General features: G+C 71.1%; 52 protein-coding genes, 2 tRNA genes and 1 pseudogene (1 of these 55 cut by a window edge). 18 read left to right on the forward strand and 37 right to left on the reverse strand.

The window, feature by feature from the left end; all coding sequences use genetic code 11:
- Positions 1 to 469: 469 nt before the first annotated feature.
- The 3 genes from QSK21_RS08205 to ggt form a co-directional block, all read right to left on the reverse strand.
- Positions 470 to 1327 (reverse strand): oxygenase MpaB family protein, encoded by an 858-nt coding sequence (locus QSK21_RS08205; RefSeq protein ID WP_285694757.1) that lies wholly within the window; start codon positions 1325 to 1327, stop codon positions 470 to 472.
- 85 nt (positions 1328 to 1412) lie between these two features.
- Positions 1413 to 1754, reverse strand: coding sequence for a divalent-cation tolerance protein CutA (gene cutA, locus QSK21_RS08210; protein ID WP_285694758.1), 342 nt, complete (start codon positions 1752 to 1754; stop codon positions 1413 to 1415).
- Positions 1755 to 1787: 33 nt separating this feature from the next.
- Positions 1788 to 3641 carry a gamma-glutamyltransferase gene (gene ggt / locus QSK21_RS08215; protein ID WP_352231263.1) on the reverse strand — a complete coding sequence of 618 codons (1854 nt, stop codon included), beginning with the start codon at positions 3639 to 3641 and terminating at the stop codon, positions 1788 to 1790.
- Between the two features lie 335 nt (positions 3642 to 3976).
- On the opposite strand from ggt, the gene QSK21_RS08220 reads away from it, so the two are divergent.
- The 5 genes from QSK21_RS08220 to QSK21_RS08240 all read left to right on the forward strand — a co-directional run bounded on the left by QSK21_RS08220 (position 3977) and on the right by QSK21_RS08240 (position 10114).
- The gene (locus QSK21_RS08220; protein WP_285694759.1) at positions 3977 to 5842 is read left to right on the forward strand and encodes an APC family permease; all 1866 of its coding nucleotides are present in this window, start codon (positions 3977 to 3979) and stop codon (positions 5840 to 5842) included.
- Positions 5843 to 5968: 126 nt separating this feature from the next.
- Complete coding sequence (locus tag QSK21_RS08225; protein WP_285695081.1) at positions 5969 to 6808, forward strand: NUDIX hydrolase; 840 nt, start codon at positions 5969 to 5971, stop codon at positions 6806 to 6808.
- Positions 6805 to 7830: a molecular chaperone DnaJ gene (locus tag QSK21_RS08230; RefSeq protein WP_285694760.1), complete on the forward strand. Its 1026-nt coding sequence runs from the start codon at positions 6805 to 6807 to the stop codon at positions 7828 to 7830. The genes QSK21_RS08225 and QSK21_RS08230 overlap by 4 nt, the downstream gene beginning before the upstream one ends.
- A 13-nt stretch (positions 7831 to 7843) precedes the next feature.
- The gene (locus QSK21_RS08235) at positions 7844 to 8821 is read left to right on the forward strand and encodes a hypothetical protein (protein ID WP_285694761.1); all 978 of its coding nucleotides are present in this window, start codon (positions 7844 to 7846) and stop codon (positions 8819 to 8821) included.
- A gap of 18 nt (positions 8822 to 8839) precedes the next feature.
- On the forward strand, positions 8840 to 10114 hold the full coding sequence (locus QSK21_RS08240) for an adenylosuccinate synthetase (RefSeq protein ID WP_285694762.1): 1275 nt from the start codon (positions 8840 to 8842) through the stop codon (positions 10112 to 10114).
- On the opposite strand, the gene QSK21_RS08245 is transcribed toward QSK21_RS08240, so the two are convergent.
- Positions 10020 to 11453 (reverse strand): purine-cytosine permease family protein, encoded by a 1434-nt coding sequence (locus QSK21_RS08245; protein ID WP_285694763.1) that lies wholly within the window; start codon positions 11451 to 11453, stop codon positions 10020 to 10022. The genes QSK21_RS08240 and QSK21_RS08245 overlap by 95 nt on opposite strands.
- Positions 11454 to 11472: 19 nt before the next feature.
- Positions 11473 to 12432: an isopenicillin N synthase family dioxygenase gene (locus tag QSK21_RS08250; protein WP_285694764.1), complete on the reverse strand. Its 960-nt coding sequence runs from the start codon at positions 12430 to 12432 to the stop codon at positions 11473 to 11475.
- A gap of 301 nt (positions 12433 to 12733) precedes the next feature.
- Here QSK21_RS08250 and QSK21_RS08255 point away from each other — a divergent pair, with 301 nt between their 5' ends.
- Positions 12734 to 14734 (forward strand): hypothetical protein, encoded by a 2001-nt coding sequence (locus QSK21_RS08255; RefSeq protein ID WP_285694765.1) that lies wholly within the window; start codon positions 12734 to 12736, stop codon positions 14732 to 14734.
- On the opposite strand, the pseudogene QSK21_RS08260 reads toward QSK21_RS08255, so the two are convergent.
- Positions 14724 to 14945, reverse strand: a pseudogene (locus QSK21_RS08260) (RsbRD N-terminal domain-containing protein); the annotation flags it as partial. The gene QSK21_RS08255 and the pseudogene QSK21_RS08260 sit on opposite strands and share 11 nt — an antisense overlap.
- A 91-nt stretch (positions 14946 to 15036) precedes the next feature.
- Complete coding sequence (locus QSK21_RS08265) at positions 15037 to 16365, reverse strand: HD-GYP domain-containing protein (protein WP_285694767.1); 1329 nt, start codon at positions 16363 to 16365, stop codon at positions 15037 to 15039.
- A 198-nt stretch (positions 16366 to 16563) separates the two neighbouring features.
- Between QSK21_RS08265 and QSK21_RS08270 the strand changes: the two genes are divergently transcribed.
- Positions 16564 to 16947, forward strand: coding sequence for an STAS domain-containing protein (locus QSK21_RS08270; RefSeq protein ID WP_285694769.1), 384 nt, complete (start codon positions 16564 to 16566; stop codon positions 16945 to 16947).
- On the opposite strand, the gene QSK21_RS08275 is transcribed toward QSK21_RS08270, so the two are convergent.
- Genes QSK21_RS08275 through QSK21_RS08285 form a run of 3 tightly spaced genes read right to left on the reverse strand, consistent with a single transcriptional unit; the run spans position 16944 to position 18304 of the window.
- Positions 16944 to 17243, reverse strand: coding sequence for an MTH1187 family thiamine-binding protein (locus tag QSK21_RS08275; protein ID WP_285694771.1), 300 nt, complete (start codon positions 17241 to 17243; stop codon positions 16944 to 16946). The two genes, QSK21_RS08270 and QSK21_RS08275, sit on opposite strands and share 4 nt — an antisense overlap.
- Positions 17244 to 17259: 16 nt before the next feature.
- Entirely contained in the window at positions 17260 to 17646 is a 387-nt protein-coding gene (locus tag QSK21_RS08280; protein WP_285694772.1) for a DUF7715 family protein, read from the reverse strand.
- Between the two features lie 58 nt (positions 17647 to 17704).
- Positions 17705 to 18304, reverse strand: a complete 600-nt coding sequence (locus QSK21_RS08285; RefSeq protein WP_285694774.1) for a TetR/AcrR family transcriptional regulator — start codon at positions 18302 to 18304, stop codon at positions 17705 to 17707.
- A gap of 102 nt (positions 18305 to 18406) precedes the next feature.
- On the opposite strand from QSK21_RS08285, the gene QSK21_RS08290 reads away from it, so the two are divergent.
- Positions 18407 to 19171: an enoyl-CoA hydratase-related protein gene (locus QSK21_RS08290; RefSeq protein WP_285694775.1), complete on the forward strand. Its 765-nt coding sequence runs from the start codon at positions 18407 to 18409 to the stop codon at positions 19169 to 19171.
- Between the two features lie 414 nt (positions 19172 to 19585).
- Positions 19586 to 19659: transfer RNA gene (locus QSK21_RS08295), tRNA-Ile, on the forward strand.
- Here QSK21_RS08295 and QSK21_RS08300 read toward each other — a convergent pair.
- Positions 19657 to 20100: a PaaI family thioesterase gene (locus QSK21_RS08300; protein WP_285694776.1), complete on the reverse strand. Its 444-nt coding sequence runs from the start codon at positions 20098 to 20100 to the stop codon at positions 19657 to 19659. The genes QSK21_RS08295 and QSK21_RS08300 overlap by 3 nt on opposite strands.
- A gap of 142 nt (positions 20101 to 20242) precedes the next feature.
- Here QSK21_RS08300 and QSK21_RS08305 point away from each other — a divergent pair, with 142 nt between their 5' ends.
- The 3 genes from QSK21_RS08305 to QSK21_RS08315 all read left to right on the forward strand — a co-directional run bounded on the left by QSK21_RS08305 (position 20243) and on the right by QSK21_RS08315 (position 23212).
- Positions 20243 to 20896 carry an LppX_LprAFG lipoprotein gene (locus QSK21_RS08305; protein ID WP_285694777.1) on the forward strand — a complete coding sequence of 218 codons (654 nt, stop codon included), beginning with the start codon at positions 20243 to 20245 and terminating at the stop codon, positions 20894 to 20896.
- Entirely contained in the window at positions 20893 to 22422 is a 1530-nt protein-coding gene (locus QSK21_RS08310) for an MFS transporter (protein ID WP_285694779.1), read from the forward strand. Before QSK21_RS08305 ends, QSK21_RS08310 begins: the two co-directional genes overlap by 4 nt.
- Positions 22423 to 22582: 160 nt before the next feature.
- A complete protein-coding gene (locus tag QSK21_RS08315) occupies positions 22583 to 23212 on the forward strand; it encodes an Rv1733c family protein (RefSeq protein WP_285694781.1) in 630 nt (209 codons plus the stop codon).
- A 185-nt stretch (positions 23213 to 23397) separates the two neighbouring features.
- Here the strand turns inward: QSK21_RS08315 and QSK21_RS08320 are convergent, their stop codons facing one another.
- The 9 genes from QSK21_RS08320 to QSK21_RS08360 form a co-directional block, all read right to left on the reverse strand.
- On the reverse strand, positions 23398 to 25008 hold the full coding sequence (locus QSK21_RS08320) for a monocarboxylic acid transporter (RefSeq protein ID WP_285694782.1): 1611 nt from the start codon (positions 25006 to 25008) through the stop codon (positions 23398 to 23400).
- Positions 25005 to 25358, reverse strand: coding sequence for a DUF485 domain-containing protein (locus tag QSK21_RS08325; protein ID WP_285694784.1), 354 nt, complete (start codon positions 25356 to 25358; stop codon positions 25005 to 25007). Before QSK21_RS08325 ends, QSK21_RS08320 begins: the two co-directional genes overlap by 4 nt.
- Before the next feature lie 204 nt (positions 25359 to 25562).
- Positions 25563 to 27296 (reverse strand): sodium/solute symporter, encoded by a 1734-nt coding sequence (locus QSK21_RS08330; RefSeq protein ID WP_285694786.1) that lies wholly within the window; start codon positions 27294 to 27296, stop codon positions 25563 to 25565.
- Positions 27293 to 27736, reverse strand: coding sequence for a hypothetical protein (locus QSK21_RS08335; protein WP_285694787.1), 444 nt, complete (start codon positions 27734 to 27736; stop codon positions 27293 to 27295). The genes QSK21_RS08330 and QSK21_RS08335 overlap by 4 nt, the downstream gene beginning before the upstream one ends.
- On the reverse strand, positions 27733 to 28530 hold the full coding sequence (locus tag QSK21_RS08340; protein WP_285695084.1) for a LytR/AlgR family response regulator transcription factor: 798 nt from the start codon (positions 28528 to 28530) through the stop codon (positions 27733 to 27735). The genes QSK21_RS08335 and QSK21_RS08340 overlap by 4 nt, the downstream gene beginning before the upstream one ends.
- An 83-nt stretch (positions 28531 to 28613) precedes the next feature.
- Positions 28614 to 29858 (reverse strand): sensor histidine kinase, encoded by a 1245-nt coding sequence (locus tag QSK21_RS08345; RefSeq protein WP_285694788.1) that lies wholly within the window; start codon positions 29856 to 29858, stop codon positions 28614 to 28616.
- A gap of 52 nt (positions 29859 to 29910) precedes the next feature.
- Positions 29911 to 30987 carry a 2OG-Fe(II) oxygenase family protein gene (locus QSK21_RS08350; RefSeq protein WP_285694789.1) on the reverse strand — a complete coding sequence of 359 codons (1077 nt, stop codon included), beginning with the start codon at positions 30985 to 30987 and terminating at the stop codon, positions 29911 to 29913.
- A 207-nt stretch (positions 30988 to 31194) separates the two neighbouring features.
- Positions 31195 to 31791, reverse strand: a complete 597-nt coding sequence (locus QSK21_RS08355; RefSeq protein WP_285694791.1) for a hypothetical protein — start codon at positions 31789 to 31791, stop codon at positions 31195 to 31197.
- Positions 31792 to 31800: 9 nt separating this feature from the next.
- Positions 31801 to 34302, reverse strand: a complete 2502-nt coding sequence (locus QSK21_RS08360; RefSeq protein ID WP_285694793.1) for an ATP-dependent Clp protease ATP-binding subunit — start codon at positions 34300 to 34302, stop codon at positions 31801 to 31803.
- A gap of 110 nt (positions 34303 to 34412) precedes the next feature.
- On the opposite strand from QSK21_RS08360, the gene QSK21_RS08365 reads away from it, so the two are divergent.
- Positions 34413 to 35081, forward strand: a complete 669-nt coding sequence (locus tag QSK21_RS08365) for a TetR/AcrR family transcriptional regulator (RefSeq protein WP_285694795.1) — start codon at positions 34413 to 34415, stop codon at positions 35079 to 35081.
- On the opposite strand, the gene QSK21_RS08370 is transcribed toward QSK21_RS08365, so the two are convergent.
- Positions 35029 to 35787, reverse strand: a complete 759-nt coding sequence (locus QSK21_RS08370; protein ID WP_285694796.1) for a DUF72 domain-containing protein — start codon at positions 35785 to 35787, stop codon at positions 35029 to 35031. The genes QSK21_RS08365 and QSK21_RS08370 overlap by 53 nt on opposite strands.
- 41 nt (positions 35788 to 35828) lie before the next feature.
- Entirely contained in the window at positions 35829 to 36467 is a 639-nt protein-coding gene (locus QSK21_RS08375; RefSeq protein ID WP_285694798.1) for a DsbA family oxidoreductase, read from the reverse strand.
- Positions 36468 to 36506: 39 nt separating this feature from the next.
- Between QSK21_RS08375 and QSK21_RS08380 the strand changes: the two genes are divergently transcribed.
- The gene (locus QSK21_RS08380; protein WP_285694800.1) at positions 36507 to 36884 is read left to right on the forward strand and encodes a nuclear transport factor 2 family protein; all 378 of its coding nucleotides are present in this window, start codon (positions 36507 to 36509) and stop codon (positions 36882 to 36884) included.
- Between the two features lie 68 nt (positions 36885 to 36952).
- Positions 36953 to 38104, forward strand: a complete 1152-nt coding sequence (locus QSK21_RS08385) for an endonuclease/exonuclease/phosphatase family protein (RefSeq protein WP_285694801.1) — start codon at positions 36953 to 36955, stop codon at positions 38102 to 38104.
- 651 nt (positions 38105 to 38755) lie between these two features.
- Here the strand turns inward: QSK21_RS08385 and QSK21_RS08390 are convergent.
- Positions 38756 to 38828: transfer RNA gene (locus tag QSK21_RS08390), tRNA-Asn, on the reverse strand.
- 140 nt (positions 38829 to 38968) lie between these two features.
- Here QSK21_RS08390 and QSK21_RS08395 point away from each other — a divergent pair.
- Positions 38969 to 39250 (forward strand): YtxH domain-containing protein, encoded by a 282-nt coding sequence (locus tag QSK21_RS08395; protein ID WP_285694802.1) that lies wholly within the window; start codon positions 38969 to 38971, stop codon positions 39248 to 39250.
- Here the strand turns inward: QSK21_RS08395 and QSK21_RS08400 are convergent.
- The 9 genes from QSK21_RS08400 to QSK21_RS08440 all read right to left on the reverse strand — a co-directional run bounded on the left by QSK21_RS08400 (position 39247) and on the right by QSK21_RS08440 (position 48878).
- Positions 39247 to 39726: a hypothetical protein gene (locus QSK21_RS08400; RefSeq protein WP_285694803.1), complete on the reverse strand. Its 480-nt coding sequence runs from the start codon at positions 39724 to 39726 to the stop codon at positions 39247 to 39249. The two genes, QSK21_RS08395 and QSK21_RS08400, sit on opposite strands and share 4 nt — an antisense overlap.
- 10 nt (positions 39727 to 39736) lie before the next feature.
- Positions 39737 to 41050 (reverse strand): MGH1-like glycoside hydrolase domain-containing protein, encoded by a 1314-nt coding sequence (locus QSK21_RS08405; RefSeq protein WP_285694804.1) that lies wholly within the window; start codon positions 41048 to 41050, stop codon positions 39737 to 39739.
- A gap of 180 nt (positions 41051 to 41230) precedes the next feature.
- Positions 41231 to 42040: an HAD family hydrolase gene (locus tag QSK21_RS08410; protein WP_285694805.1), complete on the reverse strand. Its 810-nt coding sequence runs from the start codon at positions 42038 to 42040 to the stop codon at positions 41231 to 41233.
- A complete protein-coding gene (locus QSK21_RS08415) occupies positions 42037 to 44493 on the reverse strand; it encodes a phosphoribosyltransferase (protein ID WP_285694806.1) in 2457 nt (818 codons plus the stop codon). The genes QSK21_RS08410 and QSK21_RS08415 overlap by 4 nt, the downstream gene beginning before the upstream one ends.
- 83 nt (positions 44494 to 44576) lie before the next feature.
- Positions 44577 to 45755, reverse strand: a complete 1179-nt coding sequence (locus tag QSK21_RS08420) for an HpcH/HpaI aldolase/citrate lyase family protein (protein ID WP_285694807.1) — start codon at positions 45753 to 45755, stop codon at positions 44577 to 44579.
- A 44-nt stretch (positions 45756 to 45799) separates the two neighbouring features.
- Entirely contained in the window at positions 45800 to 46378 is a 579-nt protein-coding gene (locus tag QSK21_RS08425) for a TerD family protein (RefSeq protein ID WP_285694808.1), read from the reverse strand.
- 103 nt (positions 46379 to 46481) lie between these two features.
- Positions 46482 to 47615, reverse strand: coding sequence for a DUF475 domain-containing protein (locus tag QSK21_RS08430; protein ID WP_285694809.1), 1134 nt, complete (start codon positions 47613 to 47615; stop codon positions 46482 to 46484).
- A 33-nt stretch (positions 47616 to 47648) separates the two neighbouring features.
- Positions 47649 to 48227: a TerD family protein gene (locus tag QSK21_RS08435; protein WP_285694810.1), complete on the reverse strand. Its 579-nt coding sequence runs from the start codon at positions 48225 to 48227 to the stop codon at positions 47649 to 47651.
- A gap of 75 nt (positions 48228 to 48302) precedes the next feature.
- Positions 48303 to 48878 (reverse strand): TerD family protein, encoded by a 576-nt coding sequence (locus QSK21_RS08440; protein ID WP_285694811.1) that lies wholly within the window; start codon positions 48876 to 48878, stop codon positions 48303 to 48305.
- Between the two features lie 294 nt (positions 48879 to 49172).
- Here QSK21_RS08440 and QSK21_RS08445 point away from each other — a divergent pair, with 294 nt between their 5' ends.
- Positions 49173 to 50426, forward strand: coding sequence for a molecular chaperone DnaJ (locus QSK21_RS08445; protein WP_285694812.1), 1254 nt, complete (start codon positions 49173 to 49175; stop codon positions 50424 to 50426).
- A gap of 40 nt (positions 50427 to 50466) precedes the next feature.
- On the opposite strand, the gene QSK21_RS08450 is transcribed toward QSK21_RS08445, so the two are convergent.
- The 3 genes from QSK21_RS08450 to dnaG form a co-directional block, all read right to left on the reverse strand.
- Positions 50467 to 50943, reverse strand: coding sequence for a YbjQ family protein (locus QSK21_RS08450; RefSeq protein WP_285694813.1), 477 nt, complete (start codon positions 50941 to 50943; stop codon positions 50467 to 50469).
- A 124-nt stretch (positions 50944 to 51067) separates the two neighbouring features.
- A complete protein-coding gene (rpoD, locus tag QSK21_RS08455) occupies positions 51068 to 52213 on the reverse strand; it encodes an RNA polymerase sigma factor RpoD (protein ID WP_285695085.1) in 1146 nt (381 codons plus the stop codon).
- 71 nt (positions 52214 to 52284) lie between these two features.
- On the reverse strand, positions 52285 to 54198 hold the full coding sequence (gene dnaG, locus QSK21_RS08460; RefSeq protein ID WP_285694814.1) for a DNA primase: 1914 nt from the start codon (positions 54196 to 54198) through the stop codon (positions 52285 to 52287).
- 82 nt (positions 54199 to 54280) lie between these two features.
- Here dnaG and QSK21_RS08465 point away from each other — a divergent pair, with 82 nt between their 5' ends.
- Positions 54281 to 54889, forward strand: a complete 609-nt coding sequence (locus QSK21_RS08465; RefSeq protein WP_285694815.1) for a putative glycolipid-binding domain-containing protein — start codon at positions 54281 to 54283, stop codon at positions 54887 to 54889.
- Between the two features lie 18 nt (positions 54890 to 54907).
- Here the strand turns inward: QSK21_RS08465 and QSK21_RS08470 are convergent, their stop codons facing one another.
- Both QSK21_RS08470 and QSK21_RS08475 read right to left on the reverse strand, forming a co-directional pair.
- A complete protein-coding gene (locus tag QSK21_RS08470; RefSeq protein WP_285694816.1) occupies positions 54908 to 55573 on the reverse strand; it encodes a Rid family hydrolase in 666 nt (221 codons plus the stop codon).
- 3 nt (positions 55574 to 55576) lie between these two features.
- On the reverse strand, positions 55577 to 56191 hold the 3' portion of the coding sequence (locus tag QSK21_RS08475; RefSeq protein WP_285694817.1) for a flavin monoamine oxidase family protein. 918 nt of this gene lie beyond the right edge of the window; 615 of the gene's 1533 nt are visible here — the last part of the coding sequence; its start codon lies beyond the right edge, outside the window; it ends in the stop codon at positions 55577 to 55579.

Consider the following 56191-nt stretch of genomic DNA (forward strand, 5'->3'; position numbering starts at 1 on the left):
ACGTCGCTGGCGCTCCTCGCTTGTCGTGCTTGCGGCGATCGCTGCATCGCTCCGACTCGCCCAGGGGCTCGCTGCGCGATCAGGGTCTCGCTGGCGCTCGCCCCTGCCTCCGGACGCGATCGCAACGCATGGGCGACCGTTCGGGCCTGGGGTGACGGGCTGGGGTGAGTGCGCTGTGTTTATTGGCAAGCACGAGCTGCGCTCGTCGCTGGCGCTCCTCGCTTGTCGTGCTTGCGGCGATCGCTGCATCGCTCCGACTCGCCCAGGGGCTCGCTGCGCGATCAGGGTCTCGCTGGCGCTCGCCCCTGCCTCCGGACGCGATCGCAACGCTTGAGCGACCGTTCGGGGCTGGGGTGACGGGCTGGGGTAATTGACAGGGGTCTTTGTTGCAGCCGTGAGCTGCGATCCTCGCCACCGTTCGGGGCTGGCTGAGGTTGTTGGGCTGTGTTTTGCCTGCGCTTGTGTGGGCTCAGGAGGCGGCGATGTGGAGGGTGCGGGACTCCAGGCTTTTTTCGTATTCGCGGATCAGGCGGCGGGCTCGGAGGGCGTCGGGCTGGTAGCGGTAGCGTTCGGGGACGACCTGGGTGGTGCGGTGCAGGCCCTTCAGGGTGAGCGTCGCGGCCAGGTCGGATGTGGGGAGTCCCGGCAGACCGTACATGCGGCGGGCCCAGCGGGGCAGCGTCGACACCACCAGGACGCCGATGGCGGGCGCCGCCAGCTTGAGGGGGAGCAGTTTGCGCGGCACGTTCGGGTTGAACATGCGCAGCAGGCCCTCGCGCGCCTCCCGGCAGGCCCAGATGCGCTTGCGCATCTCCTGGTAGTACTCCTTCATCTCGGCGACCGAGGCCGGGACGTCCGCCGGGTCGAGGCCCACAACGGCGGCGGCGCGGCGCTGCTCGTCCACGAAGCGGTCGGCGTCGGCGTCGCTGAGGGGTACGCCCGCGCGGCGCGCAACGTCCAGGTAGGAGTCGACCTCGCCCATGTGCACCCAGAGCAGGTTCTCGGGGTCGTCCACCGGGAACGTCTCGCCGGTGCGCAGGTTCAGGCCGGTGAGCATGGAATGCAGCTTGCGAACGCGGCGGCCGACGCGCTCGACCTCCTGCGTGGTGCCGTAGGTGCGGACGCGGACGAAGTCGACCGTGCGCTGCATCCGGGCCCAGGCCGACCTCGGGTCCATCAGCTCGGAGTTCTGCGCCGTGCCCCACATCGTCGGAGGGTGCAGGGCTTGGAGCAGCAGGGCGCGGATGCCACCGATCACCAGTACGGGCTCGCCCATCACCCGCCAGGTCACCGAGCCGGGGCCGAACAGTCCGTGATCCTCGTGCACCGCCGCCTCCTCACCCTCGCGACCGGGGGTCCGGAGCCTAACGTAATCGAGTACTTATTACCCGGGTAGGACCGGGATCACACGCCTAGTCGTCCTCGTCCTCGTCGGTCTCGGTCTGCTCGGCGACCCAGGCGAGGTAGTCCATGCTCCCGGCGACGACCGGGGTGGCGATGATCTCAGGGCTGTCGTAGGAGTGGCCCTCGGTGATCAGGCTGGCCAGCTCGTCGAACCGGGTGCTGGTGGTCTTGAACACCACCATCCATTCCTCGGCCGACTCGATCTCGCCCTCCCACCAGTAGGTGCTGGCGATGGGCCCGACGAGCTGGGCGCACGCGGCCAGCCGCTCGGCGACCGCGGACCTGGCCAGCTCGGCGGCCTCGGGCCGCGAGTCCGTCGTCGTCGTCACCTGTACGTACGCCTGCGCCATGGCGCGTCTCCTTCCCCCAACGGCACCAGGACGCTACCAGCGTGGCCGGACCACCAGGGCGCTGCCGCCCCCACGACGCACCGGCTCGGCGACCGCCTGCACCAGGCCGGGCCGCAGGAACTCCAGCGCGGTGGCGGCGCCGATCACTCCGGTGGGCGGGCCGGGGAACGGCTGGAAGCGGTGCCCCCTGAGCGCGAGCGCCGTCCCGTACCGGTCGATGAACGCCTGCTCGGCGAACACGTCCGGGGTGTTGCGCTGGGTGGCGCGCGGCGCGGCCAGCGCGGTGGGCAGGTCCATGCCGAGGTCGATCCGGTTGAGCAGGATCTGCAGCACGGTCGTGATGATCGTGGAGCCGCCCGGGGTGCCGAGGGCCAGCTTGGGCCTGCCGTCCTCCAGCACGAGCGTCGGCGCCATGGAGCTGCGCGGCCGCTTGCCCGGTCCCGGCAGGTTCGGGTCGGGCGGGGCGCCCGGCGCGGGAGGTTGCAGGGTGAAGTCGGTCAGCTCGTTGTTGAGCAGGAACCCGCGTCCCGGGACGGTGAGGCCGCTGCCGCCGAACTGCTCGATGGTGACGTTGTAGGCGACGACGTTGCCCCACTTGTCGGCGACGACGAGATGGGTGGTCTGCGGCCCCTCGTAGGTGAGCGCGCGGGTCGTGCCCCCGGGCGGGATGCACGGGCGGTAGTCGCCGTCCGGCGAGCCGGGCGCCACCGGGGCCGCCGCGGCCTGGTCGGGCTTGATGAGGCAGGCGCGTTCGCGGGCGAACCCGTCCGACAGCAGCTCCTTGAGCGGCACGTGCACCTTGTCGGGGTCGCCGACGTACCGGCCGCGGTCGGCGTAGGCGAGCTTGGACGCCTCCAGGTAGTAGTGCAGGGCCTTGACGGGGTCGCCGGCCCCCAGCTCGACGTTGTTCAGGATCTTGAGGACCTCGCCGACGGTGGAGCCGCCCGAGGAGGACGGCGGCATGCCGTACACGTCCAGGCCCCGGTAGGACACGCGGGTGGGCTCGGGGGTCCGTGAACGGTACGCGCGCAGGTCGCCGTCCCTCATCAGCCCTGGGCGGACGTTACGAGCGGCGGCCGGGTCCACGGGCGGCGCCTGGACGGTCCTGACGACCTCGCGTCCCAGGCCGCCGCCGTACAGCCAGCCGGGACCGCGCTTGGCGAGCTCACGGTACGTGCGCGCCAGGTCGGGGTTGCGGAACGTGGAGCCGACCTCGGGCAGGCGTCCGCCGGGCAGGAACAGCTTCCGGGTGGGGACGATGTCGCGGAAGCGCGCCTCGTTGGCCGCGGTCTGGTCGCGGAACTCCTGGTCGACGACGAAGCCGCGTTCGGCGATCCGGATCGCGGGGCGCAGCAGGGTGCCGAGGTCGCGGGTGCCGAAGCGGCGCAGCGCCGTGTCCCACTGGGCGAGGGTGCCGGGCACCCCGACGCTCAGCCCGCTGGTCACGGCCTGGTCGAACGGGATGGCCTGGCCGGTGGACGGGTCCACGAAGGAGTTCTCGCGCATGGCGAGCGGAGCGGTCTCGCGCCCGTCGACGGTGTACACCTTGCGTCGCTTGGCGTCGTAGTAGGTCATGTAGCCGCCACCGCCGATGGCGGCAACATACGGCTCGGTCACGCCGAGGGTGGCTCCGGCGGCGACCGCCGCGTCCATGGCGTTGCCGCCGTTCCTGAGGACCTCGATCGCGGTACGGCTGGCGTCCAGGTCGACCGTGGCGACCGCGCCCCCGTACCCGGTGGCGACCGGCCGCTTGCCTGGTGGGGAGGCCGCGGCCGGGACGGGGACGAGCAGGACGGCGGAGACGGTCAGCGCGGCGAGCGGCGCGAGGCGCAGGCGGCCCCGGTGGCGCGGGGCGGCGGGGCGCGCGGGGGGCGGGGTGTAGGGCACGGAACCTCCCGGGAACTCGGCGGCACCACCGTTTCACCGATCTTGGCGGTATGCCAGGGTCCCGGACATCCCTGGCATCGATCCGTGACCATCGGGGGGCCGCCGCGGCACGCACCAGGGTGAACAGGGGTCACCGTGTTTCGCGCGCGTTACGCGCGATGGCCGGAGGTGACGGCGGGCGACCGGATCCGGTCTCGCCCGGCGAAATCCCTGTGACGTGGCGAAACGATCATGCGTGGAGCGTTGCGGTTTTACCGAAATATGGTGAAGTGTTGGGGTCTTAGCCATCTTCGGTCTCGCGAACAGCGGCGCGGGTTCAGGTTTGGAGCTCCTAGATGACCTGGAATAGCCGCACGCCCAACACCATGTTCAGGCGGTTGCCGGTCGAGCAGGCCACCGGCCAGCTCTATGGCGGCCGGCACCGGCTGCGCGTCGTGTACCGCACCCGTGACCTGGTCGTCCTGGGTCTCGGCGTCATGGTCGGGGCGGGCATCTTCAAGATCTCGATGGTGCAGGCCGCCGCCAACGCGGGGCCCGCGGTCATCCTGTCCTTCCTCATCGCCGGCGGGGTGTGCCTGCTGGCCGCGCTCGCCTACGCCGAGCTGTCCTCGATCGTCCCGGTGGCCGGAAGCGCCTACTCCTTCAGCTACGTCGCGTTCGGCGAGGTGTGGGCGTGGGTCGTGGGCTGGTCGCTGATCCTGGAGCTGCTGCTGGCGGCCTCGGTGGTGGCCAGGGCCTGGTCGCTGTACGCGGCGCAGGTGGTGGCCGACTTCGGCGTCCCCGTGCCGGACTGGCTCGGAGAGGTGATCGGGCAGCCCAAGGGCTTCGACGTGTTCGCCCTGGGCATCCTGCTGCTGCTCGTCCTGCTGCTGGCGACCGGCAGCCGGCTGGGCCTGCGCACGCTGTGGCTCATGGTGATGGCCAAGCTGCTGGTGATCGGCCTGGTGATCGGGGTCGGGCTGACCCATTTCGACTCCGGCAACCTCACCCCGTTCGTCCCGCCGGCACGACCCGCCTCGGGCGACGGCGGCCAGAGTGTTCTGGACGCGCTGGTCGGCGCGGTCACCGGAGGCTCCCCGCAGGTGTTCGGGGTGTGGGGCATCCTGGCGGCGGCGCCCGCGATCGCCTTCGCCTACATCGGCTTCGACCTGATCGCCACCGCGTCGGAGGAGACCGATGACGCGCCGCGCAAGGTCCCGCGCGGCATCATCACCAGCCTGGCCGTGGCGGTCGTGCTCTACCTGGGCGTGGCCGTGACCATGGTCGGGATGGTCTCCGCCCAGCGGCTCGACCCGGACAAGGTGGTGCTGACCACGCCGTTCACCATGGTCGGCGCCGACTCCATGGGCAAGATCATCAACATCGGCGCGGTGATCGCGCTGACCACCGTGATCCTGGTGGTGCTGATCAGCCTGACCCGGGTGGTGTTCTCGATGTCCCGGGACGGGCTGCTGCCGCGCGGCCTGGCCTCGATGAGCCGCTTCCGGGTGCCGTCCCGCGCGACCCTGGCCGCCGGCGGCGCCGCGGTGGTGATGTCGCAGACCATCGACGTGCTGACGCTGGAGCAGATGGTCGTGATCGGGACACTGTTCGCCTTCCTGTTCGGCTGCGCCGCCGTGCTGCGGCTCCGCCGCGACCAGCCGGACCTGCACCGCCCGTTCCGGATGCCGGCGGCCCCGCTGACCGCCGTGCTGGGGATCGTGGCGATCATCTGGCTGATGCTCAACCTGAAGGTGGAGACCTGGGCGTACTTCGGCGCCTGGATGCTGGCCGGGCTGCTGCTCTACCTGGCGTACGGGAGGCGCGGCAGCGAGCTGCGCGCCCTGCTCGACCGTCCCGTGCCGCAGCGGCCGGTGGCCGCGGCGCTGGCGGCTCCCCCGCCCGATCTGGCGCGGATGACCGGGCCTCCGCCGGGCTCCCGCCCGATCTCGACCGTCCCGCCCGGGACCCCGGGCGTGCCGCCGTACCAGCCCGAGCGCTTCCCGGCCGGCGGCGGGGCCCGGCCCTGGACGCCGCGCATCCAGCAGCCGCAGTACCCCGACTACCCGCCGGAGCGGCCGACGGGGCCGCAGGCGCATCCGACTCCCCCGGAGGGACTGCCCTACCAACGTCCGCCGCAGCAGCAGTATCCGCCGCAGGACCGCCCGCGTAGGGACCACCCGCCGCAACCCCCGTACCACGGCGGCCGTCACCGCCGCTGACGACCGCGAACGCCGCCTCCCCTGACCGCGCACAGGGGGAGGCGGCGTTCGTCGTTCACAAGGGACTGGACGCCCGCGGATCCATGACGTATGTTCTTCTCATATCGAGATGAACTCACTATGAGAATGACTTCCGGAGGGTCCGACGTGAGCACCGATCCGCGCCGGGACGAGGGCGACTTCCTCGCCGGATACGACCCGCGCGACTACGACCCCGTCTCGGTCACCGTCGACGTGGTCGCCCTGACCATCCGGGACGGCTCGCTGAACGTCCTGCTGGTGCGGCGCGGGCAGGCACCGTTCGCCGGGATGTGGGCCCTGCCCGGCGGGTTCGTCCGCGGCGTCCAGGACGCCGAGGACCTGCCCGACGCCGCCGTGCGTGAACTGTCCGAGGAGACCGGGCTGAGCGCCAAGCGGGGTCCGCTTGAGCGCATCCATCTCGAGCAGCTCGCGACCTACGGGACGCCCGGACGCGACCCGCGCATGCGCGTCATCTCCGTGGCCTACCTCGTCTTCGCCCCCGAACTGCCCGAGCCCGAGGCCGGAGGGGATGCCGCCGACGCCGCCTGGACGCCCGTGGAACGGCTCGGCCTCACCGACGGCGGGGACCAGGCGCCCGGCACCACGCGCAAGCTCGCGTTCGACCACGCGCGCATCCTCACCGACGGCCTGGAGCGCGCCCGTTCCAAGCTTGAGTACACCCCGCTCGCCACGGCGTTCTGCGCGCCCGAGTTCACCATCCCGGAGCTGCGCGCGGTCTACGAGGCGGTGTGGGGCGAGGAACTGCACGCGGGCAACTTCCACCGGAAGGTCCTGTCCGTGCCGGGGTTCGTGGAGAGCACCGGGGCCACATCCGACCGTGGGGGCCGCAAGGGCGGTCCCCGGCCCAAGCTGTACCGCGCGGGCGACGCCCGCCTGCTGCACCCCGCGCTGCTCAGGCCGAGCCGCGAGGAGGAGATCCGATGACGGCCTCCCTCGACGAGGCGCTGGAGCTGCTGCGCCGCGCCCGTACGCCCGCCGACCTGTTCGGCCCGGACCAGGACAGGGCCGCCCGCACGTACCGGAGGCTGGTCCGGCTCCTGCATCCGGACGCCACCGGCGGACGCGGAGGCGAGGAGTTCACCCGGCTCAACGCGCTGTGGCGCGCCTACAACCGGTCCGGCCCGGTCGCCATCACCACGCGCCGGCACGCGTACCGCGTCGGCGCGAAACGGGCCGACGGCGACCTCGCCGCCCTCTACGACGCCACCTACGACGGGACGCGGGGCGTGGTCATCAAGCTTCCCCGCGACCCCGCCGACGGCGACCTCCTGGAACGCGAGGCGGTGGCGTTGCGGCAGCTCCCCAAGGACGGCGACGGGCGCTTCCTGCCGTACGTCCCGCGCCTGGTCGAGTCGTTCCGGCACCGCGACGCCGCCACGGGGCAGGAGCGCCGCGCCAACGCCATCGTGGCCCTGGACGGCTTCTTCTCGCTGGCCGAGGTCCACGCCGCCCACCCGGGCGGGCTCGACCCTCGGGACGCCGCGTGGATGTGGCGGCGCCTGCTGGTCGCGCTCGGCTTCGCGCACCGCGCGGGCGTCCTGCACGGGGCGGTGCTGCCCGAGCACGTGCTCATCCATCCGGAGAAGCACGGCCTGGTGCTCGTCGACTGGTGCTACTCCGTGCCCGGCTGCTACGCGCCGACCGATCCGAGCGGGCGCGTCCCGGCGCTCGTCGGCCGGTACGCGGACTGGTACCCGCCTGAGGTGCGGGGACGGGAGCAGGCGAGCCAAGGCACCGACATCTTCATGGCCACCCACTGCATGACCTACCTGATGGGCGACAAGGCCCCCAAGGCGATGCGGTCGTTCGCGAAGGGCTGTCTCCTGCCCTCGCAACGGCGGCGTCCCAGGGACGCCTGGCGGCTGCTGGAGGAGTGCGACGAACTCCTGGAGCGCCTGTACGGCCCCCGCCGTTTCCGCCCGTTCACCATGCCCACGCCTCACTAGAAGGGGAACGCTCATGGGAAGCGGACACTGGTCCACCAACGTCTACGACGCGGCGCGCTCGTACCGCGCGTCCACCGGCGCCAGCGCCTTCGCCTACAGCGACGGCGGCGCCACCACGACCCACCCCGACCTGGACCCGTACGGCGTCACCGTCCGGGAGAGCCGCGACTCCGACGACCACCCCGAGTCGCTGGCCATCGCGGTGCTGTTCGACGTCACCGGCTCGATGCGCGCCGTTCCGCGCGCCCTTCAGGAGAAGCTGCCCGACCTGCTCGGGCTGCTGCTGCGCAAGGGGTACGTGGAGCACCCGCACATCATGTTCGGCGCCGTGGGCGACGCCACGTGCGACCGGGCGCCGCTACAGGTCGGCCAGTTCGAGGCCGACAACCGCATGGACGACGACCTCGGCAAGATCCTGCTGGAGGGCGGGGGCGGCGGCCAGATGCGCGAGTCCTACGAGCTGGCGATGTACTTCATGGCCCGGCACACCGCGATCGACTGCTACGAGAAGCGCGGCAAGCGCGGCTACCTGTTCATGATCGGGGACGAGCTGGCGTACGAGGCCGTCAAGAGACGCGAGATCTCCAAGGTGATCGGCGGTGAAGCGGGCGAGGACGTGCCGATCGACGAGCTGATGCGCGAGCTGAGGCGCAAGTACGACGTGTACTTCATCATCCCGGAGGGCGCGTACCACGCGCGCAACCGCGAGCTCAAGGAGTTCTGGCAGAGCCTGCTCGGGCAGAACGTGCTCTACCTGGACGACCTGCACGCCGTCTGCGAGACGATCGCGCTGACCATCGGCCTGGCCGAGGACGCCATCGACCTGGACGAGGGCCTGGCGCACCTGGACGAGGTCGGGTCGAACGCCGGGCCCTCGGTGTCGCGTGCGCTGGCCCGCCTGGAGGCGTCCCGGTCCGCGGTCGCGGTGTCGGAGGGGCTGCCGGGTCTCGGCCCCGTCTCGTCCGGCCCCTCGTCCACCGTCCGCCTGTAGGGGACGCGCGGGGACGCCATGAGGCACGTGATCGTCGTCGACCTCGGTTACGGGGACGCCGGCAAGGGCACGGTGGTGGACTGGCTCTGCGCTCGGGGGACTGAGCCGGTCCACACCGTGGTCCGTTTCAACGGGGGCGCGCAGGCCGCGCACAACGTGGTGGCACCGGATGGGCGGCACCACACCTTCGCCCAGTTCGGGTCCGGCACGTTCACGCCGGGCGTGCGCACGCACCTGTCCCGCTTCATGCTGGTCGACCCGCTCGCGCTCGCCGGGGAGGCCGAGCATCTGCGCGCGCTCGGGGTGGGCGATGCGCTCGACCGGTTGACCGTCGACGAGCTCGCGTTGCTCACCACCCCGTATCACCGGGCCGCCAACCGCGAACGGGAGGTGGCCCGGGGTGCGGCCCGGCACGGCTCGTGCGGGATGGGCATCGGTGAGACCGTCGCCTACTCCCTCTCCCACGAGGACGCGCCTCGGGTGGGCGACTGTCTTTCCCCTGCCCGCCTGCGGCACGCCCTGACGGCCCTGCACGACTGGTACCGCGACGAGTTTCCGCAGGGCGCACCCGTCCCTGCCGTAGACGCCTGCGTGGACGCCTTCACGACCTTCGCCGAACGCGTACGCGTCGTAGGGGGCGACCACCTTTCCCGCTTGCTCCGCACCCGTCCTGTGGTGTTCGAGGGCGCGCAGGGAGTGCTTCTGGACGAATGGCACGGCTTCCACCCGTACACGACGTGGTCCACGACCACGTTCGAGAACGCGGAGACCCTTCTGGGTGAGGCCGGGCTCGGGAGGGACGCCGCGTACCGGCTCGGTGTGCTCCGTACGTACGCCACCCGCCACGGACCCGGCCCGTTCGTCACCGAGGACCCCGCATTGACGGCCGATCTGCCGGATCGCCATAACGGGACGGGGCTCTGGCAGGGGACGTTCCGTGTCGGCCACCTCGACGCGGTGGCCCTCCGCTACGCGCTGGAGGTCACCGGGCCGGTCGACGGGCTCGCCCTGACCCACCTGGACGTGGCGCGGGCACGCGATGACCTTCGTTTGTGCGTCGCCTACGAAGACCTGAAACGCATCCCCGCAACGGTGAAGGGGGACCTGGCAGGCCAGGCCGCCCTCACCGAACGGCTTCTGAAGGCCCGTCCCGTCTACACGCGGCTCGGTGACCCGGTGGCCGCGGTAGAGGACGCGCTCAGGACTCCTGTGGTGCTGCGCTCGTACGGCCCGGGAGCCGACGCAAAGCGGCGTACACCAGCGCCGCCAGCACGAATCCCACGGCGAAGGTGATGTCGCCTACCTCCGGGACGTTCTTCGGTACTGGAGCGACGTACAGCTCCTGGTTGCAGAACAGCGCGACCGACACCACGATGCCGACGGCCATCGCGATGGGCCCGGCCAGGTTGCGGTGGGTCGTGTCGTACAGGAGCCCGTCGATGGGCTGTCCGCGGCGCAGCCACATGTCCATGAAGATGACACCGAGCCAGGGACCGATCCAGTACGCGATGATCAGCAGGAACGCCTCGTAGTCGTGTCCCGCGTCGTCCAGCCCGAAGTAGGCGACGACCAAGCCGAGGACGCCGAACACCAGCGCGACCATCGCCCGCTGCAACGCCATCGGCAGCTTCACCCCGATGGTGACGAACGACATCGATCCTGAGTAGACGTTGATGGCGTTGGCGCAGATCGCGCCGAGGGTGACCGCCAGCAGCGTGAGGTCGCCGATCAGCGTGGGCATGTGGCCGGTGAACGTGCCGGTCGGGTCGCCCAGCGCGTCGCCGCCGATGGTCACCGCGGCGGCCCCCACGATCTGCAGGCCGGTGCAGCCGACGAAAATGCCCAGCCCCGCGAACAGCGCGACCGGGAGCCGGGGGGTGTCGGGCGCCAGGTAGCGGGTGAGGTCGGCGGCGTAGGGGTTCCAGCCCGCCGCGTACCCGAACGCGGCGGCCGTGGCGATGAGGAACCCGCCCAGGCCGCCGCCCTCGCCGCTCGCCGGGGCGCCGAAGTCCGCCTTGCTGAGGATGACGATCGAGGCGAGCACGAACACCACGGCGAGCACGGGGAAGGCGTACCGCTCCACGGTGTGCACGAAGTTGTGGCCGAAGAACCCGACGGTGACCTGGATCGCCACCACGACGAACAGGCACAGCGCCTTGGGCAGGCCCGTCAGCGTGGACAGCGCCAGGGCGGCGCTGACGCTGTTGACGGCGAACCAGCCGATGCCGCCGGCGATGGTGTTGAGCCCGGCGGGCAGCGCGTTGCCACGGAATCCGAACGGGACGCGCCCCAGCACCATCTGGCCCACACCATGCCTGGGCGCGCGGGCGGACAGGACGGCATGCGACAGCGCGCCCAACGCGCTGCCCAGGGCGGCCGCGGCGACCGCCTGCCAGAAGTTCAGCCCGAACGCGGCGACGGCGAGCACGCCCAGGAAGATGGTGGCGAACTCCAGGTTGGGCGACGTCCACGTCCAGAAGAGCTTGAGCGGTGTTCCGTGGCGCTGGTCGAGCGGGATGTACTCGGCGCCACCGGGCTCCACCGCCGCGAGCTTGTCGCCGTACTCGGCCTCCCGGACGACCAGTCCTGCCTCGGATACGGCGGAAGCGCCTCCGGCCTTCACGTCGGTCATGGCCTTTCCTCTCGTTCGGTCAGCCGACGGTGATGGCGTCGAGCCGTTCCATCAGGAAGTCGTGGGCGCGCACCGGGTCCAGGGCCGTGCGGCCGATGGGCGGGCGCAGCGGCTCCACCCAGGCGTCGGGGTTGCACTCGTAGAAGAAGATGAGCGACACCAGTTCCTCGTCGGGCGCGCTGGGGTCGGGCGGCAGGACACGGTGCCGGTTGGACTTCCAGCGGTTCCCCGACCAGACGGCCAGCAGGTCGCCGGTGTTGATGGTGAACGAGTCCTCCGTGTAGGGGGCGTCCACCCAGCCCGCCTCCTCCGAGTAGACCTGGAGCCCTCCCACGCCGGGCTGCCGGTCGAGCACGGTGACGGTGCCGAAGTCGGTGTGCGGGCCGATCCGGAACTGCCCCGGCTCGGGCGTGCCGAGTTGCGACAGCGGCGGATAGCGGTTGATGTTGAGCGTGTAGGAGGGATGCTCGGTGTACGGGGCGAAGTAGCCCGCGTCCAAGCCGAGCGCGGTCGCGCACAGCGCGAGCAGCTCGTCGGAGAGGGAGCGCATCCTCGTCATGTACTCGGTGAGGAGCCCCTCCAGTTCGGGGACCTCCGAAGGCCAGACGTTGGGGAGGAACCATTCGGCGTCGTACAGCTCGTGCCCGATGGGCCGGTCGGCGCCCGCGGCGAACGTCTCCTTGAGGTCCGGCGGTGTCTCGGTGCCCTCCGCGTAGGCGTTGGCCTCCACACCGGGCGGCAGCCAGCCCCGCTCCCCCACCGTGGCGGCGTAGGCCCGCTTCACCTCCTCGGGCTGGGCGAAGAACCGCTTGGCCGCCTCCCTGATCCGTTCCCGCAGGTCCGACGGGACGCCATGCCCGGTGACCACCAGGAAGCCGATCTCGGTCAGCGCCGCGTCGACGCGCGCGGCCACCTCTTTACGGTCGTCCGGATCTCCGTGAAACCAGGGGGTGAGATCGAGGGTGGGGACGGTGTCCATGAAGGCCCCTTCTAGCCGCTATGTCCATATCGTCGCTGGCGACGGCCCTAACTATCACCCCGTAACCGCGTCTTGAGAACCCCCGAAACCCATCCACAACGCCGCGCGCCCGAGATTTAACGTGCCCGGAACATCCGGACCCCCGGCGGGTCGTCTGGTGCGATCGCACAACGCCCGCCGCCGTCCGCTGTCGGCAACGGCCGTTGACCGGTTCGTCCCGGATGGGGTCTGATCACTCCGGACGTACACCGGCGTCCCCCACCCCACACGGAGGTCGGCCTTGCGTGCCTTGGTTCCGCGCGTGGCGTTGGCCATCTCGCTCGTCACGGTGCTCGCCGGCGGGGCGGCCCTGCCCGGCGTCGCCTTCCCGCCCCCGGCCGCCGCCGACCCGGCTCCGGCCGCGCCGCCGGGCGCGTCCCCCGCCACGGGCGACGGCTGCGACCCGATCGACCCGGCGGCGTGCCTGCTGCCGTTCCCCAGCGACTGGTACACGGTGCGGGACCGATCCACCCCCACCGGCCGCCGCGTCCACATGACCACCACGCTGCGCAACACGCTCGGCCAGCCGATCCGGCCCGCGGAGTGGAACCGCGCCGACGGGTTCTCGCCCGGCTCGGCGCTGCTCACCCATGTCCCCGGCGTCGACCTGGCGCGCAGCGGCGCCGCGCCGATCACCGACATCGGCGCGTCGCTGCGCCGGGACGCGCCGATCGTCATCGTCGACACCGAGACCGGTGAGCGCTGGCCGTACTGGGCGGAACTGGACGCGAACGCCGACCGTCCCGAGCGGCGGGCGCTGATCGTACGGCCCGCGCGCAACTTCCGCGAGGGGCACCGGTACGTGGTGGCGCTGCGCGACCTGAGGAACGCCGCGGGCGCGCGGATCGCGCCGAACGCGGCGTTCACCAAGATCCTGGGACGTCCGCTGCCGCGCCGCGACCCGCTGCACGAACGGCAGCGGGCCACCCGCGACGTGCTGCGCGACCTCAGGCGCAACGGCGTCCGCCTGGACGGGCTCTACCTCGCCTGGGACTTCACCGTCGCCAGCCGGCACAGCCTGGCCGGGCGGATGCTGCACATCCGTGACGACGCCCTGGACCGGCTCGGCCGCTCCTCGCCCTCCTTCCAGGTCACGCAGGTGACCGACGACGTCGACGCCCGCATTGGGCGCGAGGTCAAGGGCCTCCTGCACGTGCCCAGCTACCTCGACCTTCCCGGCGGGCCGCCCGGATCCACGTTCCATTACGGGCGCGACGGGAAGCCCGCGCGGCTGCCCGGGAACACGCAGACGGTGCCGTTCCAGTGCGAGATCCCGCGCTCGGCGTTCGGTGGCAGGCCCGCACGTCCCGCGCTGTACGGGCACGGACTGCTCGGCAGCGAAGGAGAGGTGGGCGCGGGCAACGTCAAGGACATGGCGTCCGAACACGGCTTCGCGTTCTGCGCCACCAAGTGGATCGGGATGGCGAACGAGGACATACCGAACGTCCTGTCGGCGCTGACCGACCTCACCCGGTTCCAGACCATCGCGGACCGCACCCAGCAGTCGATGCTGGACTTCATCTTCCTCGGACGCGCCATGACGCGCGGCTTCACCGGGCACGAGGCGTTCCAGGACGACGACGGCGAACCCCTCATCGACACCAGGGCGCAACTGACCTTCGACGGCAACAGCCAGGGCGGCATCATGGGCGGCGCGCTCACCGCCGTCTCCCCCGACATCCGGCGTGCCGTCCTGGGCGTCCCGGGGATGAACTACAGCACGCTGCTCAACCGCAGCGCCGACTTCCCGCCGTTCGAGCAGGTCCTGAACGCCGCCTACCCGGACAAGCTCGACCAGCAGATCGCGTTCGGGCTCATCCAGATGCTCTGGGACCGCGGCGAGGCCAACGGCTACGCCCAGCACATGACGGATCGCCCCCTGCCCAGGACGCCGTCGCACAAGGTGCTGATGCACGTCGCCTTCGGAGACCACCAGGTCGCCCCGGTCGCCGCCGAGGTCGAGGCCCGCACCATAGGCGCGCGCATCCACTGGCCCGCCGTCCGGCCCGGCCGCCTCCCCGACAAGGTGCCGTACTGGGGTATCGCGCCGATCCGCTCGTACCCCTACACGGGGTCCGCGCTGGTCATCTGGGACAGCGGCGCGCCCGTGCCGCCCCTGACCAACACCCCGCCGACCGAGGGGACCGACCCGCACTCGCATCCGCGCAGCAACCCCGATGCACGCCGCCAGAAAGCGGTGTTCCTCAGCACGGGACGCGTCATCGACGTGTGCGGCGGCGGCCCCTGCGTCATCACGCCCTGAGCGCCACCTGCCAAAGTTTCTGGTGGGCCAACGCCCACCAGACGGTGGTCGCACAGGTCCGCACCCGCAGCATCGCGGCCTCCGCGTCCGGCTCGACGCCGTTGCGGCGGGCCTCCCCGGTGAGCCGTTCCCAGACCGTGCGGATGCCGATGCGGTAGGCGTGCAGCGGATCCTCCACCGGGATGCCCCGTTCCGCACACCGGCCGCCTCGCGCCGCAGCGCCGCCACGGCCGCCGTGGACATGCCCACCGGAATCCTCCGGAACGCTCCATTCGTGTTCGCGGGGTCAGGCACGCTGCGCGCTACTGCACCTCCAGGGGCGCTGTGAGGTCGTCGTGGTCCTGCTGCGCCACCTCGGCGTCCCCGGGAACGGAGACGGGGCCCGGAAGCTCCCAGCCGAGCCGGTCGAGGGCGCGCACGAACGACTCCACCATCACCGGGTCGAACTGGTCGCCCGCGCAGCGCCGCAGCTCCACGACGGCCTCCTCGACCGTGCAGGCGGCGCGGTAGGACCGGTTGGACGTCATCGCGTCGAACGCGTCCGCCACCGCGATGATCCGGGCGAACTCGGGGATCTCGTCACCGGCCAGCCCCATCGGGTAGCCGCGGCCGTTCATCTTCTCGTGGTGATGCATGATCCCGGCCAGCGCCTCGTCCAGGAAGCCGATGTCCCGCACGATGTCCAGGCCCCGCATCGGGTGCAGCTGGATGGCCGCCAGGTCGTCCTCCGACATGGGACCGGTCTTCTGCAGGACCTTGGTCGGGACGCCGAGCTTGCCCACATCGTGCAGCATCCCCGCGTACCGGATCGCCTCCACCCGGTCCGACCGCATCCCGATCTCCTGCGCGATCATCACCGACCCGCGCGACACCCGCTCCGAATGACCACGCGTGTAGTAGTCCTTGGTCTCCACCGCCTGGCACAACGCCGCCAGCGTCGCCGCGTGCGCCTGCCGCTGCGCCCGCGTCTGCTCGAACGCCCACCGCGCGACGAACAACGGCAGCAACACCAGCACCGCCGCGAGCGGCCCGATCCCCTCGTGCGCCCACAGACCGGCGACCAGGAGCCCCACCATCCCGTACCCGAGGCAGCCGAACACCAGCGGGCCGCTGCCGCTCAGCAGCTCGCGTACCGTGGCCTGCCTGCTCAGCAGCAGGACACCGCCCATCAGCGCCAGGTTCACCAGAACGAAGGCCACGAGAGCGCCCAGGAACGGCCCGATCACCCGCTCCAGCCATCCCGCCTGGCCCAGCCCCGCCCGGTCACCCGCCAGGAGGCAGAACACCATGCCCGCCGCGTACCCGCTGAGGGCGAACTGGGCGCCGTTGAACAGCCGCTTGACGAACGGCACCGAACGCTGGCCGGTGACGACCGCGCAGATCCCCAGCAGCGCCGCGCACGCCGGGCCGAGCAGCACCACCGTGGCCAGGCTGGCGGCGAAGCTCAGCGACACCCGCGCCCTGCGGACGCTGAGCCGGGCCGGCACCGAGTCGCAGACCAGGAACAGCACGGCCGTCACCACCAGCGTCGGCACGTCCAGCCTGTCGTAGGACGCGGTCGCGATGACCGCTGCCGCGAGCGCGACAACGCCGCAAACGTACATCCAGGCGACCAGCGGGAGCACGAGCACCGCGCGTTCCTCCACAATCGGCGTGCCGGGGCGCCCTCCGAACGGCGAACGTCCCTTCCGGCAAACCTTAACGGAAGCGTGTGCGGAATGTGAGGGGTCGATCACATACGGCAGTGGGCGGCGCGCGGCGGTGACTCACGCGGAAACTCCTGCTTCACTTGATGAGCCCGTGTCATCACAAGCCGGAGTGAGGACGCCGTGAAGGACACCGCCGTCGACATGGTCGTCGTGGAAGGCGAGCGCCACACCGGCGTTCTGCTGTCGGGTGAGATGGACCTGGTGTCGGCCCCGCCGATCCGCGGCCACCTGTACGCGCTGGTCTCCGAACGCCCGCTGGTTCTGGACGTCTCCGGCGTCTCGTTCTTCGACGCCGAGGGGCTGCGCATCGTGGCGGCCACCGCCCGGCGGGGCCTTCAGTGCGGGACGGGCGTCGCGCTGGTGGGGATGCGGCCGTTCGCCGCGCAGATGTTCCGGATCCTGCGCATGGACGAGGTGGTCCCCCTGTGCTCGTCCACCCAGGAAGCCCTGTGGTGCCTGCTACCCCCCACCGACGAGGACATCGCCGCCTGGCTCGGCGCCTAGCGGTCGCCCGAAAGGTACCGCTCCACGCTCTCCACCTTGGCGTTGAGCGCGTCCACCGCACCGGGCCGGATGTCGGCCTTCAGGACGAGGCTCACCCGCGGCGCTCTCGCCGACACCGCCTCCGTCGCGGCCTTCACCACGGCCATCACCTCGTCCCATTCCCCCTCGATGGTGGTGAACATGGCGTCCGTGCGGTTGGGCAGTCCGCTGGCACGCACCACGCGGACGGCCTCAGCGACGGCCTCCCCCACCTCCTCCCCCGTGCCGAGCGGGGTCACCGAGAACGCGACGAGCACAGCGGCCTCTCCTTCTTCACGGCTGGACGACCTGCCGTACCACGATCTCATCAAGCCGACGCTCGACGATCGCCCCCACCGGCCAGTCGCGCACCAGGATCCGCAGCAGCGCGGCCTCGTGCTCGGCGAACGAGGCGTCGCAGCCCTGCTGTTCCAGGCTGGAGCGGAGGGCCAGCACATAGTCGTCGTCGGTGAACCCGGGAATCTCCCGCACCATCGCCGTCGTGGTGGCCAGGTACGAGTTGAGCCCCGCGAACGAGCGCCCGCACCCACAGTCGCCGTCCGGATTCTCCTTGTCGCGCGCGCAGACCTCGCCGATGTGCACGAGCTCACCCTCCACACACCCGGCGAAGTCGTTGTCGCGGTACCCCTGGCTGACGTATGTGGCGGTGAGCAGCTTCAAGGCCGTACCCCCTTGGCGCGTCCGTCGACCATGCCTACCGTACGACGCGGCTCCGACATCACGACGGGCGGTCCGGTTCCGGCACCAGCGCCGGGACGAGCGCGGGCAGATCGGCGGCCCGCCCCTCCTCCACACGCGCGTGCACGACCCCGTACAGCCCGTTCACGGTCAGCTCCGGCATACGGTCATCCGGCTCTCCCATCTCCGGTGCCAGCAGCCCGGTGAACGTGCGCAGCACCGCGTCCCTGCGTGCCATGGCGTCCCGGCCCGCGGCCTTCACCTCCACGATGCACATCCGCGCCGCGTGCGGGTCGGCGGCGAGCGCCTCCAGGAAGGCGCGCAGCCCGGCGCCGAACCGCCCGGGACTTCCCTCCACCGACACGTACGCCTCCGTGGTCCGCCGCATCACGCCCTCCATGACATGGTCGTACGCGGCCAGGAACGCCTCCTCCTTGTTCCTGAAATGCTCGTAGAACGTGCGGCGGGACACCTCCGCGCGAGCGATGACGCTCTCCACCGTCATCCGGGCATAGCCGAGCTCCCCCACCGCGTGCACGACCCCGGCCAGGATCCGGCGACGCTGGTTGTCCCGTACCACACCGCGCGGCAGCCCGTGCCGGCCACCACGAAGCTTTCCCTCGGCGATGGACTCCACCACCTGCCGTCACGCGCCTTTCCATCGATTTTCCGCCAAAGGCTTAAGCCTAGGGACAGTAAGGCGTCCGTGCGGGCGAAGCGTGGTTGACGTAGCGTCACTCGTATGAGTGATGTCCTCGTCCAACGCGACGGCGCCTACACCACCATCACGATGGACCGCCCCCGGAGGCGCAACGCTCTCTCCCGGGAATTCCTCCTCGACCTCACCCGCGCTTTCCAGGACGTGGCCGGGACCGACGCGCTCGGCGTCATCCTGGCCGCGAACGGCCCGGTGTTCTCCGCCGGTCACGACTTCGCCGACATGGCCGGGGCGTCCCACGCCGACGTCCGCTCCCTCCTGCAAACCTGCGCCGACCTCATGCGCACGATCCAGTCCGTCCCGCAGGTCGTGGTCGCCCGCGTCCACGCGCTGGCCACCGCCGCCGGCTGCCAGCTCGTCGCCGCCTGCGACCTGGCCGTGGCCGCCGAGAGCGCCGGCTTCGCCGCCCCGGGAGGGAAGGGCGGCTGGTTCTGCCACACCCCGATGGTCCCGATCTCCCGCAACATCGGCCGCAAGCGCACCATGGAGATGGCGCTCACCGGAGACGTCATCGACGCCCGCACCGCCGCCGAATGGGGCCTCATCAACTACGCCGTCCCCGACGACGAGCTGGAAAAGGCCACCCTCACCCTCCTGCAACGCGCCACGAAGGGCAGCCCGCGCAGCAAGGCCCTGGGCAAACAAGCCCTCTACGCACAACTGGACCGCCCCGAGCAGGACGCCTACCTCTACGCCATAGAAGTCATGGCCGCCTCCAGCCAAACCCCCGAAGCCCAGGAAGGCATGACCGCCTTCCTAGAAAAACGCCCCCCAACCTGGCCCGCCTGACCACCCAAGCCCGATCGCAACCAAAGGCAGGGGCAATCAAAGCAAGCCGCACCGAGCCGCCAGAAGCGAAGCAGCGATCACACGACAAGCGACGCCCCCCAGGCGAGAAGCGCAACTCGCCCCTGCACAACCGCTGCGAGGCGTCCCGGGGGCAGACACCCCGCAGCGGCAGTCCAACAACCCACCCCAGCCCGTCACCCCAGCCCCGAACGACGCCCAAACGCTGCGATCGCGTCCGAAGGCAGGGGCGAGCGCCAGCGAGACCCTGATCGCGCAGCGAGCCCCTGGGCGAGTCGAAGCGATGAAGCGATCGCCGCAGGCGCGACAAGCGACGAGCCGCTAGGCGAGGAGCGCAGCTCGCGCCTGCCATAAGAAACAGCGCAGCTCGTGCTTGCCATATAGGATGCCCCTTACGGGGCGGTAGCTCAGCTGGTCAGAGCAGGAGACTCATAATCTCTGGGTCGCGGGTTCGAGTCCCGCCCGCCCTACGAGCGGGGTTCGGGTCGGCGGGTCTGGGGCGGGGGGTCCAGGCGGAGGAGCTGGACTTGGCCCATGGCGACTTTGCGGGCCGTTTCGTCGGTGATGGTGACGTCCCAGAGGTAGCGGCCGTCTTCGTCGTCGGTCAGGGTGGCTCGGATCGTGAGCGTTCCGGTGGAGATGGCCCGTAGGAATTGGGTGCGGTTGCTGATTCCGACGACTTGCCGGTCGAGTCCGGCGCGCAGGGACGCGCCGATGCTGGCGGTGCTTTCAATGACGGAGCAGTACACGCCGCCGTGGACGATGCCGTGGCCTTGCAGCAGTTCGGGGGTGACGGTGAGTTCGGCTTCGACGGTGGAGGTGTCGGCGTGCGTGAGCCGCATGCCGATCAGCCGTTCGAAGGGGCCGGGGGGTTCTCCGAGGAACCGGCTGATGTCAAGGCTGGCTTCCATGGCGCCCCATCGTAGGGGGGCTTTCCTTCGCGGGGTGCGAGGCGGCCCGTGGGAGGCGTCGGCGCCCTAGACTCCACCTATGTCTGGCTTGCGCGGCCGGTTGGCGCCGGCGTTCCTGTTCGTGTGCGCTGTGGTTTGGGGGATGTCCGCCACGGCCTGTTCGGGTGGGGACGAGGGGCGGGCCAAGGCGCCGCCGTTCGATGGGGCGCGGGTGCTGCGGCAGGCGTCGGCGGCGATGGCGAACCTCAAGAGCGTGGGGTTCACGGTGACCACGGAGGACAAGCCGCCGGTGGCGGTGCGCGGCGGTGACATCAAGTTGCTGCGTGCGGGGGACGCGGAGGGGACGCTCACCATCGTGCAGTCCGGCCAGTCGGTCGAGATGAAGATCGTCGCGGTGGGGCAGGACGTCTACATCAAGGGCGTGACGGGTGGGTGGCGGCAGGTGCCCAAGGCCCTGGCGTCGACGCTGTACGACCCGTCGGCGGTGCTGGATCCGAACCGGGGGATCTCCAAGCTGCTGTCCTCGGTGACGGGTGTGAAGGCGGAGGGCAGGGAGAAGGCCGACGGCAAGGACTCCTACCGTGTGGGCGTGACGTTGCCGAAGGCGGCGATCGAAGGGCTCATCCCGGGGATCAGGTCGGACGTGCGCGGGCAGGTGTGGGTGAGTTCCAGCGACCATAAGCTGATCAAGGTCAGGGGTGAGATTCCGCCGCTGGCGGAGGGCGGCGAGAAGGGCTCGGTGATCATTACGTTCACCGAGTTCGACTACCCGTACACGATCAAAGCCCCGGTGTGAGGTCCCGTAGGCGGGTCGCGATCGGTGCGGGCGGCGCGGTGGTGCTGCTGGCCGCGCTGGACGCGTATGTGGTCACCACGATCCTGGTCGCGGTGGTCGAGGATCTGCATATCCCGATCAACCGGCTGGAGCGGGTCACGCCCGTCCTGACGGGGTTCCTGCTGGGGTACGTGGCGGCGATGCCGCTGCTGGGCCAGTTGTCGGACCGGTTCGGGCGGCGTGCGCTGCTTCAGGCGTGCCTGGTGTTCTTCGCGGCGGGTTCGGCGGTGACGGCGCTGGCACATGGGGTGCCGGTCCTGACGGCGGGACGGGTGGTGCAGGGCGTCGCGGGCGGTGCGCTGCTGCCGGTGACGATGGCGCTGGCCGGGGATTTGTGGGACGAGCGGCGCCGTCCGGTCGTGCTGGGCGCGGTGGGCGCGGCGCAGGAGCTGGGCAGTGTGCTGGGTCCGCTGTACGGGGCGTTGATCGTCGCGCGGACGGACGACTGGCGGTGGGTCTTCTGGGTGAACCTGCCGTTGACGGCGCTGGCGATGGTCGCCGTGCATTACTCCGTTCCCGCGGGGCGTCCTCATGACGCCCGCCCCGCTGTGGACGTGGTCGGCGGCCTGCTGCTGGCGGCGGGTCTGGGGCTGCTGGTGGCGGGGCTCTACAACCCGGAACCGGAGGAGTCGGCGCTGCCGCCGTGGGGCCTGCCGGTCGTGGCGGCCGGCTGTGGCGTGCTGGGGTTGTTCGTCCTGTGGGAGGTCAAGGCCCGTACGCGCCTGCTGGACCTGGCGGACGTGCGGCGCGGCCCGCTGCTGGCGACGCTCGGGGTGAGCTTCCTGTCCGGCGCGGCGCTGATGGTGACCTTGGTGGACGTGGTGCTGGTGGCGCGGACGCTGCTCGACAGGTCCACGGTCGAGGGCGCGCTTCTCCTGACGAGGTTCCTGGTGGCGTTGCCGATCGCCGCCGTGCTGGGCGGCGTGCTGGCCCGCCGGGTGGGCGAACGCCTGCCCATGGCCGCCGGAATGGCCGTCTCGGCGGTGGGTTACCTGCTGATCGCCGGCTGGCCGGCGGACCTGGCCGCCGCCTCGTACGGCCCGCTGCCCAGGATGGACACCGATCTGGTCGTGACCGGCCTCGGGCTGGGCCTGGTGATCGCCCCGGTGTCGTCGGCGGTGCTGCGGGCCGTCCCGGACGTCCGGCACGGCGTGGCGTCGGCGGCGGTCGTGGTGGCGCGGATGATGGGCATGCTGCTCGGCGTGTCGGCCCTGTCGGCCTGGGGTTTCCACCGCTTCCACGCGCTGACGGCCGATCTGGAGATGCCTTTGCCGTTCCTGATGTCGGAGCGGGAGTTCCAGCGCCGGCTCGCGGCCTACGAGTCCGCTCTCCAGGACGCTCTGCGCACCGAGTACGGCGAGATCTTCCTGATCACGGCGGTCCTCTGCGCCCTGGCCGCCCTTCTGGCACTGGCCGCTCCCGCACACCGGACCCTTCCCCGGCCCTTCCCGGATACGGTCGAACAGAAATTCGCCAATAGGCGGTAATAATCGTCCCAGTGATGTTCGACCACCTCCCCCGTCTCGTGCGGATACCAGGCGAAAAGCACGGCGGCGCGCACAATAAACACTGCGGCGCCGCATTAGTATGAAATTTGTGGCTAGGGCCTCTTACCGGGAGTGCGCGCTCTCCGGGGAGGTGACGACGATGCGTGATTCCGGCATCGGAAGGGGAGGCATGCCGCGCGGCCGGCGGCTGCGCAGCCGGCTCGGCCTGGAGCGCAATGAGCTGCGGCGGCGTGTCGACCGGGTGCAGCGCTGGGCGGCGCTGGGCATCTTCGTCCTCATGGTGCTGGTGTCCACGCCGGTGGCGGCCTGGTGCGCGACGATGGCATACGAGGCCGGGCTGCGGGCGGAGCGTCATGAGCGGGCGGATCGGCGGCAGGTGGTCGCGACGGTGGTGGCGATCGGCGGGATCGACGCGGAGGGGAACCGCTACCTGCACGAGACGGTGAGGGCGACCTGGCAGCGGCCGGGCACGCCGGACCGGCCTCCCGAGTCGCATTCCGGGACGCTGCCGAGCTGGAAGGGCGCGAGGGTCGGGGCGAAGAAGACGATCTGGGTGAACCTGCGGGGCGAGCCGACCGGCCGTCCGCGCCCGCACAGCCGGACCGTGACCGACGCGGTGTACGCGGCGGGTTCGGCGTTGCCGGCGACGGGCCTGCCGTTCCTGGTGGCCTACGTGGTGCTGCGCCGCCGCTGTGACCGGCACCGGTACGCGATGTGGGACGCGGCGTGGGCCAAAATGGACGCCCAGCGCGGACGCAACTCATCCTGACTGGTTCAGAGCGCGCTCAGGTCCAGGACGGTCCCCCACTGTGCATCTCGGGAGGTCCCATAACCGGAGTGCGAATTCCGGCCCCGGACGCGGAGCGGCCCCGTCCCTTGGGCGGGATGGGACGGGGCCGAGGCCCCGCGCGGGACCGGGCGCTGGTCGAGCCCGCGCGGGACCGAGCGGGGCCGTCAGTGATGCACGGCTTTCTCCGCACCCGCGCCCGTGAGGGCGCGGACCTCGATCTCGGCGTACTTGCCGCCGTTGGACTCCTTGCTGAAGATCGTCCCGAGCCAGCCGCACACGAAGCCGAACGGGATCGAGATGATGCCGGGGTTCTCCAGCGGGAACCAGCTGAAGTCGGCGTCGGTGAACAGGGCCCGCTCGTTGCCGGACACGACCGGGGAGAAGACGACCAGGAAGATGGCCGAGCCCAGGCCGCCGTAGATGGCCGCGACGGCCCCCGCGGTGTTGAACCTCTTCCAGAACAGGCTGTAGAGGATCGCGGGCAGGTTCCCCGACGCGGCGACCGCGAACGCCAGCGCCACCAGGAACGCCACGTTCAGCCGCTGGGCGTAGATGCCCAGGACGATCGAGACGGCGCCGATGACCAGGGCGGCGATGCGGGCGACACGGATCTCGTCGCGCTCGGTCGCGGTGCCCTTCTTGAACACGTGCGCGTACAGGTCGTGCGCGAACGACGAGGACGAGGCGAGGGTGAGCCCGGCGACGACCGCGAGGATCGTCGCGAACGCGACCGCGGCGATGACCGCCAGCAGGATGGTGCCGCCCGCGTCGCCGAAGATGTCGTTGCCGATCGCCTCGGCGAGCTGCGGCGCGGCGGTGTTGCCCGCCGTGTTCTGCTCGCGGATGGTCTCCGTCCCGACCAGCGCGGCGGCGCCGAAGCCCAGCACCAGGGTGAGCAGGTAGAACGCGCCGATGATGCCGATGCCCCAGAAGACGGACTTGCGGGCGTCGCGGGCGGTCGGGGTGGTGTAGAAGCGGATCAGGATGTGCGGCAGCCCGGCGGTGCCCAGCACCAGCGCCAGGCCGAGGCTGATCAGGTCGAGCTTGCCGGTCAGGCCCGTCGCCTCGGTGGCGTAGCGCAGCCCCGGCTCCAGGAACGCCTCGTTCTTGCCGCTCTGTTCGGCCGCGTCCCGCAGCAGCGTGGATAGGTTGAAGCCGAACTTGCCCAGCACCAGCAGGGTGACCAGGGTCGCGCCGCCCATCAGCAGCACGGCCTTGACGATCTGCACCCAGGTGGTGCCCTTCATCCCGCCGAACACCACGTAGATGATCATGAGTGCGCCGACCAGTGCGATCGTGGCGCCCTTGGCGAAGTCGCCGGTGAAGCCGAACAGCAGGGCCACCAGCGCGCCCGCGCCCACCATCTGGGCCAGCAGGTAGAAGATCGACACGGCGATGGTGGACACCCCCGCGGCGGTGCGCACCGGCCGCGGGCTCATCCGGAACGCCAGCACGTCGGCCATCGTGAACCGGCCCGAGTTCCGCAGCAGCTCGGCGACCAGCAGCAGCGCGACCAGCCAGGCCACCAGGAAGCCGATCGAGTAGAGGAACCCGTCGTAGCCGTACAGGGCGATCAGGCCGGCGATGCCCAGGAACGAGGCGGCGGACATGTAGTCGCCGCCGATCGCCAGCCCGTTCTGCACACCGGAGAAGGAACGGCCTCCCGCGTAGAAGTCGGTGGCGTCCTTGGTGTGCCGGCTGGCCCAGACGGTGATGGCCAGGGTGCCCGCCACGAAGCTGAGGAACAGGATGACGGCCAGGGTCTCGTGGCTCATCGAGCCCCTCCTTCCGTGCCGGGGGTCGCGGTCTCGGCCTCGACCTGCTTGCGCAGCTTGTCGGCGAGCGGGTCGAGCGTGCGCTCGGCGTGCCGCGCGTACAGCCAGGCGATCAGGAACGTCGACGCGAACTGCAGCAGGCCGAAGATCAGGGCGATGTTGATGAACCCGATGACCTGGGTGCCGAGGAATTCCCGCGCCCAGCCGGACAGCACCACGTACAGCAGGTACCAGGCGAGGAAGGCCGCCGTCATCGGGAACGCGAAACGCCGGAACCTGGCGCGCAACTGCTGGAACTCCTCGGTTCCCTGGAATCGTTCATAAACGGAGTCGGAACCCCGTTCCTTCACTACCACGACGCCTCCTCGGTTGTGACGCTGGTCACGCGCCACCGTAGGGAGAGGCGGGGGACGCGGCGAGGGGAAAGGGCGGAGAGTGCGGCAAGCCGCCGCACTCGATCGCTGATCTACGAGTGGCGTCGATGAGCGGTCGGTGTGCCGCGACGAACGGTCGCCGTCCCGCCCCCGCCGCGCGGCGGGACGCCCGCGCGGCGCTCAGACCCGCCTGGGACGCCAGGTGCCCCGGTCCACGTCCAGCGACTCGGGGGTGTGCAGCCGCACCATCATGCGGACCACGCCGGGCGGCACCTGGCGCGGCGTGCACCACGACACGACGATCATCGTGGCGAAGGCGAGTGGGACGGTCCACGCGGCGGGCTGGGCCAGCAGCGCGCCCGCCAGCCCGGACGGCGGCCCGGCGGCGATCGTCACCACCACCGCGGCGCCGGCCAGCACACCGCCGGTGGCCAGCCCGGCCAGCGCGCCCGCGACGGTCAGCCGCCGCCACCACACGCCGAGCACCAGCAGCGGGCAGCAGGTGCTCGCCGCCACCGCGAACGCCAGCCCGACCACGTCCGCGACGGACAGCTCGCGCGCGGCGATCGCCAGCCCCAGCGGGACGATCAGCGCCAGCACCGTCGCCGCCCGGAACGAGCGGACGCCGCCGCGCAGGATGTCCTGCGCGAGCACCCCGGCGACCGACACGGTGATCCCGGACGAGGTGGACAGGAACGCCGCCACCGCGCCACCGGTCACCAGCGCTCCCAGCAGGTCACCGCCCAGCCCGCCGATGACCCGTCCGGGCAGGGTGAGGACGACCGCGTCCGTGCGACCCGTCATCAGCAGCTCGGGGGTGTAGAGGCGGCCGAGCGCCCCGTACAGGGCGGGCAGCAGGTAGAAGGCGCCGAGCAACGACAGCACCATCACGGTCGTGCGGCGCGCGGCCTTGCCGTCGGGATTGGTGTAGAAGCGCACCAGGACGTGCGGCAGCCCCATCGTGCCCAGGAACGTGGCCAGGATCAGCGAGTACGTGGCGTAGATGGAATGGTCGCGCCCTGCCAGGGGCATGGCCCATTCCCGGTCGGTGCGCACGGGCGTCCCTTTGACGTGCGGGACGTCGGCGCCCGCGGGGAACGTGACCGTGGTGCCGTTGTCGATGCGGTGCGGCCCGGCGCCCAGGGTGATCTCCGAGCCGTCGTACCGGCGGCCGTCCACGTGCCCGTCCGCCGTGACCCGCACCGGCGTGATCACCTCGACCGTCACGGGCAGGCCGATCGAGACGGCGGTGCGCTCGGCGAACCGCGGCGGCGCGTCCCGGGACGACAGGTCGGGGGCGCCGTCGAACCGCCACGCCAGCAGCAGGAAGATCAGCGGCACGGCCAGCGCGGTCAGCTTCATCCAGTACTGGAACGCCTGGACCAGGGTGATGCTGCGCATCCCGCCCGCGAGCACGTTGGTGGCCACCACGACGGCGATCAGCACGCCGCCGCTCCACAGCGGCGCGCCCACCACCGTGCGCAGGACCAGTCCCGCGCTCTGGAACTGCGGCAGCAGGTACAGCCAGCCGATCAGCACCACCAGCACGCTCGTGGCGCGGCGCACCGCCATCGACTCCAGCCGCGCCTCGGCGAAGTCGGGCAGGGTGTAGGCGCCGGAGCGGCGCAGAGGCGCGGACACCAGCACCAGCAGCACCAGGTAGCCGCCCGTCCAGCCGACCGGCAGCCACAGCATGTCCGCGCCGTAGGCCAGGATCAGCCCGGCGATGCCCAGGAACGAGGCGGCCGACAGGTACTCGCCGCCGATCGCGGAGGCGTTGCGCAACGGCGTGACGGTACGGGACGCCACGTAGAAGTCGGACGTGGTGCGGGAGATCCGCAGGCCGAGCGTGCCGATCAGCAGGGTGGCGATGACCACCAGCACGACCCCGGCAAGCCCGTAAGCGGCGGTCACCTGCCCCCTTCCAGCCCCCGGTCGGCACGGCCGCCGTCACGGTGGTCACGGCCGCCGTCGACGAGGTCGGCGAAGTCGCGCTCGTTGCGCTCGGCCGTCCGCACGTACCACCAGCCGCACGCCACGAACCACGGGTAGATCAGCCCGGCCAGCACCACCCAGGCCAGCGGCACGCCGCACACCCGTACCACCCGCAGGTCGGGGACCAGCGCGAACAGCGCGGGGATGCCGAGCACCACGACGGCCAGCGTCAGGCACAGCCGCAGCGCCAGCCGCAGTTGCGTCTGCACGAGGGAGCGCATGTACGCCTCGCCCAGCCCGGTCTGCTCGTCGATCTCCCGCGTCACCGGGTACCGGGGGCGGCGCGCGGCACGGGTGCGCGGCGAGGTCACCAGGACCCGCCCCGGCACCGGCCGCCCGTTCTGCCGTTCGGTGGTCACGGCGCCCGCCTCGCCTTGCGGACGAGCAGATCGCGCAGCTCCCGGATGTGGCGCCGGCTGACCGGAAGCTCCGCGCCGGCGACCCGGATGGTGCAGCGTCCCGAGTCCAGCCGCAGCTCCTCGATGGCCGACAGCGCCACCAGATGGCTGCGGTGCACCCGGACGAACCCGGCGCCGCGCCACCGTTCCTCCAGCGCGGCCAGCGGGATCCGCACCAGGTGGCTGCCGGCCGCCGTGTTCAGCCGGGCGTAGTCGCCCTGCGCCTCCACGTACAGCACCTCGGCGGGCGCGACGAACCGGGTGACACCGCTCAGCTCGACCGGCATCGGCTCCGGCTCGGCGGCCCCGCCCGTCCGGGACGCCGCCTCGGCGTCCTCGCCCTCGGCCTCCGACACCCGCCTGATCGCCTCCGCCAGCCGTTCCGGACGGACCGGCTTGAGGATGTAGTCGGTCGCCTTGATCTCGAACGCGTCGACCGCGTGCCCCTCGTAGGCGGTGACGTACACGATGTGCGGCGCCCGCGTGAACTGGGCGAGCACCCGGCCCAGCACGGTGCCGTCCAGGCCGGGCATGCGGATGTCGAGGAAGACGGCGGCGATCGGGCGTCCCTCGCCCAGCGCCCGGTCGAGCCAGCGCAGCGCGGACGCGCCGTCCCGGGCGGTGCACACCTCGCCGATCCGCGGATCGGCGCGCAGATGGTGGACGAGGTCGTCCAGGGCGGGAGCTTCGTCGTCCACCGCCAGGACCCGCAGTCCCACCGCACCGTCCTTCCCCGTGCCGTCGTGCCGCACCATGTCGTAGATCACATTCCAGTCATGTGCGGGTCACCAGTCAACCGCCCGACCGCCCTGGTGGGAACCCCTCCCGATCCGGCGGGTCAGGACGCGGTCACACCGGGGCGGTATTTCGGTACGCGCAACGTCACCTTCGTACCCGCGCCGGGCCCCGTCTCCACCGCCAGGCCGTACTCGTCGCCGTACACCTGGCGCAGCCGGTCGTCCACGTTGGCGAGGCCGATGCCGGCCGCCGTCTCCGACCTGACCCGGTCCGCGCCCTCCCCGTCCGCGCCGTCCCGCGCGGCCCGGTCCTCACCGGCCAGCAGCCGCCGCACCCCCTCCGGGTCCATGCCGATCCCGTCGTCGTCCACGCTGATCACGCAGTCGGCCCCGGCGTCCTCGGCCACGATCGTGATGTGACCGCGCGCCGAACGGTCCTGCAACCCGTGCCGGACCGCGTTCTCCACCAGCGGTTGCAGGCACAGGAACGGGACGGCGACGGGCAGCACCTCGGGCGCGATCCGCAGCGTGACCCGCAGCCGGTCCTCGCCGAACCTGGCCCGCTGCAACAGCAGGTACCGGTCGATGCACCGCAGCTCCTCGGCCAGCGTGGTGAAGTCGCCGTGCCGCCGGAACGAGTAACGGGTGAACCCGGCGAACTCCAGCAGAAGCTCGCGGGCGCGCTCGGGGTCGCTGCGCACGAACGAGGCGATGGTGGTGAGCGAGTTGTAGATGAAATGCGGCGAGATCTGCGCGCGCAGCGCCCGCATCTCCGCCTCCATCAGCAGCGTGCGGGACCGGTCGAGCTCGGCCAGCTCAAGCTGCGCGTCCATCCACTGCGCCACCTCCTCGGCGGCGCGGATCAGCCCGGCGGGCACCTCCTCCCCGTACGCGGCGAGGGTGCCCACGACCCGGTCGTCGGTCGTGAGCGGCACCACCACGGCCCGCCGGATCGGGCAGTCGAGCCGGTCGCACTCCACGTCGTGCACCTGCGTGCGCCCGTTCCCCAGTGTGACCTCGGCGAGCCGCAGCACCTGCTCGGCGTGGTGCTCGTGCGCGCCGTCCCACGCCAGCGCCCGCTCCCCGTCGGTGATGGCCAGGGCGGCGGAGCCGAGCAGGGCGCGCAGGTGCCGGGCGGCCTTCTGCGCGCCCTGCTCGGTCAGCCCTGCGCGCAGCGCGGGCGCGGCCCTGGACGCAGTGTGCAGTGTCTCGAAGGTCGCACGCCGCGCCGGGCCTCCCAGGTTGCCGCCGCGCGCGACGCCGCCCCGGCTCTGGACCCGCCACCACACGAGCGCCGGCGCCCAGGTGAGCACCAGCGCTGCGACCACCGCGACGACCACGTCCATGGCGTAAAACTATTCCGCTCACGCATCCGGCGCTCGTCTCTCCCGGGCCCGATCATCGGGACAGGGGTGCGGCGCGGAGCCGGTCCAGGACGTCCAGGCGGCCGTCCCCCAGGATCCGCCTGGTCGCGGCCCGTTCGGGATGGCGGCGCATCATCATGGTGGTGAAGTGCGTGCCGTAGTGCAGTCCCTCCTGCCGGTCCGCGTCGTCCAGCAGCGGACGCAGCGTGGTCTCGAACGCGGGCTCGTGGTAATAGGCCAGGGCATGGTGCTCGGTGCCGGCGAGGGCCACCTTGTGCGGTGTCGACAGGATGTACCCGCCCGTCAGGAACTGCATGACGTCCCCCGGATACACCGAGAGGACCCCCGGGGCGGGAGGGATCCGGATCCACGGCTCATCGTCCTCGTACAACCCGGCGGTGCTCTCGGACTCCAGCCAATTGCGCGGGCGCCGCTCCCCCTGGACGGGCGGCCGGATGGACAGCCCGCCCACCTCGTCCTGCACGGCGATGATCAACAGGCCGTAGTCGGTGTGCGCGCCGATCCCGTGCGCGGGCCGCCGCGTGCCCGGCCCCTCCTCTTCGGCGGGGAAACGCAGCACGCGCAGGTGATGCCAGCCGTCGTGGGTCAGCCGGGTCAGCTCGTCCGGCGCCGGGAGCCCCAGGCCGAGCGCCACCAGCCGCAGCAGCGTGTCGCCCACGGCCCCGGCCATGTCCATGAACGCCCGCATCGCCAGCCGGTACTCGCAGTCGGGCCACGGCACCGGCCCGTGGCACGGCCAGCGCTCCCGCACCCGCGCGTCCCCGGCCGGGACGTCCTTGCACACGGTGAAGATCTCCGGGCGCCCGGTCTCCCCCACCCCCGCGACCCCCGCGTCCGCGGCCTCGCCGAAGATGCCGTAGCCGCTGTAGGACAGGTCGCTGACATGCCGCGCCTTGTACTCCACCGGCAGGGAGAAGAACAGCCTGCCCGCGGTCGTCGCCGTGATGATCCGCTGCGCCTGGACGGGACTGGTGGCGATCTGGAAGAGCCCGTCCGACCGCCAGGCATCGACCATGCCGCGGCCCAGCGCGCGGTCGGACGGCGTCCCGCGCACCGTCTCCGGCAACCGGAAGGTCCTCAGTGCGGCCATCTAGGGATCCCTCCTTGGGGGTGACCGGTTTCCCGCCGATACCGTGCCTTCTGCCATGTGCCTGATGCCATGTGCCTGCTGCCATCTAAGGCCGGGGAGTGCCCGCGCGGTGACGCTTTCGCCGCGTTCTGCGCCCAACGAACGTGCATCATCGGCAAGTGGCCGTCTCCAGCGCCGAACGGCACCCGGATGCGGGCCTTCAGGGCCTCAGGACACGCCGGCGTCGAGCCGGGCGAGGACCGGGCCGAGCAACTCGTTCAGCTCGGCGACCACGACGACGAGGGCGCGGTGCGCCGCCTCGGCCGCCTCGTCACGGCGGCGCGGCCCCGTGGGCATCTCCGGGGCGGCGGGCAGCCGATCCAGCGGGACGGGCGCGTCCACCCGCACGGTGGTGCGCAGGTACGGGACCTTGGCCAGGTCACGCTCGGCCGGCTCCACGAACTGGCCCAGCACCTCGGGCCAGCCCTGCCAGCCGCGGTCGTGCCACCAGTCACGGGACGCCGCCAGCGCGGCCGGCGGCGGCGCGGCCAGCGCGATCCGCGCGGTCAGCGAGCCGTCCCAGGTGTTGCGGACGAGCGAGGCCGACAGGACGCGGCGGTGCCACCGCACGAAGCCCGGCTCGCTGATCGGGGGCGTGGCGACGCGCCAGGCCGCGCAGCAGAACGCGACCGGCGCGATGTCGCCCCACGCCCCGTCGAACTCGCCGATGTTCTCCCAGAGCCGTTCGGTGTAGCGGCCGCCGGCGCCGCGCGAGCGCGCGCGGTCGTCCCGCTCATCGATCCAGAACGCCTGCCGGACGCCCATGCCCGCCGGTCAGAGGGACGTGATGCCGGCCGCGGGCGGAGCGTCGGGGACGCTGCCCGGCTTCGGGACGCCCTTGAAGGTGAACGTGGCGTCCTCGCCGGTGCCCTCGGTGCCGACGATCACGATCTGGCCGGACTTCACCTCGTTGTACAGGATCCGCTCCGACAACTGATCCTCGATCTCCCGCTGGATCGTACGGCGCAGCGGACGGGCGCCCAGCACCGGGTCATACCCCCGCTCGGCCAGCAGGTCCTTGGCCTCCTGACGCAGCTCGATACCCATGTCCCGGTCCTTGAGCCGCTCGTCCACCTTGGCGATCATCAGATCCACGATCTGGATGATCTCCTTGGGCGTCAGCTGGTGGAAGACGATGGTGTCGTCGACGCGGTTGAGGAATTCGGGGCGGAAGTGCTGCTTGAGCTCCTCGCCGACCTTGGCCTTCATCCGCTCGTAGGACCCCTGCTCGTCGTTGGCACGGGAGAAGCCCAGCGACTGGCCCTTGGAGATGTCCCGGGTCCCCAGGTTGGTGGTCATGATGATCACGGTGTTCTTGAAGTCGACCACCCGGCCCTGGGCGTCGGTCAGCCGGCCGTCCTCCAGGATCTGCAGCAGGCTGTTGAAGATGTCCTGGTGGGCCTTCTCGATCTCGTCGAACAGCACCACCGAGAACGGCTTGCGCCGCACCTTCTCGGTGAGCTGGCCGCCCTCCTCGTACCCGACATAGCCGGGCGGGGAACCGAACAGCCGCGAGACGGTGTGCTTCTCCATGAACTCCGACATGTCGAGCTGGATCAGCGCGTCCTCGTCCCCGAACAGGAACTCCGCCAGCGTCTTGGACAGCTCGGTCTTCCCCACACCCGACGGCCCGGCGAAGATGAACGAACCACCCGGACGCTTGGGATCCTTGAGCCCGGCCCGCGTGCGGCGGATCGACTGCGACAGCGACTTCACCGCGTCGTCCTGGCCGATCACGCGTTTGTGCAGCTCGTCCTCCATGCGCAGCAGCCGGGTGCTCTCCTCCTCGGTGAGCTTGAAGACCGGGATGCCGGTGGCGGTGGCCAGGACCTCGGCGATCAGCTCCTCGGTGACCTCCGCGACGACGTCCATGTCGCCCGCGCGCCATTCCTTCTCGCGCTGCGCCTTGCGTCCGAGGAGCTGCTTCTCCGAGTCGCGCAGGGCCGCGGCCTTCTCGAAGTCCTGCGCGTCGATCGCGGACTCCTTCTCCAGCCGGACGCCCGCGATCTTCTCGTCGAACTCGCGCAGGTCCGGCGGCGCGGTCATGCGGCGGATCCGCATCCGCGAACCGGCCTCGTCGATCAGGTCGATCGCCTTGTCCGGCAGGAACCGGTCGCTGATGTAACGGTCGGCGAGCCGCGCCGCGGCCACCAGCGCCCCATCGGTGATCGACACGCGGTGGTGCGCCTCGTACCGGTCGCGCAGCCCCTTGAGGATCTCGATGGTGTGCGACAGCGACGGCTCGGCCACCTGGATCGGCTGGAACCGCCGCTCCAGCGCCGCGTCCTTCTCCAGGTACTTGCGGTACTCCTCAAGCGTGGTCGCGCCGATCGTCTGGAGCTCGCCGCGTGCCAGCGGGGGCTTGAGGATGGACGCGGCGTCGATGGCGCCCTCGGCCGCGCCCGCGCCGACCAGGGTGTGCAGCTCGTCGATGAACAGGATGATGTCCCCGCGGGTGCGGATCTCCTTGAGCACCTTCTTCAGGCGCTCCTCGAAGTCACCCCGGTACCGCGACCCGGCCACCAGCGCGCCCAGGTCGAGCGTGTAGAGCTGCTTGTCCTTGAGCGTCTCGGGCACGTCCCCCTTGACGATCTTCTGCGCCAGGCCCTCGACCACCGCGGTCTTGCCCACGCCGGGCTCGCCCACCAGCACCGGGTTGTTCTTGGTACGGCGGGACAGCACCTGCATGACCCGCTCCATCTCCATTTCCCGGCCGATCACCGGGTCGAGCTTGCCCTCCCGGGCCGCCTGCGTGAGGTTGCGGCCGAACTGGTCGAGCACCAGGGAGGTCGAGGGACCCGCCTCGGTCTGCTCCCCGGTTCGGGACGCGCCCTTCTCCGGGTAGCCGTGCAGGAGCTGGATCACCTGCTGGCGCACCCGGTTCAGGTCCGCCCCGAGCTTCACCAGGACCTGGGCCGCGACGCCCTCGCCCTCACGGATCAAGCCAAGGAGAATGTGCTCGGTACCGATGTAGTTGTGACCGAGCTGCAAAGCCTCCCGCAGCGACAGCTCCAGCACCTTCTTGGCACGCGGAGTGAACGGGATGTGCCCCGAAGGGGCCTGCTGCCCCTGGCCGATGATCTCCTCGACCTGCTGGCGCACCGCTTCCAAACTCACGCCGAGACTTTCCAGGGCCTTGGCCGCGACGCCCTCGCCCTCGTGGATCAGGCCAAGGAGGATGTGCTCGGTGCCGATGTAGTTGTGGTTGAGCATCCTGGCCTCTTCCTGAGCCAGGACGACGACGCGCCGTGCGCGGTCGGTGAACCTCTCGAACATCTCCTCAGCCCCCTGCTGTGGCCCCGGTAGGGCCCTGCCGCGGCTCCGCAAGGAAACGGAGTCTATACTTCGCTTCAGCGTAGGGAGCGGCGGCGGCGCCGTCAACGATCGTGGTCGGCATTCGGGCCGCGATCGCCCAGAGCAGAACGCACGAGCACGGGAGCGACCAGCCGATGGCCTCGTACGAGCCCGCCCCCGCGGGGAGACCGCAGCCCACTCCCGCGGGGAGACCGCTCCGCGCGGACGCCCGGCGCAACCGGACGCGCATCCTCGAAGCGGCCGAGGCCGTGTTCGCCGCCAAGGGCTCCGCCGCCTCGACCGAGGAGATCGCGCAGCAGGCGGGCGTGGGGATCGGCACCGTCTTCCGGCACTTCCCGACCAAGGAGGCGCTGCTTCAGGCGATCATCGCGGCGCAGGCGGCACGGCTGGCCGACGACATCGAGGGGCTGCTGCGCGGCGGCGACCCGGCCACCGCGCTGTTCACCTTCTTCACCGGCATGACCGAGCGGGCGGCACGGACCAGGACCGTGATCGATCTGCTCGCCGAGGCGGGCATCGCCATCAGCGTGTCCAAGCCCGTGCACGGGCTGCGCCGGGCCATCGAGGACCTGCTGGCCAACGCGCAGGACGCGGGCACCGTACGCAAGGACGTCAGCGCGCCGGAGGTGATCGCGCTGCTCGTGGGGGTGTGCCAGGCGACGGTGCACACCGCCTGGGACCCGGAGGTCATGAACCGGACGCTGGCGATCGTGTTCGACGGGCTCCGGCCAAGGCCGTGAACCGCAGGGCGTCCCGGACGGCCGCCCCGCCCGGATCGTTGTTGAAGTAGACGTAGGCGTCGTTCCCGTCCGCGTCCCAGGTGTCGTCCAAGCGTCGCGCCCACGTCCGCAGCGCCTGGTCGCCGTAGTGGGGCCACGGCCGGGCGGCGCCCTCGTGGAACCGCAGGTACCCCCAGTCCGCGGTGCGCCACAGCGGGGTCTGGGGACGTCCCAGGCGATCGGCCCAGCACAGCGCCGCGCCGTGCCGCTCCAGGACGGCGCGCGTCTCGTCCGTCCACCAGGAGGCGTGCCGGGGTTCGACCGCCACCCGCACGTCGCGCGGGAACCGCGCCAGGCAGTCCGACAGCAAGCCGGGATCGGCCCGCAGGGTGGGCGGCAGTTGCAGCAGGACGGGCCCGAGCCGGGGACCCAGCGCCTGAGCCACCCCCATCAACCGCGCCACGGGCTCCGCCGGGTCCTTGAGCCGCCTGATATGGGTCAGGTAACGGCTGGCCTTGAGCGCCATCACGAACCCATCGGGCGTCCTGTCCCTCCAGGACTCGAAGGTCTCCCTGCGCGGCAGCCGGTAGAACGCCCCGTTGTTCTCGCACGTCGGGAACACCTCGGCGTACCGCTCAAGCCATAGCCGCTGGGGAAGTCCCTTCGGGTAGAGGACCCCACGCCAGTCCGCGTACTGCCACCCCGAAGTGCCGACGTACACAGGCATGGGCCGTTCATTCCCTCTACCCGCACGATGAGTCCAGGCGTCTAACCCGCGGCCGTCCGCAACAGACGTTCGAAGACTTCGACGGGCTGTGCGCCGCTCACCAGGTACCGGCCATTGGCCACGAACGCGGGCACGCCCCTCACCCCGATCTCGGCCGCCTCCCTTTCATCGGCCCGCACGGCGTCGGCGTAACGGTCCCCCTTCAGGACCTCCCACGTCGCCGCCTCATCAAGCCCGGCCTTCGTCACCTCCGCGACCAATGTCTCCCGGTCGCCCAGGGCGACACCCTCACTCGTGTAGGCCGTCATCAGCCGTTCCCGCACGGCGTCCCCCACACCCTGGTCGACCGCGAAATGCATCACCCGATGGGCGTCGAACGAGTTCACCGGCCACGACTCGTCCAGCCGGTACGTCAACCCCACCTCGGCCGCGATCGCGGTCACCCGGGCATTGGCCTCGGCGGCCTGCTCCGCCGTCATTCCGTACTTCCGCTGGAGAAGCTCAGGCGCCCGCTCCACCGCCTCGGTGGGCGCGTTCGGATCGAGCTCGAAACTCCGCCACCGCACCCGCACCGCGTCACGATGCTCGAAACCCTCAAGCGCCGCCTCGAACCTCCGCTTCCCAATGAAGCACCAAGGGCAGACAAGGTCCGACCAGACATCAACCGTGATCTCCACCATGTACGCAGCGTACGCGCCGGAACTGGCAGCATGTCATGCGTGGACAGAGCCTCCGTCGCAGCATGGGTCGACGCCTACGAAAGAGCCTGGCGCACCCCCGGCACCGAGCCGCTGGCCGACCTGTTCTCCCCGGACGTCTCCTACCTGCCGTCCCCATGGGCGACCCCGATCCAGGGCCTCTCCAGCCTCACCCCATGGTGGGACTCCGAACGCCACGGCCCCGACGAACCGTTCACCATGACCCGCGACATCGTGGCCGTCGACGGCGACACGGCCGTAGTGAGGCTGGAAGTCCACTACCAGCAAGACACCCCATCCCGTTGGCGCGACCTCTGGATCCTGCGCTTCAACGACAACGGCCTTTGCACCGCCTTCGAGGAGTGGCCCTTCACTCCAGGCCAACCGGACGGCCACTGAACGCTTATTCCCTGTCCGACTGATCGTTCAGTAATGTCGGCATCCCGAAAATCTGGGAAGGAGCCGGGATGCTGAAGGCCGCCCTGCGTAAGACCCTGCCCGTGCTGGGCGCCGCCCTGCTGATCGGCTCCATGCCGGGTGCGGCGCTGGCCACCGACCGCAACGGGCAGGTGGCGCGGGTGATGACGCGCAACCTGTATCTGGGCGCCGACCTCACCCCGGCGCTCGGCGCGCCCGACCTCCCCTCGTTCGTCGACGCCGGGGGCGCGGTGGTACGGCAGGTGACCGCGACGAACTTCCCGGTGCGGGCGCGCGGCCTGGCGGCGGAGATCCTCGGCCGGCGGCCGGATCTGGTCGGCCTCCAGGAGGTCGCCCTGTGGCGTACGGGCCCGCCCTCGCTCGCCCCGGTGCTCGGCGGCCCCAAGACGGCCACCACGGTCCGCTACGACTTCCTGCGCCTGCTCCTCGACCGTCTGAACGCCGGCAAGGTGCGCTACCGCCCGGTCGTCGTTCAGGAGGAGTTCGACTTCGAGGCGCCGGTCAACGAGAACACCGTCCGCGGCGACGGCCCCCAGCCCACGCCGGACGCCGAACTGAACGTCCGCCTCACCATGCGCGACGTCATCCTGGCCCGCGTCGACGGCGGCGTGCACACCTCCGCCGCGGCGGGCGGCTCCTTCCAAAACCTGCTCACCGTGCCGATCGTCGGCGTCCCCATCACGGTGACCCGCGGCTGGACCAAGGTCGACGCGAAGGTGCGCGGTGCGCGGTTCCGCCTCGTCAACACCCATCTGGAGGCGTTCGACCCGCGCACGGTCCACCCGAGCATCCGAGCCCGCCAGGCCGCCGAACTGGTGGCCCCGGGCGGCCCCGCCACCGGCCGCCTGCCCGTGGTGCTCCTGGGCGACCTCAACTCCGACGACGACACCGTCGTCCCCGACGACCAGCAGGCGTACCGCGTCCTGCTGGACGCCGGCCTGGTCGAGCGAAGCACCGCCGTCCCGCTGAGCTGCTGCATCAACTCGCCCAACCTGAACACCGGCACCGCCGCCGATTTCGACCACCAGGTCGACCACATCATGACCAACGCCCCGGCCACCGTCCGCCTGCTGAACTCAACGGTCACCGGCCGCTCGATGACCAACGGCCTCTGGAACTCCGACCACGCCGGAATAACCAGCACCCTCCACATCCACCGAAAGCACCACCACCGCCACTGACCCGACCACGAATCCGGCGCAGGGGACGGCGCGGACCCAGGGTGCGGCCGCTGCACCCGATCCCTACCGCCCGGCCCCCGCACGCATCGCGCACAACCCGCCTGCGTGTGGGCCTGGAAAGTGATGCGCAGCTGATCCGTTCGGTGCCATGGGGCTTGCCTGGGGTCACCAACCATGACCTGTTGCGGCGGGCGGGGGTTCCGGCTGTCGGAGGCGGCTGGGCCGGCCCGGTACGTCGCCCAACAGTACTTGTGGCAACGGCCAGACGGTGCCGATGTGCGATGGCCACGCGCTGGGCAGTCGCCGCGGCCTGGTCGGCGCCATCACCCGACTGGACGCGGAGGCTCGGCCATGAGCAGCATCGTGGTGTTCTGGCCGAGCCTCTGGATGGTCGCCGAGCCGGCCGGGCTGGAGGCGGCCGAATAGAAGCCGCAGACGTGCGACACAGCCTTGTCTCTCTGCGTCTTTCTGCGTCCGCCAGGGGCACAGCGGGACGCAGGTCACGGAGAAGGTCTGCCGGCAGCAGTTCCGGCCGGTGATCCAGGACGGCGCCGAGGCCATGGAGCGATCTTTGCGAACCTCAACTCGACCGGCTGATACTCGGTTTGATACTCAGGACGCCTGACCTGGAGTTTCAGGGGTGTTGATCTGCTCCCGCGATTGGACTCGAACCAATAACCTGCCGGTTAACAGCCGGCTGCTCTGCCGATTGAGCTACGCGGGATGGGGCGGGCTTGGTGGCCTGCCAGCGGGTCTAGGTTAGCGCATGCCGGGAGGTGTTCGCGCACGGTTAAAGGCCGGGCGACTGGGCGGGCGGTTCCTGGGTATGTGGGAGGGCACTACACCGCTGACCCGGGGGTTGGTATGAAATTCCGCACGACGTTCATCATGGGTGCGGCGGTCGGCTACGTCCTGGGGACGAAGGCCGGGCGCGAACGGTACGAGCAGATCATGCAGGCGACGCGGCGGCTGGGCGAGAACCCCAAGGTCCAGGAGGCCGCCGAGACGCTGCGCAGCAAGGGCGGCGAGATCGCCGGGGCCGCCAGGGAGCGGGTGCCCGAGCAGATCGGGCAGCGGATCCCAGGGCGGAACCGGGAGATGCCGCGCGAGTACCAGGATCCCCGGCAGGAGACGGCCAAGCCCTAAAGGCCGGTCTGCCTGCGCAGGTCTTGGAGGACCTGTTCGGCCTGGGCCCGCAGGCCCGGGTCGGACGGGTCCAGACCTGGGGCGAAGACGAAGGACCAGCGGACGTCCCCGCCGGTGGCGGGGCGACGGCCGGCGATCCGTACGGTGCCCCCGCCGGGGAGCCGGGCGTCGCGGCTGATCACGACGGTGGCGGTGACGCGTTCCCGTACGGTCTCGGGGACGGAGCCGGGTTCGACCAGGCGGACGTGGTGCTCGGGGCCGCCCGCCGTTTCGTGCACGTGGAGCCAGCCGTCCTTCCAGGACGCCTGGTCGATGCGTTCCCAGGGCAGGCGGGTGAAGGTTCCGGAGGGGGTCGGGAGGTGCAGGGCGGTGGAGGTCGCGACGACGTAGGAGCCTCCGCGGGTGGGTGCGGTGGCCAGGGCGCGCTCGCCCTTCTCCAGGGTGAGCCGGTCGCGTATCTGCCGGGAGAGGCGCATGGACCTCACGTTACGCGGCCTGCGGGGCGCGGCGGGCACCGAGGAGGTCAAGGATGAGGGCGGCGGACCAGCTGTAGTCGTGGCTGCCGCGGCCCGACCCGTCGAAGGGGTCGAAGAACTCGCGGAACCCGGACTGGCGGACGAGGCGCAGCGTGGAGCCGTAGAGAAGGTCGGCGATGACGCCGAGGCCGTGGCCGAGGGCGCCCAGCCACAGGAGCCAGTTGGTGTTGACCCAGGTGGGACCGCGCCAGTATGCGTGGCGGTCGAACGTGGGGGCCTGGAGGTCGCACGTGGGGACGGGGTATCCGGCGGCTCCGGCGAAGCGCGCGGACAGCAGCAGGTCCACCAGGTTGCGGACGTGGAGGGTTGGGAGTTCCGGGTCGAGGAGCGGCGCGAAGGCGGTGACCGTGACGACGGGCAGGAGAGTGTCGGCGCGGATGTCGCGTGCGCGGAAGCAGCCGGCGTCGCAGTCCCATAGCCGGTCGAGGAGCGCGCGGTGGATGCGCTGGGCGTGTTCTTGGTGCGGTACGGGGTCACGGCCGATGATTTGGGCGAGTTCGGCCAGGGCGTGGGTGGAGGCGAGGTAGGTGGCGTTGACCAGGGGGTCCTCTACAGCGAAGGGGTGGGCGTCGCGCAGGTAGTCGGTTCCGTAGCCGGACTCGCGCAGGAGGGTTACGAGCCATACGTAGCGGTCGTAGTCCTCGCCTGTGGGCTGGGATCGCCGGGTGTAGTGGGCCGGTGGCGGGTGGACGGCGCTGAGGGGGTCGTCCCAGGCGGGGCTGTTGTCGAGGCCGGATTCCCAGGGATGGCATATGGACATCAGGCCGCTGGAGCACAGGTCCCGGGATTGGGCGAGGTAGCGGTGCTGCGCCACCAGCATCGGGTAGAGGCGTTGCAGGAAGGCCCGGCTGCGTTCGGCCTCGGAAGGGTGAGCGCATTCGTGCAGGCGCAATGCGGCCAGCGCGTGCAGGGGCGGCTGGGTGAGGCCCGAGGTGTGGACGCCGCGAGGCGCGGCGGGCTGGCGGTCACTGCGCCACAGTTCGGGGCCGGGGAAGTACGCGTGCCGCTCAAGGGTGCGGTTGAAAACGATGTGCGGAAGCAGGCCGTCGGCCCACTGGCCACGGAAGAGGGACAGCAGTTCCCGTTCGGCGCGGTCGCGGCGGTGCCGGGCAAGGCCCATGCAGACGAACGCCGAGTCCCAGCTCCACTGGTGCGGGTAGAGACCGGGCGACGGGATGGTGGCGGTCCCCGTCCAGTTGGCATCGAGCACCCGGGCCGCGGCTTCCCACAGCGCGGTCTCGTCACCTGTCAGACGGGTAGTCATGGACCTCCCGATCGCATCGCGCCTCGTCGGGGCGGGTGGCGCGGCATGGGTGCGGGGTTCCAGGGGTCATCCGATTGTTACCGTTGAACGTGCTCCTGGGCGACCCTGCGTCCGGCGGTGTTTGTCTTCGTCGGCCGCCACGGTTTCGTGATTGCCAGGCGATTCCCCGGGGTGAGCGGGCTATGTGCCAACGGACTGGTCGAGCAGCCAGGCGGTGATCTCCTCTCCCGCGGCGATGCCGCTTGCGGTGGTGACGGCGGTGGACGGAGACGTCCACCCGGTGTCGTGCAGTTCGCCGTGGGCGGGCCTGATGGAGGCGTGCGCTGCTTCCAGGAGTTCGGTGTCGAGGAGGGAGTCCCCGGCGGCCAGCATGCGTTGGGTGCCGGCGCGCCGGGCCACCTCTGCCGCCGCGGCGGCCTTGGTGAGGCTCTCGGGCAGGCAGTACACCTTGCGGCCTTGCAGGGACGTACGCCAGCCGCGTTCGGCACACCAGCCGGAGAGGTCCTCCACCCAACCTGCGGGCATCGCCTTCCTGTCCACCACGGCATAGGCGAACAGCCCCGAGGCTTCGCGGCGTTTGAGGACGAACGGCCCGCTCACGCGTACGAGCTGTTCGCGTACCTCGTCCAAGGACGTGCCCGACTCCGCCGCGCGCGCTTGGACGGCGGCCGACCAGTCGAGGTCTTCGACGCCGTCCACCAGGATGCGTCCGCCGTTCGCGCAGATGGCGTAGGGCGCGGGCTTCTCCAGCAGGTGAACGCGGGCGTATTGCTCAGGTGTACGCGTCGTCGTAGGGACGAGCGTGGTCACCTTGGCGAGGGCCTCCAGAGCACGGGCGGCCGTCTCCGTCATGTAGGAAAGGGGCGCCGCGTGATACAGCTCCACGCACAGAAGACGGGGCATGCCCGCATCGGGACGGCCGTCCAAGCCGAGGGCCGACGTGGAGTAGATGAGCGTGCGGTCGAGGTCGGTGCATACGAGAACGCTCATTGCACGGCCCCCTGTCCGAACCGGGGATGGATCAATCCCATGCAGGCGTACGGGATCGCGTCGGGTTCGACCTCTTCCACGGGGACGCCCCGTTCGGCGGCCAGCAGCCTGATGTGCGTCAGGTCGGCCCCCGCGTCCGCCCTGGCCAGGACCTTCCACGGGACGCGGCGCAGCAGCACGCGGGTGGTCTCCCCCACCCCCGGCTTGATCAGGTTGAGGTCGTCGATGCCGTAGGCCCGGCCCACCTCCCGGACGGCCTCCCAGCCCGACCAGTCGGGCGTCCGGTCCGCGGCGAGCAGGCCCGGCAGGTCCGCGGCGACCCGTCCGGCGACGTCGGGGAAGCGCGCGCAGACCGCGTCGAGGAAGACCGTGGACACGTCGGCCTCGGCCAGCTCCGCGTAGAACTTGGCGCCGTGGAAGTCGCCGGGCCCGATCAGGTCGCGGTTCAGGACGGTACGGCTGACCAGTCCCGACACCGTCGAGTTCAGGCAGGCGGACGGGATGAGGAAGTCGTCCCTGGTGCCGTGCAGGGGCGTGCACCGGCCGGGATCGGCCAGCACCGCCAGGTCGTCGGGAAACCGCCGTCCGGTGGCGGCGGCGTGCGCGCCGAGGGCGGCGGTGAGCTGCCGGGCGATGGCGCCCTTGCCCGTCCAGCCGTCCACGAACATCACCCGCGCCGGGTCGTGCCGGGCGGCGATGTAGGCCAGAGCCACATCGTCTATGCCGCGTCCCCGCACGATGCTGATCGCGTAATGCGGCAGGTCGAGGCCGTGCGCGAACCGCGCCCAGCGCCGCACCAGGATCCCGACGGGGGTACCCGCACGGGCCAGTGACACCAGCACCGCGTCCCGTCCGCGTTCGGCCAGGATCATTTCGGTGATGACCCCGGTCGCGTAGGCCAGCCTTTCCGCGGACGCGTCCAGGGCCCGGTGGAAGAGCTTCTGGTACGCGGGGCTGGGCTGATACTCGATGGGCAGGGATTCGGCGTAGTGAGCCCGCCCCGCCTGTATGGCCGCTTCGCGCTCCTCCGTGGGCGCTTCAAGGCGCACATGGGACAGGTCCTTGAGCAGCCACGCCACGTCCTCGGCCGGGTAGCTGCCGAAGGCGGGTCCGTAGAGCGCCCTGGCCGACGCTGCGCGCCTGTACGAGGGGACGGTGGCCAGCACCACAGGCGCCAGCCGTGACAGTTGCGCGAGCAGGCCGTCCTCAAGGGCAGGCGTGTCACCGACGTCGTCGACCACGAACACGATCGCGTCGAAGTCACGGGAGACGTTGTAGGCGTACCGTTCCCCCGGCCCATCGGCCGGGTCGTCGTGCGCGGGGAACACCAGCCGTATGCGGATGGCGTAGCCGGGATCGTCCACAGCGAGAACGGGTGAGCGGGTCGTGGTCGAGTAGCGCACGTCCACGCCGTCCGGTAGCGCGTCGGCCAGAGCCTCGGCCAGGCGCAGCGGCGCGTACATCAACTCCTCGAAGCCCAGGACCAGCACCCGGTTCGCGCCCTCGACGACGGGGACGAGCCGGCTCGCCATGCCCGGCAGCTCTTTCTCCAGCCTCTCGCGATGCTCGGGCAGGAATCCGTGCCGTCCCCCATCAGGAAGCCCCTCGGGCCACGACAGGTCCGCCCGCGCCACGGCATGGGGCCGCGCCTCCCCGGCGAACGGCTCGCTCTCCACCAGAGAGGCCACCAGAGTCTGTCCGGCCTCAAGGATGCCGTCAGGCAGCGATACCCGTCCCGTGGCCAGCGCCACGACATCGATGCGGGCCCCCAGGGAGGCGGCGAAGGACTCAAAGGACGCCCTGTCATCGTCATCGCGCAGATCGACCAGGGCGGCCACCACATACCGCTCGCGTGGACGGACCGCGTGCAACGCCCCGATGGTGTTCGTCACCGTCCGCCCGGTGGACAACTCGTCGTCCACCAGAACGAGCGGCACATCCCTGCCGAACAGGCCAGGGTCGCCTGGGAGGAGCAGGTGGCTCGTGGCGTGACTGTGCTCCTCCTCAAAGCCCCCATAGGTATCGAAGCCATCGACGGGACGTCGGGTCGAGTGCAGGTAGAAGGCGCCTCCCAGAGCGTCCGCCACGGAGTGCCCCAAGGCGGTCGCAGTCTCCGCATAGCCGAGCACGACCGCGTCCACGGGCTCACGTGGCTCCGTCAGGCGATCACGCAGGTCCGAGGCCGCCCCCGGACGCCCGTGCAGGGCATCCCGTAGCAAGGCACCGGCCTCACGCGGTGGCGCCCCGAGACATCGCCTGACGAGGTCGCCCAGTAACAGGCCCGCCCCGTACACAAGGCGCGGGTCGGTGGGGACGTGCTTGCCCAGTACGGCCGACACCAGCAGATGCGCACGCCGGGGGTTGCGGCGCACCGCGAGGCCCACCAGGTCCTCCATGCCGGCCCCCGTAGGGCGTTCACGGTCGTGGAGGCGGACGCCCAGACGCGCGGCCACCCACTCCCCCGGCCAGGTTCCCGCGCGCTCTCGGCGCTCCCCTGGAGGCTCTTCCGGAGCCGCGGGCGCCGTCGCGTCCACCCTCACCGGCCACCCGCCGCTTCGAGCAGCTCGACGAACGTGACGCCCTCGGCCGCCACCCCGAACACCCGGGCGCGCAGCATCAGCCGCTCGGCCCAGGCGCGGTGCGGCTTGGCCTCGTTCATCTTGTTGGCGTAGACGCTGGCCATCGCCCCTCCACCGGTCTCCTCCAGGATGTCGGAGGCGTCGCAGTACTCCTCGTGCGTCACCACCGACAGGGCGTGGACGGCCGCCACATGGCTGGGATGGATGACCGTCTTGCCGATCAGGCCGTTGGCCTTGTCCAGGTGCACCTCGCGGATCAGCCCGTCCAGATCGGAGGTGATCAGCCGCTGCCGCAGCCGCGCGGCCCGCTGCGCCTCGAACGGCGACTGCCGGAGCTGCGGCTTGAACATCCGCTCACCGGCGGAGAAGTACTCCCAGACCGGCCCGGTCACCACGAACCCCGTGCCGTCCGCACGGCCCAGGATGTTCACCACGTCGGCGATCACCCCGGCGACCGGGCCGATGTCGTAGATGGTCAGGTCGGGCGGGCGGCGCAGCCCGTAGGCCGCGGACATGTCGGTCGCGCCGATCCGCACCGCGAGCACCCGCTCCCGGTGCTTGGCCAGCAGGCGCGCCACGTCCTGCAGCAGCTCGGTCCTCGACTCCCGGTAGACCGCCTGCGCACTCTCGATCACCGGCATGGCCAGTAACCGGTGCCCGACGCGGTCCTCGGCGTCGGCGACCGCGTCCAGGAACTCGCCACCGGGCCCGGGGGTGAACTTGGGGATGACGAACCCGCTGACCAGCCCCGCCGCCGCGCCGAGCCGCCCGGCCAGGTCGCCGATCTGCTCGGGGGTACGGACGCGCACGAACAGCAGCGGCGGCTCGGCCACCGGCTCCCCCGACGGCGCGCCCGGCGGCAGGAGCCGTTCCAGTTGCGCCACCAGGTTGGCCTCGGCCGCCTCCACGTCCTCGTCGGCGATCGAGTCCTCAAGGCACAGCACCATGCTGGTCACACCGCGCCGCGCCGCCTTGACGACGTCCTCGGCCAGCGCCGGGCGGGTCGCCGGGCTGTAGAGCGTGGCGCCCAGCGCGACGGCCAGCACCTCCGGGTCGTCGTGCCGGCCGAAGGCACGCGGATGCCGGTGGAACAGATGCTTCCGGCGGGCGGGATCGATGTGCTCAAAGTGCCGCATGCACGTCGGTTCCTCCCGCTCGGACCGCAGCCCAGCTCACGGCGTCACAGATGGGCGGAGACCGCCGGCAGGAGGTGCTGGAAGGTACGGCCGTTGGCGGTGGCGCCGATCGCCGTCATCGACCAGCCCTGCCCGTCCCTGGACACCTTCGCCATGATCTGCGCGTTGTGCCGGCCCGAGCCGGTCAGCTCGTAGCGGGCGATCTCCTGGCCGGTGGACTCGTCCACCAGCCGGCAGAAGGCGTTCTCGATCTGCGAGAAGTCCTGGCCGGTGAAGGAGTTGACGGTGAACACCAACTGGCTGATGTTGGGCGGCACCGCGGACAGATCGACGTTGATCACCTCGTCGTCGCCCTCGCCCTCGCCGGTCAGGTTGTCGCCGGTGTGCAGCACCGACCCGTCCTTGCTGCGCAACTGGCGGAACCACACCGAGTCGGCGAGGTTGCCGCTGGCGTCGAACAGCAGGCAGGACGCGTCCAGGTCGATGTTCTGCGCCTTGGACCTGCCGAACAGGCCCTTCCTGGCCACGGCGTCCCAGCCCAGCCCCATCTTCACCCTGGTCAGACCACCGCCGCCCGGTTTCTCCAGCGAGACCTTCTGGCCCTTTTGCAGCGAGATCGACATCCCCGGCTCCTTTGCTGAGTTCGATGGCGCCGCCCCCGTGGCGGCTCGTCGGCAGGCCCCTGTGACGGGGTACTCGGACGGCTCCTCGGTCGCGGGCGGCCCCTCAGACCTTGCTCGCCGAGCGGACCGGCTCGTCCTCGCCCGCGGGCTCGTCCCCCGTGTCCTCGCCCTCCTGGCGGTTGCGGAGCACCGAGCTGATGAACGCCGCGATGATCAGGCCCGCGCCGAGCCCGCCGGTGATCCACTCGGGCACGTGCGACGCGATGCCGATCAGCATGCAGACGGCCAGGGCGCCGATCGCCCAGTGCGCGCCGTGCTCCAGGTAGACGTACTCGTGCAGGGTTCCCTTGCGGACGAGGAAGACCGTCAGCGACCGGATGTACATGGCGCCGATGCCCAGGCCCAGCGCGATGACGATCGGGTCGGTGCTGATCGCGAACGCGCCGATGACCCCGTCGAAGGAGAACGAGGCGTCCAGCACCTCCAGGTACAGGAACAGGAAGAAGCCGGCCTTGCCGGTGGCCATGGCCAGCCTGCTCGGCCCGCCGTTCGCGGGCTTGACCGCCACGGCGTCCCCGGGCTCCCCGGGCTCCTCCGGGTCCTCCTCGACGCCGCCCGCCTCGGAGAACAGCTCGCCCAGCCCGTTCACCAGGATGTAGGTGACCATGCCGAGCACGCCGGCGATCATCACCTCGCCCGGGTCGTCCGCCCACACCCCGGCGATCAGCGCCAGCGTGCCGCCCGCCACGACCACCGGAAGCTGGTCCAGCTTGCCGATGCGGGCCAAAGGACGCTCCAGCCAGGCCAGCCACTTGTGCTCGTGGTCGTCGAACACGAAGTTCAGGAACAGCATCATCAGGAACATCCCGCCGAACGCGGCGATGGTCGGGTACGCCGTCTCCATCGCGTGGTGGTAGCGGTCGGGATCGTTCAGCGCGAGGTCGAACGCCTCGATCGGGCCGAGCCCCGCGGTGATGACCACGATCAGCAGCGGGAAGACCAGCCGCATCCCGAACACCGCGATGGCGATGCCGACGGTCAGGAAGATCCGCTGCCAGAACGCGCTCATCCGGTCCAGCACCTTGGCGTTGACCACGGCGTTGTCGAAGGAGAGCGAGATCTCGAGGATGGCCAGCACCGCGACCAGCAGCAGGCCCGCGGGCCCGCCGTAGAGCAGCGCGGCCAGCAGGCCGATTGCGGTGACCCCGAAGGACCAGCCGAAGGTGCGAAGAATCATGCGTACGTCTCTGTTAGGAATGGAAAGGCGGGATCAGGCGACGTTGACGCCGAAGTCGGTGGCGATGCCGGCCAGGCCGGAGGCGTAGCCCTGGCCGACCGCGCGGAACTTCCACTCGCCACCGCGCCGGTACAGTTCGCCGAACACCATGGCGGTCTCGGTGGAGGCGTCCTCGGTGAGGTCGAACCTGGCCAGCTCGGTGCCGTCGGTCCTGTTGACGATGCGGATGAAGGCGTTGCGCACCTGGCCGAAGCTCTGTCCGCGCGCGTCGGCGTCGTAGATCGACACGGGGAAGACGATCCGCTCGCACTCGGCCGGGACGGCCCGCAGATCCACGTTGATCGACTCGTCGTCGCCCTCGCCCTCGCCGGTCAGGTTGTCGCCGGTGTGCTCGACCGACCCGTCCGGGCTCTTGAGGTTGTTGAAGAAGACGAAGTGCTGATCCGAGAGTACCTTGCCGTCGCCGCCCAGCAGCAGGGCCGAGGCGTCCAGGTCGAAGTCGGCACCCGTGGTGGCCCGCACGTCCCAGCCCAGGCCGACGGAGACGGCGGTGAGGTCGGGGACGGCCTTGGTGAGCGAGACGTTGCCGCCTTTGGCGAGCGATACTCCCATGATCGGAATCTCCCTGTCGCTACGGGGTGGCCTGCGCGGAAGCCGGGGAGGGGGCCGCGAGGCCGGGGGAACCGGTCAGATGTTGACGCCGAAGTCGGTGGCGATGCCGGCCAGGCCGGAGGCGTAGCCCTGGCCGACCGCGCGGAACTTCCACTCCGCGCCGTTGCGGTACAGCTCGCCGAACACCATCGCGGTCTCGGTCGAGGCGTCCTCGGTCAGGTCGTACCGGGCCATCTCGGTGTTGTCCGCCTGGTTGACCACGCGGATGAAGGCGTTGCGGACCTGGCCGAAGTTCTGCCCGCGCGAGTCCGCCTCGTAGATCGACACCGCGAAGGCCACCCGCTGGGCGACGTCCGGCAGGGCGGCGAAGTTGACGCTGATCCGCTCGTCGTCGCCCTCGCCCGCGCCGGTGGTGTTGTCGCCGGTGTGCTCGACGCCGCCGTCGGGGGTGCGCAGGTTGTTGAAGAACACGAAGTGCTGGTCGGACACGATCTTCCCGGAGCCGTCCAGCACCAGCGCGGAGGCGTCCAGGTCGAAGTCGGCACCGGTGGTGGTGCGCAGGTCCCAGCCGAGCCCGACGGTCACGGCGGTCAGGCCGGGAGCTTGCTTGGTGAGCGAGACGTTGCCGCCCTTGCTGAGACTGACACCCACTGTGCCTCCAAGATCGATACAAGGTGTGATGACGCCTTCGCGGCCCCGCTATACCCGACGTAGAAGCGATGCTATCCGTTCCCTGCCGCCCCGGCGGAGGCCCGAATTCCGCGCTCGGCGGAGCCCGGCGCCACCCTGTCGGCGGGACGCGGGCGGGCGGCGGGGACGTTTCCGCCGGGACGAGGCGCCCGCGACCGGCCCGTTCGGAGCGATCCCGGCTGGACCGATCTCGCCCGGTAGGTGAACACTTCGGGCGTCCTGCGGGAGACTGGAGGCGAAGGGAAGGGAGGCACGTTGCGACCAGGACGGGGCGACCAGCGGCGCCGGGGCCGGGGGGAACAGGCCGCCGCAGCGGCGGTGCAGGCCCGCGAGGACGCGGCCACTGCCTTCTACGACATGGACCAGGCCCAGAAGTACCTCCAGGGCCGGGTCACGGTGTTCGCCGACCTGGACGCCCGCGCCGCCGCGCCCGTGCGTAACGAGTTCACCGCGCTCAGCGACAACGCCGACGCCGCGGCCATGGCCTATATCTCCGTCCTGGACGCCAACGACCTCGACGACGACCGCGACCGGGGCCCGGCCGAGTACGACTCCGCCCGGCGGGCCTTCCTCGCCGTCACCGACCGGCTGAAGAAGATCACCACGGATCTGAACCGGTTCGCCGAGCGGCTGGCCCCGCAGATGAGCCGGCTGGAGGCGGCCCTCGACCAGTTGCCGCCCCGGCTCACCGCCGCCAGGGACGCCGTCGCCGCCGCCGACGCCGCGATCGCCGCCGCCCGCGCGGCCGGCATGGACGCCGCCGACCCGGAGGCCGAGCTGGCGCGCGCCAAGGAGGCGCTCTCCCAGCTCGGCTCCCAGGGGCTGGGCGGGCTCGGGCTCGCCGGCGCGATGGACAAGGCCGACGAGGTGCGCCGCGCCGCCGAGAGCGCCCGTGAGGCGGCCGAGGAGCTGCCCCGGCTGGGTGAGAAGGTGCGCCACTCACTGGCCTCCGTCCGGACCCGCTCGGAGATGGTCGCGGGACGGGTCGAGTCCGTCAGGCAGGCGATGAAGCTGCTGCTGCGCAATTACTCGCTGGCCTGCTGGCAGGACCTCAAGGGCGCGCCCGAGGCCGTGAAGGACGGCGTGGAGCGCGCCCGGGAGCGGCTGAACGAGGCGTCCGGGCACGTCGCGCGCAACGAGTGGAAGCAGGCCCAGCGTGCCCTGACGGCCGCCCGTACCGAGCTGAACGCCGCCGAGCGCAGGGCGCACCAGGTCACCGGCCGGGTGGCCGACCTGGACGCGGCCGCGGCCGACCCCGGCAAGCCCGCCGAGGCCGCCCGGTTCGCCGTCCGGGACGCGCAGAAGCTCGCCATGGCCCAGCCGGGCGGCGCCGCCCCGCACCACGCGCGGGCCCTGGACGAGCTGGTGGAACGGCTGGACCGGGCTCCACGCAGGCTGACAGGCCCGCACCCGGACTACTGGTCGTACCTTCAGGAGCTGGAGTCGATCAAGACGGCGGCCGGCGACGTGGTCGCCAGGATCCGCGCCGAACGCGCCGCCCAGACCTAGCGCGCCGCCCGAAGCCGGGGACGGCCCGGGCCGCGCCTGATCACCTGGGGTGGTCGCTCAAACCGATGGTGAGGTTGCGCGCCGCCATCGGGGGGCCGCTCGGCTGGTGCTCGCCGTACGGCGGCACGTGCTGCGGCTGCTGCTTGGGGATCGCCGCCGAATGACCGGGCTGCGCCGGCTGCGCGGCCTGCGCGGGCGCGGCCTCCGCCCACACCGCGGTGCCGTACGCGCAGACCTCGTGGCCGCCCCCGGCGAGCGCGGCGGTGTCGAAGCACATCCCCACCACGGCGTTGGCGCCCTTGCGGCGCGCCTCCTCGCCGAGCCGCTCCACGGCCTGGCGGCGGGCGGCGGCCAGCCCGTTGACCGGCTGCTCGCCGGTCACCCGGAACGTGCTGCTGGAGGTGCCTCCTCCCGTCCCGGCACGGCCCTGATCGGTCTGGACCGCCACCCCCAGCGCCTCACCGAGCACGCTGCGGATCTCGTACCCCGGGAGGCCATCAGTCGTCACGATCAGCATGTCCCCACCGTAATCCACACGGCCGGGGAAATGTGCTGCTCCACCCGATTCGACGCGCCCGCCGCGGCCCCGGCGCCCGTACGGGGGCGGGGCCACGGCGGGCGGCGCCGCGATCGGTCCGCGATCAGTCGAGGTACTCCCGGAGCATCTGGGCGCGCGAGGGGTGGCGCAGCTTCGCCAGAGTCTTGGACTCGATCTGGCGGATCCGCTCCCGCGTGACCCCGAACTCCCGGCCGACCTCCTCCAGCGTCCGCGGATGGCCGTCGGTCAGCCCGAAGCGCAGCTGGATGATGCGCTGCTCGCGGTCCGACAGCGTGCCCAGGATGTCCTCGAGCTGGTCCTGCAGCAGGATGAACGCCGCCGCCTCGATGGGCACGACCGCGTCGGCGTCCTCGATGAAGTCGCCGAGGTCGGAATCCTCCTCACCGATCGGCGACTGGAGCGAGACCGGCTCCTGGGCGATCCGCTGGATCTCCACGACCCGGGCGGGGCTCAGCCCCATCTCCAGGCCGATCTCCTCGGGGGTGGGTTCACGGCCGAGGTCCTGGTGCATCTGCCGTTGCACCCGGACCAGCTTGTTGATGGTCTCCACCATGTGGACGGGGATCCGGATGGTCCGGGCCTGGTCGGCGATCGCCCTGGTGATCGCCTGCCTGATCCACCACGTGGCGTAGGTCGAGAACTTGAATCCCTTGGTGTAGTCGAATTTCTCGACCGCGCGGATGAGTCCGAGATTTCCCTCCTGGATCAGGTCGAGGAACAGCATTCCCCGGCCCACATAGCGTTTGGCGATCGACACCACCAGGCGCAGGTTGGCCTCGATCAGGCGTTGCTTCGCCCGCACTCCCTCGCGGGCGAGCAGTTCGAGGTCGAGCCGCTCGGACCGGGACAGGATGGCGGTGTGCGCCATCTTCTCCTCGGCGAACAGTCCCGCCTCGATCGATTTCGCGAGTTCGACTTCATCTTCTGCCGTGAGCAGCGGTACGCGACCGATTTCCCGGAGGTAGATCCGGACCAGATCGCTCGTCGGCGCCCGCTTGCCGAGGTCTCCCTCGTCCGCTCGCGTGACGTCCTCGGTCTCCTGCTGGGACTCGAGGACCTCTACCCCCTGCTCTGCGAGCATCCGGACGACCCGCTCGAGAGAGTCGTCCGGCAAGTCGGAGCGATCGAGTGCAGCGGCTACGTCATCGACGGTCACACCGCCGCGTTCTCTGCCGCGCGCGACAAGGTCCGCCACCTGGTCAACCGATGGCGCCTCGCTAGGCAGCACCGAAGGGCCCACGGTGACAGTCTGCGTCAATCGGGCCCAAGATCACAGGACCCATTTCGAGATTGGCCGGATCACTGCGACCCGAGACCACGCTCCCGCAACACCCGTCTCTGCTGCTCATACGCCACAAGATCGCCGAAGACCCGGTTGTACTCTTCGGCCTGTTCGGCCGGATTCAGCCGCTGGAGTTTAGACTTCAGCTCCGTGATCAAGCGTGTGAGCTGGCGTTCCTGGATTCGGGCGAGCAGTTCGGCGGCATAGCGGTCGTCCGATTCCTGTGCGGCGTGTACCGGCTCCACTCCGAGCTGCGTCACCAGCGCCCTGACCTGGTCGTTCGGCGCCTGTTCCAGCAGCCGCGCCACCCACTCGGCGCTGCCCCCGGCCGCCGTGACACCCCCGGCCGAGGCGATGACCTGGCGTACCGCGGCGTGCGGCGGCGCGATGAACGCGTCCGCCGGGACCTGGTCGAACTCCGGTCCCAGCAGCGCCGGCCACTGCACCGCCAGCTTCAGCAGCTCCCGTTCGCGCAGCACCTCGGGATCGGCCGGATCGAACGCGGGACGCTCGTCCCCGGCCGGCGTCCCGGGGACGCCCTGGCGGCCGTTCGGTGTCCGGCCCCGGCCATTCGCGGGGGCGCCCGCACCGCCGCGCCGCGCGGACAGCTCCCGCACCCGGCCCAGCACGAACTGCTCGTCCATGATGCCGAGCCAGCGGTCCAGGCTGACCGCGTACATCTGGCGCAGCGCGCGGTCCTTGATGGAGGCGACCACCGGCGCCGCCGCGTCGAGCGCGGCCAGCCGTCCTTCGGCGGTGTCGAGGTCGTGCTGCTGGATCGCGCTGCGGATGGCGAACTCGAACAGCGGCACCCGGGAGGCCACCAGGTCGCGCACCGCCGCGTCGCCCTGCCGGACGCGCAGGTCGCACGGGTCCAGGCCGTCGGGCTGCACCGCCACGAAGGTCTGCGTGACGAACTTCTGCTCGTCGGCGAACGCCCGCAGCGCCGCCCGCTGCCCGGCGGAGTCGCCGTCGAAGGTGAAGATCACCTCGCCGCGGAACTCGTCCTGGTCCATCAGCAGCCGGCGCAGGATCTTGATGTGGTCGTCGCCGAATGAGGTGCCGCAGGTGGCGACGGCCGTCGGCACCCCGGACAGGTGGCAGGCCATCACGTCGGTGTAGCCCTCGACCACCACGGCCTGCCGGCGCCGCGCGATCTCCTTCTTCGCCAGATCCGCCCCGTACAGCACCGAGCCCTTGTGGAACAGCGGCGACTCGGGGGTGTTGAGGTACTTGGGGCCGTCGTCCTCGTCGTAGAGCTTGCGGGCGCCGAACCCGATCACGTCCCCGCTCAGATCCCGGATCGGCCACATCAGCCGGCCGCGGAACCGGTCCATGGGGCCGCGGCGTCCCTCCTTGGCCAGCCCGGCCATGATCAGGTCGCGGTCGGCGAACCCGCGCCCGCGCAGGTGCCGGACCAGCCCCTCCCACTCGCGCGGCGCGAACCCGACTCCGAACGCGGCGGCGTCGGCGAGCTCGAAACCCCGCTCGGAGAGGAACTTGCGGCCCAGGCCGCCCTCGGGGGTCTGCAACCGCTCGGCGTAGAACTCGGCGGCGGCCCGATGCGCGTCCAGCAGGCGCGCGCGCTGGCCCGAATCCTGCCGGGGGGTGTAGCCGCCCGTGCCCTCCTCGTACCGGAGCTGGACGCCGGCCTTGACCGCCAGCCGCTCCACCGCCTCGCTGAACGACAGGTGGTCGATCTCCTGCACGAACTTGATGACGTCGCCGCCCGCCGCGCAGCCGAAGCAGTACCACAGGCCGCGGGCCGGGGTGACGTTGAACGACGGCGACTTCTCGTCGTGGAAGGGGCACAGACCCTTGAGGTTGCCGCCGCCCGCGTTGCGAAGCTGGAGATACTCACCGATCACCGCGTCGATCGGCGACCGCTCGCGAACCAGCGCGATGTCCTCGTTACGAATCCGGCCTGCCACGGCGGCGAGTCTATTCCCGCCAAGGGACATCCATCCCCCGAGACCCCAAAGCCCGTCACACGTCACTGATATGCAGGAGCACGTGACGACACCGATCGTGTGGGTGAAGCCGGGGGGCGCGGAGATCGCGTACGTGGAGCTCACCGAGGGACGGCTGACGGCCCAGGGCGCGGCCATCGGCGGTGACCCGCTCCCCTACCGGCTGGAGTACGAGCTGACCACCGCCGACGACTACGTGACGTCCCGGCTGCTCGTCGAGGCGTACGGCACCGACCCCGGGACCGGGCCGTGGCGGCGCCGGCTGGAGCTGACCAACGGCCCGGCGGGCGAGTGGCACATCAGGGCGCGGGCCGAAGGGGGCGTCGCGCTGCGCCCGCCCGGCGGGGACGCGGCGGCGCTGCGCGGGGCGCTGGACTGCGACCTGGGCCTGTCTCCGCTGACCAACAGCATGCCCGCGCTGCGCCTCGGCGGCGACGGCCCCGCCGAGTTCCTGATGGCGTGGGTGTCGGTGCCGGACCTGGCGGTCTCGCCCTCCCGGCAGACGTACCGCGTCGTCCGCCGGGAGGGCGAGGTGACGGTGGTCCGCTTCGCCGTCCCGGGATTCAGCGAGGACATCGTGTTCCGGGACGGGCTGGTGCTGGACTACCCGTCCATCGGACGGAGGGTGGTGCCGGAGTCCGCTCCGTCCTGACCGCTCGGGCCTGACCGCTCAGTGGTGGCGGCGGAAGGCCGCCACCACCTCGACCTCGACCAGCCAGCCGTTGACCGGCAGGTTCTCGATCTCGATGGTGACCCGGGCCGGGCGGGCCGGGTTGACCAGCATCGGCCTCGCGGGCGGCGCGCTTCCCAGCGGGACGTTCACCACCTTCCCGGTGACCAGGTCGGTGTTGGCGTAGAACTGGCGGTAGGCGCGGTTCCACCCGGCGAAGTCGGCGACGCCGGCACCGGGCGGGTTGGCGAGGTAGGCGCGCATCGAGATGACGTCCCGGTGCGTGAGGCCCTGGGCCTTCAGGTTCTCGCCGATGGCCTTCAGGGCGTTGATCGCCTGCGCCTCGGTCAGCGTCACGCCGGGCGGCAGCGTCCCGCCGGGGAAGTCGACGTAACGCTCGGGGGTGCCGGCGGGGGCGGACGGGTTGGCGTCCGTCGGCCCGATCCCGCTGGCGGTGTAGGTGGCGACCGCCGAGCCGACCGCGACGCCGTTGGCGATGGACGGGTTGCTCTGCCCCGCCGGCAACGCGGGGCGGACCTCGGTGGGCTTGGGCGGGCGCGGCGCCTTGTGCGGCGCGGCGGAGGCCACGCCTCCCCCGCCGACGAGGACGGCGGCCGCGGCCCCGGCCAGGACGAGCCTGCGTGTGAGCGGCGATGTGCGTGCCATGGGTCAGCCCTTCAGTACGCGCTGGTGGAGCTCGGTGACGACCTTCCGGGCGGACTCGAACGCGCCGTGCTGCCAGGCGATCTCGTAGCTGAGCCAGTCCCCGGAGAAGTAGACGTTGCCCTGCGGCTGGTTGAGCAGGGCGTACTCGGCGCCCCTCGACGGCCACCCGATCCAGCCGCCCTCGATGTGCGGCTGCCGGATCCAGGCGATGGACGCGGAGGAGGCCACGCCCTGCCGGTACTTCGCACCGTGGATCTTCGCGCCCTGGTCGAGCGCGCGCCGCAGCCGGTCGGCGTGCGTCATCGCGGCGTACCGGTCGGCGTTGCCCCCGAAGTTGTAGTAGCCGATGACCACACCGCGTCCCCCGCTGCCGTAGCCGGACGACGGGTACCAGATGGTGGACAGGTCCAGGTCGGTGTTGGTGATGCCGCCGTAGATGCCCTCGTCCTCCTCCCACCAGCGCGTGCGGTACTCCAGGCCGATCTTGCCGGTGGACTCCGGGACGGGGGTGGCCAGCGCCGCCTGCACGTTCGCGCCCAGGTTGTGCGGGGTCTTGGCGAGGATGTGCGGCGGCAGGGTGGCGATGCAGTAGTCGGCCTCCAGGACGCTGGTCCGGCC

Origin of the sequence: Actinomadura sp. NBRC 104412 (genome assembly GCF_030269515.1) — a bacterium.
Taxonomy (GTDB): Bacteria; Actinomycetota; Actinomycetes; order Streptosporangiales; family Streptosporangiaceae; genus Spirillospora.

Coding starts and splice junctions, on each gene's coding strand:
- cutA (WP_285694758.1), bottom strand. CDS start 1,754: ATGGCGCAGGCGTACGTACAGGTGACGACGACGACGGACTCGCGGCCC.
- QSK21_RS08220 (WP_285694759.1), top strand. CDS start 3,977: ATGACCTGGAATAGCCGCACGCCCAACACCATGTTCAGGCGGTTGCCG.
- QSK21_RS08225 (WP_285695081.1), top strand. CDS start 5,969: ATGACTTCCGGAGGGTCCGACGTGAGCACCGATCCGCGCCGGGACGAG.
- QSK21_RS08230 (WP_285694760.1), top strand. CDS start 6,805: ATGACGGCCTCCCTCGACGAGGCGCTGGAGCTGCTGCGCCGCGCCCGT.
- QSK21_RS08235 (WP_285694761.1), top strand. CDS start 7,844: ATGGGAAGCGGACACTGGTCCACCAACGTCTACGACGCGGCGCGCTCG.
- QSK21_RS08240 (WP_285694762.1), top strand. CDS start 8,840: ATGAGGCACGTGATCGTCGTCGACCTCGGTTACGGGGACGCCGGCAAG.
- QSK21_RS08245 (WP_285694763.1), bottom strand. CDS start 11,453: ATGACCGACGTGAAGGCCGGAGGCGCTTCCGCCGTATCCGAGGCAGGA.
- QSK21_RS08250 (WP_285694764.1), bottom strand. CDS start 12,432: ATGGACACCGTCCCCACCCTCGATCTCACCCCCTGGTTTCACGGAGAT.
- QSK21_RS08290 (WP_285694775.1), top strand. CDS start 18,407: ATGAGTGATGTCCTCGTCCAACGCGACGGCGCCTACACCACCATCACG.
- QSK21_RS08300 (WP_285694776.1), bottom strand. CDS start 20,100: ATGGAAGCCAGCCTTGACATCAGCCGGTTCCTCGGAGAACCCCCCGGC.
- QSK21_RS08305 (WP_285694777.1), top strand. CDS start 20,243: ATGTCCGCCACGGCCTGTTCGGGTGGGGACGAGGGGCGGGCCAAGGCG.
- QSK21_RS08315 (WP_285694781.1), top strand. CDS start 22,583: ATGCGTGATTCCGGCATCGGAAGGGGAGGCATGCCGCGCGGCCGGCGG.
- QSK21_RS08320 (WP_285694782.1), bottom strand. CDS start 25,008: ATGAGCCACGAGACCCTGGCCGTCATCCTGTTCCTCAGCTTCGTGGCG.
- QSK21_RS08340 (WP_285695084.1), bottom strand. CDS start 28,530: ATGGTGCGGCACGACGGCACGGGGAAGGACGGTGCGGTGGGACTGCGG.
- QSK21_RS08345 (WP_285694788.1), bottom strand. CDS start 29,858: ATGGACGTGGTCGTCGCGGTGGTCGCAGCGCTGGTGCTCACCTGGGCG.
- QSK21_RS08350 (WP_285694789.1), bottom strand. CDS start 30,987: ATGGCCGCACTGAGGACCTTCCGGTTGCCGGAGACGGTGCGCGGGACG.
- QSK21_RS08355 (WP_285694791.1), bottom strand. CDS start 31,791: ATGGGCGTCCGGCAGGCGTTCTGGATCGATGAGCGGGACGACCGCGCG.
- QSK21_RS08360 (WP_285694793.1), bottom strand. CDS start 34,302: ATGTTCGAGAGGTTCACCGACCGCGCACGGCGCGTCGTCGTCCTGGCT.
- QSK21_RS08370 (WP_285694796.1), bottom strand. CDS start 35,787: ATGCCTGTGTACGTCGGCACTTCGGGGTGGCAGTACGCGGACTGGCGT.
- QSK21_RS08375 (WP_285694798.1), bottom strand. CDS start 36,467: ATGGTGGAGATCACGGTTGATGTCTGGTCGGACCTTGTCTGCCCTTGG.
- QSK21_RS08385 (WP_285694801.1), top strand. CDS start 36,953: ATGCTGAAGGCCGCCCTGCGTAAGACCCTGCCCGTGCTGGGCGCCGCC.
- QSK21_RS08395 (WP_285694802.1), top strand. CDS start 38,969: ATGAAATTCCGCACGACGTTCATCATGGGTGCGGCGGTCGGCTACGTC.
- QSK21_RS08400 (WP_285694803.1), bottom strand. CDS start 39,726: ATGCGCCTCTCCCGGCAGATACGCGACCGGCTCACCCTGGAGAAGGGC.
- QSK21_RS08405 (WP_285694804.1), bottom strand. CDS start 41,050: ATGACTACCCGTCTGACAGGTGACGAGACCGCGCTGTGGGAAGCCGCG.
- QSK21_RS08410 (WP_285694805.1), bottom strand. CDS start 42,040: ATGAGCGTTCTCGTATGCACCGACCTCGACCGCACGCTCATCTACTCC.
- QSK21_RS08420 (WP_285694807.1), bottom strand. CDS start 45,755: ATGCGGCACTTTGAGCACATCGATCCCGCCCGCCGGAAGCATCTGTTC.
- QSK21_RS08425 (WP_285694808.1), bottom strand. CDS start 46,378: ATGTCGATCTCGCTGCAAAAGGGCCAGAAGGTCTCGCTGGAGAAACCG.
- QSK21_RS08430 (WP_285694809.1), bottom strand. CDS start 47,615: ATGATTCTTCGCACCTTCGGCTGGTCCTTCGGGGTCACCGCAATCGGC.
- QSK21_RS08435 (WP_285694810.1), bottom strand. CDS start 48,227: ATGGGAGTATCGCTCGCCAAAGGCGGCAACGTCTCGCTCACCAAGGCC.
- QSK21_RS08450 (WP_285694813.1), bottom strand. CDS start 50,943: ATGCTGATCGTGACGACTGATGGCCTCCCGGGGTACGAGATCCGCAGC.
- QSK21_RS08470 (WP_285694816.1), bottom strand. CDS start 55,573: ATGGCACGCACATCGCCGCTCACACGCAGGCTCGTCCTGGCCGGGGCC.